The 57,671-nt window shown below is 40.8% G+C and carries 57 protein-coding genes and 2 pseudogenes (1 of these 59 running past the window's edge); 24 read left to right on the top strand and 35 right to left on the bottom strand.

Annotated features, from left to right (window positions below; all coding sequences use genetic code 11):
- Positions 1-239: the 3' end of a glucose-6-phosphate isomerase gene (locus RMZ95_RS22390; RefSeq protein ID WP_322683610.1), read on the top strand. The gene continues 1,348 nt to the left of window position 1, outside the view; 239 of the gene's 1,587 nt are visible here — the last part of the coding sequence; its start codon lies beyond the left edge, outside the window; it ends in the stop codon at positions 237-239.
- A gap of 217 nt (positions 240-456) precedes the next feature.
- Here RMZ95_RS22390 and RMZ95_RS22385 read toward each other — a convergent pair whose 3' ends face one another.
- From RMZ95_RS22385 to RMZ95_RS22365, 5 genes are all read right to left on the bottom strand, one after another.
- Positions 457-1,116: a Nif11-like leader peptide family natural product precursor gene (locus RMZ95_RS22385; protein ID WP_322683609.1), complete on the bottom strand. Its 660-nt coding sequence runs from the start codon at positions 1,114-1,116 to the stop codon at positions 457-459.
- Positions 1,117-1,790: 674 nt separating this feature from the next.
- On the bottom strand, positions 1,791-2,132 hold the full coding sequence (locus RMZ95_RS22380; RefSeq protein WP_322683634.1) for a hypothetical protein: 342 nt from the start codon (positions 2,130-2,132) through the stop codon (positions 1,791-1,793).
- A complete protein-coding gene (locus RMZ95_RS22375) occupies positions 2,083-2,508 on the bottom strand; it encodes a DUF1802 family protein (protein WP_322683608.1) in 426 nt (141 codons plus the stop codon). Before RMZ95_RS22375 ends, RMZ95_RS22380 begins: the two co-directional genes overlap by 50 nt.
- Positions 2,505-4,418, bottom strand: coding sequence for a P-loop NTPase fold protein (locus RMZ95_RS22370; protein ID WP_322683607.1), 1,914 nt, complete (start codon positions 4,416-4,418; stop codon positions 2,505-2,507). Before RMZ95_RS22370 ends, RMZ95_RS22375 begins: the two co-directional genes overlap by 4 nt.
- 63 nt (positions 4,419-4,481) lie before the next feature.
- Entirely contained in the window at positions 4,482-5,171 is a 690-nt protein-coding gene (locus RMZ95_RS22365; RefSeq protein WP_322683606.1) for a hypothetical protein, read from the bottom strand.
- 331 nt (positions 5,172-5,502) lie between these two features.
- Here RMZ95_RS22365 and RMZ95_RS22360 point away from each other — a divergent pair, with 331 nt between their 5' ends.
- Both RMZ95_RS22360 and RMZ95_RS22355 read left to right on the top strand, forming a co-directional pair.
- Positions 5,503-5,985 (top strand): hypothetical protein, encoded by a 483-nt coding sequence (locus RMZ95_RS22360; RefSeq protein WP_322674976.1) that lies wholly within the window; start codon positions 5,503-5,505, stop codon positions 5,983-5,985.
- 90 nt (positions 5,986-6,075) lie between these two features.
- Positions 6,076-6,468 carry a translation initiation factor gene (locus RMZ95_RS22355; protein ID WP_322674975.1) on the top strand — a complete coding sequence of 131 codons (393 nt, stop codon included), beginning with the start codon at positions 6,076-6,078 and terminating at the stop codon, positions 6,466-6,468.
- Positions 6,469-6,785: 317 nt separating this feature from the next.
- Here RMZ95_RS22355 and RMZ95_RS22350 read toward each other — a convergent pair.
- From RMZ95_RS22350 to RMZ95_RS22330, 5 genes and pseudogenes are all read right to left on the bottom strand, one after another.
- Positions 6,786-6,977, bottom strand: a pseudogene (locus tag RMZ95_RS22350) (lactate/malate family dehydrogenase); the annotation flags it as partial.
- A gap of 86 nt (positions 6,978-7,063) precedes the next feature.
- Entirely contained in the window at positions 7,064-7,279 is a 216-nt protein-coding gene (locus tag RMZ95_RS22345) for an NAD(P)H-quinone oxidoreductase subunit O (protein ID WP_322663474.1), read from the bottom strand.
- 86 nt (positions 7,280-7,365) lie between these two features.
- A complete protein-coding gene (locus RMZ95_RS22340) occupies positions 7,366-8,226 on the bottom strand; it encodes a DNA-formamidopyrimidine glycosylase (protein ID WP_322683605.1) in 861 nt (286 codons plus the stop codon).
- Between the two features lie 252 nt (positions 8,227-8,478).
- A complete protein-coding gene (locus tag RMZ95_RS22335; RefSeq protein ID WP_094349537.1) occupies positions 8,479-8,694 on the bottom strand; it encodes a photosystem I reaction center subunit IV in 216 nt (71 codons plus the stop codon).
- Positions 8,695-9,032: 338 nt separating this feature from the next.
- Positions 9,033-9,617: a PAP/fibrillin family protein gene (locus tag RMZ95_RS22330; protein ID WP_322683604.1), complete on the bottom strand. Its 585-nt coding sequence runs from the start codon at positions 9,615-9,617 to the stop codon at positions 9,033-9,035.
- A 244-nt stretch (positions 9,618-9,861) separates the two neighbouring features.
- Here RMZ95_RS22330 and RMZ95_RS22325 point away from each other — a divergent pair, with 244 nt between their 5' ends.
- Both RMZ95_RS22325 and mraY read left to right on the top strand, forming a co-directional pair.
- A complete protein-coding gene (locus tag RMZ95_RS22325) occupies positions 9,862-10,104 on the top strand; it encodes a DUF3134 domain-containing protein (protein ID WP_094349539.1) in 243 nt (80 codons plus the stop codon).
- 79 nt (positions 10,105-10,183) lie between these two features.
- Positions 10,184-11,287: a phospho-N-acetylmuramoyl-pentapeptide-transferase gene (gene mraY, locus RMZ95_RS22320; RefSeq protein ID WP_322674904.1), complete on the top strand. Its 1,104-nt coding sequence runs from the start codon at positions 10,184-10,186 to the stop codon at positions 11,285-11,287.
- Positions 11,288-11,602: 315 nt separating this feature from the next.
- On the opposite strand, the gene RMZ95_RS22315 is transcribed toward mraY, so the two are convergent.
- The 5 genes from RMZ95_RS22315 to RMZ95_RS22295 form a co-directional block, all read right to left on the bottom strand.
- Entirely contained in the window at positions 11,603-13,153 is a 1,551-nt protein-coding gene (locus RMZ95_RS22315) for a diguanylate cyclase (RefSeq protein ID WP_322683603.1), read from the bottom strand.
- Between the two features lie 338 nt (positions 13,154-13,491).
- Positions 13,492-14,004, bottom strand: a complete 513-nt coding sequence (locus tag RMZ95_RS22310; protein ID WP_322683632.1) for a MogA/MoaB family molybdenum cofactor biosynthesis protein — start codon at positions 14,002-14,004, stop codon at positions 13,492-13,494.
- Between the two features lie 101 nt (positions 14,005-14,105).
- On the bottom strand, positions 14,106-14,447 hold the full coding sequence (gene psb28, locus RMZ95_RS22305; protein ID WP_322674906.1) for a photosystem II reaction center protein Psb28: 342 nt from the start codon (positions 14,445-14,447) through the stop codon (positions 14,106-14,108).
- A 103-nt stretch (positions 14,448-14,550) separates the two neighbouring features.
- Positions 14,551-15,003 (bottom strand): D-aminoacyl-tRNA deacylase, encoded by a 453-nt coding sequence (dtd, locus tag RMZ95_RS22300; RefSeq protein WP_322674941.1) that lies wholly within the window; start codon positions 15,001-15,003, stop codon positions 14,551-14,553.
- Positions 15,004-15,158: 155 nt separating this feature from the next.
- The gene (locus RMZ95_RS22295) at positions 15,159-16,277 is read right to left on the bottom strand and encodes a GTP-binding protein (protein ID WP_322683602.1); all 1,119 of its coding nucleotides are present in this window, start codon (positions 16,275-16,277) and stop codon (positions 15,159-15,161) included.
- A 137-nt stretch (positions 16,278-16,414) separates the two neighbouring features.
- Here RMZ95_RS22295 and cysS point away from each other — a divergent pair, with 137 nt between their 5' ends.
- The 3 genes from cysS (at position 16,415) to RMZ95_RS22280 (ending at position 21,003) form a co-directional block, all read left to right on the top strand.
- Positions 16,415-17,908, top strand: a complete 1,494-nt coding sequence (gene cysS, locus RMZ95_RS22290; RefSeq protein ID WP_322683601.1) for a cysteine--tRNA ligase — start codon at positions 16,415-16,417, stop codon at positions 17,906-17,908.
- 66 nt (positions 17,909-17,974) lie between these two features.
- Positions 17,975-19,414, top strand: coding sequence for a TldD/PmbA family protein (locus RMZ95_RS22285; protein WP_322683600.1), 1,440 nt, complete (start codon positions 17,975-17,977; stop codon positions 19,412-19,414).
- A 242-nt stretch (positions 19,415-19,656) separates the two neighbouring features.
- Positions 19,657-21,003 (top strand): TldD/PmbA family protein, encoded by a 1,347-nt coding sequence (locus tag RMZ95_RS22280; protein WP_322683599.1) that lies wholly within the window; start codon positions 19,657-19,659, stop codon positions 21,001-21,003.
- Positions 21,004-21,073: 70 nt separating this feature from the next.
- Here the strand turns inward: RMZ95_RS22280 and RMZ95_RS22275 are convergent, their stop codons facing one another.
- From RMZ95_RS22275 to coaD, 3 genes are all read right to left on the bottom strand, one after another.
- Complete coding sequence (locus tag RMZ95_RS22275) at positions 21,074-21,400, bottom strand: Ycf66 family protein (protein ID WP_322674911.1); 327 nt, start codon at positions 21,398-21,400, stop codon at positions 21,074-21,076.
- Between the two features lie 147 nt (positions 21,401-21,547).
- Entirely contained in the window at positions 21,548-22,216 is a 669-nt protein-coding gene (locus tag RMZ95_RS22270; protein ID WP_322674912.1) for a DivIVA domain-containing protein, read from the bottom strand.
- A complete protein-coding gene (coaD, locus tag RMZ95_RS22265; protein ID WP_322674913.1) occupies positions 22,126-22,677 on the bottom strand; it encodes a pantetheine-phosphate adenylyltransferase in 552 nt (183 codons plus the stop codon). Before coaD ends, RMZ95_RS22270 begins: the two co-directional genes overlap by 91 nt.
- Positions 22,678-23,089: 412 nt before the next feature.
- On the opposite strand from coaD, the gene lgt reads away from it, so the two are divergent.
- From lgt to RMZ95_RS22240, 5 genes are all read left to right on the top strand, one after another.
- The gene (lgt, locus tag RMZ95_RS22260) at positions 23,090-23,989 is read left to right on the top strand and encodes a prolipoprotein diacylglyceryl transferase (RefSeq protein WP_322674914.1); all 900 of its coding nucleotides are present in this window, start codon (positions 23,090-23,092) and stop codon (positions 23,987-23,989) included.
- Between the two features lie 214 nt (positions 23,990-24,203).
- Positions 24,204-24,986, top strand: coding sequence for a precorrin-4 C(11)-methyltransferase (gene cobM / locus RMZ95_RS22255; protein WP_409883475.1), 783 nt, complete (start codon positions 24,204-24,206; stop codon positions 24,984-24,986).
- 161 nt (positions 24,987-25,147) lie between these two features.
- Positions 25,148-25,501 (top strand): phenylpyruvate tautomerase MIF-related protein, encoded by a 354-nt coding sequence (locus RMZ95_RS22250; protein WP_322683597.1) that lies wholly within the window; start codon positions 25,148-25,150, stop codon positions 25,499-25,501.
- Between the two features lie 79 nt (positions 25,502-25,580).
- Positions 25,581-26,672 (top strand): 23S rRNA (adenine(2503)-C(2))-methyltransferase RlmN, encoded by a 1,092-nt coding sequence (gene rlmN / locus RMZ95_RS22245; RefSeq protein ID WP_322683596.1) that lies wholly within the window; start codon positions 25,581-25,583, stop codon positions 26,670-26,672.
- 474 nt (positions 26,673-27,146) lie between these two features.
- On the top strand, positions 27,147-27,665 hold the full coding sequence (locus tag RMZ95_RS22240; RefSeq protein ID WP_322683595.1) for a hypothetical protein: 519 nt from the start codon (positions 27,147-27,149) through the stop codon (positions 27,663-27,665).
- Between the two features lie 80 nt (positions 27,666-27,745).
- Here the strand turns inward: RMZ95_RS22240 and RMZ95_RS22235 are convergent, their stop codons facing one another.
- Positions 27,746-27,925, bottom strand: a complete 180-nt coding sequence (locus RMZ95_RS22235; RefSeq protein ID WP_118168842.1) for a replication restart DNA helicase PriA — start codon at positions 27,923-27,925, stop codon at positions 27,746-27,748.
- A gap of 295 nt (positions 27,926-28,220) precedes the next feature.
- Here RMZ95_RS22235 and RMZ95_RS22230 point away from each other — a divergent pair.
- A pseudogene (locus RMZ95_RS22230) lies at positions 28,221-28,310 on the top strand (hypothetical protein); the annotation flags it as partial.
- Positions 28,311-28,730: 420 nt separating this feature from the next.
- Here RMZ95_RS22230 and uvrC read toward each other — a convergent pair.
- Positions 28,731-30,608: an excinuclease ABC subunit UvrC gene (uvrC, locus tag RMZ95_RS22225; protein WP_322683594.1), complete on the bottom strand. Its 1,878-nt coding sequence runs from the start codon at positions 30,606-30,608 to the stop codon at positions 28,731-28,733.
- A 739-nt stretch (positions 30,609-31,347) separates the two neighbouring features.
- Between uvrC and RMZ95_RS22220 the strand changes: the two genes are divergently transcribed.
- Complete coding sequence (locus RMZ95_RS22220; RefSeq protein ID WP_322674919.1) at positions 31,348-31,527, top strand: hypothetical protein; 180 nt, start codon at positions 31,348-31,350, stop codon at positions 31,525-31,527.
- 20 nt (positions 31,528-31,547) lie between these two features.
- Here the strand turns inward: RMZ95_RS22220 and RMZ95_RS22215 are convergent, their stop codons facing one another.
- From RMZ95_RS22215 to RMZ95_RS22185, 7 genes are all read right to left on the bottom strand, one after another.
- Positions 31,548-31,970, bottom strand: coding sequence for a response regulator (locus RMZ95_RS22215; RefSeq protein WP_322683593.1), 423 nt, complete (start codon positions 31,968-31,970; stop codon positions 31,548-31,550).
- A 556-nt stretch (positions 31,971-32,526) separates the two neighbouring features.
- Positions 32,527-33,999 carry an NF038130 family PEP-CTERM protein gene (locus tag RMZ95_RS22210; protein WP_409883447.1) on the bottom strand — a complete coding sequence of 491 codons (1,473 nt, stop codon included), beginning with the start codon at positions 33,997-33,999 and terminating at the stop codon, positions 32,527-32,529.
- Between the two features lie 604 nt (positions 34,000-34,603).
- Positions 34,604-35,890 carry an LL-diaminopimelate aminotransferase gene (locus RMZ95_RS22205; protein ID WP_322683591.1) on the bottom strand — a complete coding sequence of 429 codons (1,287 nt, stop codon included), beginning with the start codon at positions 35,888-35,890 and terminating at the stop codon, positions 34,604-34,606.
- A 134-nt stretch (positions 35,891-36,024) separates the two neighbouring features.
- Entirely contained in the window at positions 36,025-36,360 is a 336-nt protein-coding gene (locus tag RMZ95_RS22200; RefSeq protein WP_322683631.1) for a thioredoxin family protein, read from the bottom strand.
- A gap of 174 nt (positions 36,361-36,534) precedes the next feature.
- Positions 36,535-37,311: a PspA/IM30 family protein gene (locus RMZ95_RS22195; protein WP_322674924.1), complete on the bottom strand. Its 777-nt coding sequence runs from the start codon at positions 37,309-37,311 to the stop codon at positions 36,535-36,537.
- A gap of 162 nt (positions 37,312-37,473) precedes the next feature.
- Positions 37,474-38,223 carry a PspA/IM30 family protein gene (locus tag RMZ95_RS22190; RefSeq protein ID WP_322683590.1) on the bottom strand — a complete coding sequence of 250 codons (750 nt, stop codon included), beginning with the start codon at positions 38,221-38,223 and terminating at the stop codon, positions 37,474-37,476.
- 323 nt (positions 38,224-38,546) lie between these two features.
- On the bottom strand, positions 38,547-39,902 hold the full coding sequence (locus RMZ95_RS22185; protein WP_322683589.1) for a hypothetical protein: 1,356 nt from the start codon (positions 39,900-39,902) through the stop codon (positions 38,547-38,549).
- Positions 39,903-40,241: 339 nt separating this feature from the next.
- On the opposite strand from RMZ95_RS22185, the gene RMZ95_RS22180 reads away from it, so the two are divergent.
- Positions 40,242-40,796, top strand: coding sequence for a DUF721 domain-containing protein (locus RMZ95_RS22180; RefSeq protein ID WP_322683588.1), 555 nt, complete (start codon positions 40,242-40,244; stop codon positions 40,794-40,796).
- A 427-nt stretch (positions 40,797-41,223) separates the two neighbouring features.
- Positions 41,224-41,538, top strand: coding sequence for a hypothetical protein (locus RMZ95_RS22175; protein WP_322683587.1), 315 nt, complete (start codon positions 41,224-41,226; stop codon positions 41,536-41,538).
- 128 nt (positions 41,539-41,666) lie between these two features.
- Here RMZ95_RS22175 and menB read toward each other — a convergent pair whose 3' ends face one another.
- On the bottom strand, positions 41,667-42,500 hold the full coding sequence (gene menB / locus RMZ95_RS22170; protein WP_322683586.1) for a 1,4-dihydroxy-2-naphthoyl-CoA synthase: 834 nt from the start codon (positions 42,498-42,500) through the stop codon (positions 41,667-41,669).
- Between the two features lie 140 nt (positions 42,501-42,640).
- Here menB and RMZ95_RS22165 point away from each other — a divergent pair, with 140 nt between their 5' ends.
- A complete protein-coding gene (locus RMZ95_RS22165; RefSeq protein WP_322683585.1) occupies positions 42,641-43,477 on the top strand; it encodes an Rpn family recombination-promoting nuclease/putative transposase in 837 nt (278 codons plus the stop codon).
- Between the two features lie 160 nt (positions 43,478-43,637).
- Here the strand turns inward: RMZ95_RS22165 and RMZ95_RS22160 are convergent, their stop codons facing one another.
- On the bottom strand, positions 43,638-43,982 hold the full coding sequence (locus RMZ95_RS22160) for a helix-turn-helix domain-containing protein (protein ID WP_322683584.1): 345 nt from the start codon (positions 43,980-43,982) through the stop codon (positions 43,638-43,640).
- A gap of 4 nt (positions 43,983-43,986) precedes the next feature.
- On the bottom strand, positions 43,987-44,349 hold the full coding sequence (locus RMZ95_RS22155) for a type II toxin-antitoxin system RelE/ParE family toxin (RefSeq protein WP_322683583.1): 363 nt from the start codon (positions 44,347-44,349) through the stop codon (positions 43,987-43,989).
- Positions 44,350-44,489: 140 nt separating this feature from the next.
- Here RMZ95_RS22155 and RMZ95_RS22150 point away from each other — a divergent pair, with 140 nt between their 5' ends.
- Entirely contained in the window at positions 44,490-44,951 is a 462-nt protein-coding gene (locus RMZ95_RS22150; RefSeq protein ID WP_322683582.1) for a tetratricopeptide repeat protein, read from the top strand.
- Between the two features lie 21 nt (positions 44,952-44,972).
- On the opposite strand, the gene menD is transcribed toward RMZ95_RS22150, so the two are convergent.
- Positions 44,973-46,724, bottom strand: a complete 1,752-nt coding sequence (gene menD, locus RMZ95_RS22145; protein WP_322683581.1) for a 2-succinyl-5-enolpyruvyl-6-hydroxy-3-cyclohexene-1-carboxylic-acid synthase — start codon at positions 46,722-46,724, stop codon at positions 44,973-44,975.
- A gap of 167 nt (positions 46,725-46,891) precedes the next feature.
- Between menD and folB the strand changes: the two genes are divergently transcribed.
- The 3 genes from folB to RMZ95_RS22130 all read left to right on the top strand — a co-directional run bounded on the left by folB (position 46,892) and on the right by RMZ95_RS22130 (position 50,260).
- Positions 46,892-47,260 (top strand): dihydroneopterin aldolase, encoded by a 369-nt coding sequence (folB, locus tag RMZ95_RS22140; RefSeq protein ID WP_322674934.1) that lies wholly within the window; start codon positions 46,892-46,894, stop codon positions 47,258-47,260.
- Between the two features lie 1,086 nt (positions 47,261-48,346).
- Complete coding sequence (locus RMZ95_RS22135; RefSeq protein WP_322674935.1) at positions 48,347-49,630, top strand: diguanylate cyclase domain-containing protein; 1,284 nt, start codon at positions 48,347-48,349, stop codon at positions 49,628-49,630.
- Between the two features lie 69 nt (positions 49,631-49,699).
- Positions 49,700-50,260 carry a sugar O-acetyltransferase gene (locus RMZ95_RS22130; protein ID WP_322683580.1) on the top strand — a complete coding sequence of 187 codons (561 nt, stop codon included), beginning with the start codon at positions 49,700-49,702 and terminating at the stop codon, positions 50,258-50,260.
- 2 nt (positions 50,261-50,262) lie between these two features.
- Here the strand turns inward: RMZ95_RS22130 and RMZ95_RS22125 are convergent, their stop codons facing one another.
- The gene (locus RMZ95_RS22125; RefSeq protein ID WP_322683579.1) at positions 50,263-50,643 is read right to left on the bottom strand and encodes a calcium-binding protein; all 381 of its coding nucleotides are present in this window, start codon (positions 50,641-50,643) and stop codon (positions 50,263-50,265) included.
- 305 nt (positions 50,644-50,948) lie between these two features.
- Positions 50,949-51,944, bottom strand: coding sequence for a DUF1517 domain-containing protein (locus tag RMZ95_RS22120; protein WP_322683578.1), 996 nt, complete (start codon positions 51,942-51,944; stop codon positions 50,949-50,951).
- Positions 51,945-53,006: 1,062 nt separating this feature from the next.
- Here RMZ95_RS22120 and RMZ95_RS22115 point away from each other — a divergent pair.
- Positions 53,007-54,239, top strand: coding sequence for a glycosyltransferase family 4 protein (locus RMZ95_RS22115; protein ID WP_322683577.1), 1,233 nt, complete (start codon positions 53,007-53,009; stop codon positions 54,237-54,239).
- A 218-nt stretch (positions 54,240-54,457) separates the two neighbouring features.
- The gene (gene blaOXA / locus RMZ95_RS22110; protein ID WP_322683576.1) at positions 54,458-55,312 is read left to right on the top strand and encodes a class D beta-lactamase; all 855 of its coding nucleotides are present in this window, start codon (positions 54,458-54,460) and stop codon (positions 55,310-55,312) included.
- On the opposite strand, the gene thiS is transcribed toward blaOXA, so the two are convergent.
- Positions 55,309-55,521 (bottom strand): sulfur carrier protein ThiS, encoded by a 213-nt coding sequence (thiS, locus tag RMZ95_RS22105; protein ID WP_322683630.1) that lies wholly within the window; start codon positions 55,519-55,521, stop codon positions 55,309-55,311. The two genes, blaOXA and thiS, sit on opposite strands and share 4 nt — an antisense overlap.
- 117 nt (positions 55,522-55,638) lie before the next feature.
- Positions 55,639-56,694, bottom strand: a complete 1,056-nt coding sequence (locus RMZ95_RS22100) for a thiamine phosphate synthase (RefSeq protein WP_322683575.1) — start codon at positions 56,692-56,694, stop codon at positions 55,639-55,641.
- Between the last annotated feature and the right edge of the window lie 977 nt (positions 56,695-57,671).

Below are 57,671 nucleotides of genomic sequence, written 5' to 3'. Positions count from 1 at the left end.
GAGTAGAAGCTGGCAAAAAAGCTGCCGCCTCCATTCTCGATTTGCAAACACGAGTGGTAGCAGTACTACAAAAAGAAAAAACTCCCCTTTCTCTTGACGAACTCGCCGAGAAGGCAGGCGCATCAGACCAAGTTGAGGCAATTTACAAGATTTTGCGTCACATCCATGCCAATCAACGAGGTGTGATTTTGCAAGGCAATCTTCAGAAACCCGGTAGTTTGACTGTTTCTGCTAGCTGATAGCTCTAATCTAAATCTTAGATTTTGTCCAAAATTGTTGTTTCAACAACAATTTTTTATTGTGAAGCATCCTAAATAGAAGATATATCTTCTGTCTAGGATGCTTCACTGTATAATTTGTAATTCGTAATTCGTAATTCGTAATTAAGTTTGATCGCTCAATACCGTTTCGTCTAAGTATTGCTTTTTCTCTTCCTTTGCCTAATTACGAATTCTTTTAATTATGAATTGCCATCAGGCGTTGATTAAAGTAACTCTTGGGTAAAAAACAGCGATCGGGTAAAAAAGGATTGTTGAGATTTTGACATAAGAAAGTGCTGGGTTTATCCCGATGACAAAATGGTGGCACGATTCCCCAATGTTCTGCTAGCCAAATCCAGTATCCTGTTTCAATTCTGCCGTAGCTTGATACTGTGAGAATTTCTCCAACGCTGTTGTTAATAGATACTAAATCTGATGATGATTTGATGTCAATTAACAGCCATGCTAACTCATCTATAGAAAAGTAATAGCCATTTTCGGCAGCGATGTCGATGAACTGTTGTGGCTCTTTAGCTATTAGTAATTCTTCTTTGAGAGATGGCGTTTTTTGGGCAATATCGAAAAGATCCCAAATCTGTCTTCTCGTAACTAGAAACCAGGCAAGTTCTTCTGCGGTCAAATTATAACCGTTTTCTCTTGCTAACTTGAGAAACGGCTCAAGGCTATCTGTTTCTGCTAGTTGACTTTTCAACTGGAAAGTTTGCTCTACTAGTGACAAGAAATCAATAATCTTTTGCCATGTCACTTTGTCAAAGTTTTTGTTAACTTTTATTTTTTCTTTCCAATAAATGTATTTATCTTCTTTAAGAAAGAAATTCCAAATTTGATAATACATGGGTCATCTTGCCTAAGTTTTCAACTTGTTAGGGATTTGTGATTAATGAACACCAGTGTAGTAAGTATAATGTGTTTCTTCGACAGTACTAAATCTTTATTTTATGTAAATCAAACTACACAGTGGCTAAGTATAAATTTTTTGTAAGGTTTGTAACTATAAATAGTACTTACTGAGAAAAGTATGAAAGACTGCGATGCCTTGTGGTGGGCTGCAACTAAGATTTTTATTGCTTCTCATAAAATAAAATTAAGTCAATAGATAATATTAATTATTCATGAAGTAATTAATTGTAAAGCAATCTGTACTTTAGTTATTTTGAAACGAACCGCATATTCCTACGGAGATGAAAGCTAAGTATAGCGTCTTGTAGAGAAGACGAGAGGTAAATAAAAGTATTTTTTATAGCTACAAAAATAGTATAATTACATAGGTAAATCAAGCGATCGCCTTTGTCTTCCTCTAAAATAAAGTTAAGGCAGCATTAAAAAATGGGATTATTGAATTATCAGGCTGTGTATCTTAACTTTGAAATAAATGGAATCGCGATCGCTCACACTTCAGTTATTTTTAAACGAACCGCCTACTCCTACGGAGAAGCAAGCTAGCAAGAGCGTCTCGTAGAGAAGACGCAGAGAACTTAGAGGGCAGAAAAGAGATATATTGTACTATTTTTAGTTAATAAGTAAATTGCCGAGAAAGTAAAAGCGATCGCTCTTCCAATCACTACCTTTAATTCGTCCTAAATAGCCTGTTAAAGGTGAGGAAAGCTCAATCAGAATTTCGTGCATTTCTGGTGTTTGTATTCGCTGTGGCGGATGTGAGCCGAAATACGCACCATGTAGAGCTTCAACACCAGCAGATTCTATACCTGAATTTTCTAAATAGTTTTTGACAAGCTGGGTAATGTGCGATCGCAACTTTATAGATTGTTCAACTTTATAAATATAAGTATTAATTTTATCTTCAGCTAAACCAAAGGGAGGTTGTTGCAAACACTCTTTTAGTTCTAACAAATTGAAAGATATGCTTCCTTTGCAGCAAAATCTCTTGTAATCCTTTTGTTGTCCAAATATTTAATTGTGACAAAGCTTTTAACGATTCTGAGTTATTTACGATTTGGCACAGTTCACACTTACCCCAAGATTGAATACAAACTGTTTCCGAACTTATTTGAGTAATACTTTTCTGTGTAACCGTCAATAAATTTGACTTGTAGTATTCTTCATTGGGTAACACATTGGTTGAGTTTTCAGACGGATAGAGAGCAAAGGAACGCCCCGGATGAATAAATGTCCGGGGTAGAGCTATAATTATTCGACCCTGTAGCAAACCTTCAACATCGGGAGAAGGTAGACATAAGGCAGTATTGAGCAAAATTAGATTACTCATAAACCAAGTTTAATCATTAAATTATCAAGCATATCATCTAGTTGTTTGGTTACATTTTGATTTTGTATAGGCTGAGTTTCAGCAACACATTCCTCATTTATTAAGCCACTGGGAATTTGACCAGATGGATCGCTTAGAATTTCACGTATTAAGTAGTTATCAACTGCAATTTTGTGTTTAACTATAAACTGAGAAATTTCCTCTTCACTAATTTCATAATCTTTGCAAGCTTGTTTAACAAATAAAATAGCTAAAAGAGGCTTAATATCCTCAATATTAAGCTTTACAAATTCTCCTCCTAAATTTTTAGAAAGTAGTTCATCTAAATGTTCTTTTCCTTTCGTATTAGGTTTCACATCTTTAGCACGAACTAAGCAGCCACGAGTCATATCAAATTTTTTATAATCTATTAACCTTTTCAATGCAGCACTTACAAATTTATTGCTAGATTCTTGCACAACTGCTACTACTATTTTGACAACTCTTCCGTCTTCCTTACCAATAATTCTAAAGTTGAGGTAGCCTTTGTCTACACTTTTGACTATAACTTCCTCAACCTCATCAATTTTTACTCTCTCTACAGTTGCGCCTTTCAGAGTTAATAAACAAAAACTTATAGCATCAGCTATGGTATTACTGTCTTCAAAGTAATTTTCTATTGTGTTATCAAGTGCTGCAAGTTCTTTATTAAAAGCTTGTTCAATTTTATGTAGTGGAGCTGGATCTACTGGTGGTCTTAAAATACCGGGTAAACTCCAATTATTTGTACACCACTGTAAAACCTTTCTAATTATTGGTTTTTCTTTACCAAGCTCTCGTAAATTATTTTCATCAAAAGGATAAACAGGATGAGGCGGAGTTAAGTTATTCGTATCATAAAAATCTTTCAGCCAGTGTGAAACAAGAGTTACTACATCATCACTATTAAGATGCCTTAAATCAAATTTCTTTTCACCAATTCTATCAATAACTGAATCTGCTTGTGGTACAACTTTAACTTGTTGCGTCCAAGTTTCATCGAACATAGCTAGAATTAATACCCCACGTTTAATTCTGCTGTATATATCTTTTGCAAACAGAGCAATAACCTGTGCTCTTGTAAAACCCTGTTCATTACAATTGAGGCTTTCTAACTCATCAAAGCAGATGACTATTGTCCTGTAATCACCAATTAAGTCTAAAATTTGGCATACTGTTTGGAATGCTTCAGCTTCTTTATCGTCTTGGCTAGTATTTGGTAATCCCATAGAGTCCGCTTGTGACTGTGCTAAATCTCTGCCAGCAAGCCAATTAGTTGCAAATGAAACTTTATCTAAAGAAAGTGTCCATAGGATAGCCTGAATCAAATAAGGATTTTCAATATTTGACTTAAGTTTCAGTACTTTAGCAGTCAAGGCATCAACTCTCTTGGGATGTTGAGCTAAAACGCCAGGAAATCGCTTCATTAACTCTTGAGGAGTGTAGCTTGACTTATATACCTCATTGACTAAAGTAGTTGCGATCTCTTGCCATTGCATTACACTTTGATTACCAGCTTGTTTTAGACTAGATGTCAATGTGTTTAGAAATTTAGAATGTATTTTGTTTAAGTCACCATAATCAACTTCGCTCATATAGACAAAAAAACTATCACCTTCATCCTGAATATGGTGACGAATCCGACTCATTAAGTGACTTTTACCCAGTCCTTTTTCAGCTTTAATAGTTATACCAATAACTGAACGTTTTCCTGTGCTGATTTGCTCTATTGCCTGATAAACAGCATCTGATGCATGAGCATTTATGGAAGGAACATCAGGAAAAGTTTGGTTCCAGATATCATAATTTCTGAGTACTAGTGATCTATCAAATGGGTTATGACTTGTAATAGCTTTGTTGATGTCTGAGTATGAAGAAAAAGAATTAATCATGATTGTGCATCTTCTGAAAATAATTACTAAAAAATAAAAGGGGAAAAAACCGAGTAACTTAGTTTAAAAATTGAGGCGTTTAGCATAACAGCGCAATCCACTGACTTTAGTAGTAATAGAATCTTCAATCTTGTCGGGGGCACTATCTTCTATGCTTCCACCCTGAAGTTGCAAAATGTCCTTCTCCTGAATTTCTAGCAGCCATGTGTTGAAATCTTCACGACTAACCCGATCGCCTATTTCTCTCCTGATACGATAAATTGGCACAAGATCATCTAGGTTATAGTTTTGGTTCAGCTTGTCGTAGACTTCCAACGCCACAGATTTAAACTCGTCGTAAGATGCGATTCCTTCTCTTCGAGACGCTACGCGAATAGAAAGCTCGGCTAACGCACTCTTCCCATTAACTGGTACATCTGCACCAACTACCGCAACATCTATCTGACTAATCCACTTCACCAATGCATTCGCCACCCAAGTGCTAACAGTTGTCTCTTCAAACTTAAAATCGCCACTTTTCAAACCCTCGCCCAATACCTCTAAACCCTTGGGAGATATCAGAGAATATCCCTTTTTGGAAATTGCGATCGCACCCTGCTTCTGTAATTCCTCGAATAAACCCTGATAATCTGCCACCTTCTGGCTTTTGGCTACAATTCGCTTAGTGAGTTGACCCTTCTTAACTTCCTGCTGCGTTCCTCCCAAATCCCACAAAGCCAAAAGAAGACGAGTGCTAGTATTTTTTGATGTCATATTGAGTGTACTTTTTGACAAAAAGCATCATAGTAACTGTATCTTTCTAAGATATTTACATAGAAAAAATAACCGAGAAATTGCTGAATATTTCAGCTAAATAGATTTAGAAAAAATCAACAATATATTTCTTTGGGATGAATGCAGTTTCTCTCAAAGGCAGGATGGAAGACTTGAAAAAACCAATCATCATGAAAGTGAAACGCTGTAGCTGGTGCAGTTACAAATTAAGTGAAATATGTTTTTTCAATCCCAGGTGAAATAACAGGATTTCTAACTTGGTTTTTGCAACAGCAAGGCTTTTAGCAAATACAGGTGATGAAGAAATCCAATGAACACAATATATAAAGAACGTAAAATAGTTTCGCGTCTATTTGCAGTGCTGCTTTCGGCATTGCTAATGGTACCCTTGCTGAGTAGCTGTGGAGGCGGTTCCCAAAAAGCTTCAGCACCACCACCTGTTGATGATACCGTCGGTAGAACAGTGAGCGATCGCCAAACCGAAGCGAAGAAGGGCTTGTCTACAGGACAGAAAGTTGCTATTTTGGCGGGTGCTGCGGGACTTTATTACCTCTACAACCAACATAAAAATGCTCCCCAAGAAGGAGCGCAAGGTAAGTACTATCTTTCCAAGAACGGACGTGTATATTACCGTGATGCTGAACATCGCGCTCACTGGGTAACGCCACCAGCAGAAGGAATTCGAGTACCAGAATCTGAGGCACAAAAGTATCGGGAATTCCAAGGCTATAACCGGAGTGCTACAGGTCGCGATCTAACTGGTATAACTTCATCCGCAGCTCCAGCACTCTAGATCGGCGAAGCGTGTGTACAAAGCGGGTTTCCTGGAGGATAACGCCGATCGCGCCCGTCGGAAACACGAACTTAAATCAGGAGACAGATTATGGTAAATGAATTTTTCCGAAAGGCGAAAGACTTACTTTTGGGATCGAACAGCGATCAAGCCGATCAAGATGCCGAATTCCGCGATCGCAATGTACGTCCAGCTAGCGAAGATCCCTACGGCGACCCCGCAGACCCAGCATCTTACGGCAATGTTCGCCCAGCTAGTGAAGACCCCTACGGCGACCCCGCAGATATCTCGTCTTACGGCAATGTTCGCCCAGCTAGTGAAGACCCCTACGGCGACCCCGCAGATATCTCGTCTTATGGCAATGTTCGCCCAGCTAGTGAAGACCCCTACGGCGACCCCGCAGACACAGGGGAATTTGGTGATGTCCGCCCAGCCAGCGAAGACCCCTACGGCGACCCCGCAGATCAAGATTACCGCCGTTAACGCAAAACCAATCTGGTGATATTGGTTTTCATAAGGTGATGAATTTTGGAATAACAAATAAGGCAGTGGGATTAGAACCTACTGTCTTTTATTTTGGCTGCTATAGCTGTCGCCAAGTAGTTTAGGACATAAACCTAATATAAAACCTAGACAACAAGCGGCTTTCGGCCCTGTTCCCTGTTAAGAGTTCCCTGTTCTCTGTCCCCTGCTATATTTATACAAATTACGAATTACGAATGATTTCTTGCGATCGCTCAATATTTTGACGCACAGATCGAGCCGAAGTATGCAAACCCTTTCTTTCTTCATCAGTCAGCGTCAATTCCCCTAGCTTCCATCAAATGCAGCGCCAAACCTTGAGGCATTCCCGCAATAATGTCTAGTAAAACTACATCTGCCAGATTTTTTTCTGCAACGCGTTGAGCTAAAGTACTGCCAACCCTACCCGCACCCACGATGGTAACACGGGGTAAATTACAGATAATTGAGGAGTTAGGGAAAGAAGACATAAATTAAGATGCGATTTTTCTCAGCAAAAATTCAGGAGTCAGAATAAATGCCGAATTCTGACTTCTGACTCCTGAATTCTTGTTACTTATTTAAACTCTTCGAGTTGATCCACACGTAACCAAATATTAGGTGTTGGCACTTTCCCAAACTTAATCAAGGCGTAATCACCTTTGATGTCTACAATTTCGCCCTTGCTTTCAAACAAATAAGAAGGAAAGCGAGCATCACTGGCTTTAGCCTCCAGGCTGTTTTCTAGTTTTTCGCGCACAGCGCGAACCATATCTCCTTTTTTGACTGCCATGAGTTCCTCTCTCAAATTTGTAACGTCTTTCACCTGCATTTTAAAAGAGTTTCGAGTTAAAATTCCTAACTCTTATACAGACGCAATTAATCCCGTCTAATGACTCCCCGCAACGTTTGACACTCGGAGCAAAAATGACTAGATCGCCCAGCTAACCTGATCCGTTGAATTGCTGTACCACAAACTCGACAGGGTTCTCCAGCGCGGTTATAAACCCAGGCTACACCACCATAATTGCCGTTAGTACCTTTAACATTTAAGAAATTACTAAATGTCGTACCACCAGCCTCAATGCTAGTTTCTAACACTTGAATGATGGCGGTTCGCAAACGTTCAATTTGCTTTAGCTGCAAATTTATACACAAGGTTTCAGGTAAAATCCCACTCTTAAATAATGCTTCATCAGCATAGATGTTACCTAATCCCGCCACCACGGATTGATCTAGTAGCGCAGTCTTAATCGGACGGCGGCGGTTTTGGAGTTTGTTTGCTAGATATTCAACAGTAAATTCTGATGAAAATGGATCTGCTGCCAGTTTTGCCAAACCAGTGATAATACTTTCTACAGCAACACCAGGCGGAACCCACCATATTTTACCGAAGGTTCGCTGGTCAACAAAGCGTAATTCTTGCCGATTCCCAAAGAATAATCTAACTCGCGTGTGCTTGTGTAATGGTTCATCTCTATCCAGCCATAATAGTTGACCAGTCATTCGCAGATGAACTCCTAGCCAGCCGGAAGACGAGGAGAGTTCGGCGATGAGATATTTACCGCGACGATGCCAAGTAGCAATCGCATTTTTTTCAATTCCATTAACAAACTCACCAACAGAAAACGGGTAGGCGATGGTGCGATCGAGCAACACATCTCCTCCCGTGATTTCTTGGTTGAGGGTCAATTGATTTAGACCCCTTCGGACTGTTTCAACTTCAGGCAGTTCGGGCATTCAAGCTGAGTTAAGCAGGCAATTGTGATTTATTTGAGGGATCGAGGAAGAAAAGATGGGGTAGTAACTTACATAGCCGTAGATAGCTCGTATTACTACCCAAAAGAAACCGTAAATACCCGCAGGGCGGCTCTCGTAGATTAGGGTAGGCTAGGACAAAGAATGAATGAACTGAAATTTTCAGACTTCATACTTCAGACTTTAAGACTACCCTTCATCATCGCATCAAACAACTCCCTTGTAGCTTTGCAGCTATTTTTTCGGTGCTTTAGCCTTTGGTGCTTCAACCTCGACTAATTCATCCTGGGCAAAGTTGTTGGTATTGATACCAGAGTAATTGACCTTTTCAAAGCGGACAATTACAGGGTATTTGATGCCGCTTTGGTCGATGGAAGCCACAGTTCCTAGATCCTGAAACCAGTAGGATTCAGGGCGGAGAATACGTACTTTAGAACCACGTTGAACCATGATTATTTTCCCTTTTAGTTATCAATCGCCAATCTAGAGGGCTAATTGATTTCACTCTACAACCTCAAGGTCGCAGCAAGAGTCTTTGTTAAGTTATTTGTCTGAATTGGGTATGGGGCATTGGGCATTGGGCATGGGGCATGGGGCATGGGGAAGAGACAAGGTAGACAAGAAAAAAGGAAAAGACTTGTCCCCTTGTCCCCTTGTCCCCTTGTCCCCTTGTCTCCCCTGCTCCCCAGTTACATACCACATCCAAAATTGGAAAAGGTATTAAACCCCACTTGACAAGGTAGACGTTTTAGTGTACCTTCATTCGCAAATAGCTATTTTGTAAAAGCTTATGTTTTAGTTAAGACAAACACACTTCCCTCATTACCTCTGCCGATCCGTAGGTCGTTATCTATATAAGTGATATCTAACCAGCCTTGCTGTTTGTCACTCTTTATGGGAATATCAATTCCGGGAAATTTTCTACCTTCTTCAATTTGTTGGATAAAAGTTACCGGAGAATTGTATTCTATTAAACGTTGTAAGCCGATAATAGAACGTTCAAATTTCACTTGGACACGCCGACCTGAAACTGGCTCAAATTTAGCAGCAACGCTGACTAATCCTTCTAAATAAGGTAAGCCATAAATCTCAGCTATGTTGTAAACACTGGTAGTCTCTACCCGGATATACTGATAGATTTGACCCAGTTTACATAAGGGTAGACGATCTAAGTTTAAAAGAGCCTTGCTATTGGTGTATAGTAATCGCCAATTGCCATCTAGCAAATTACTAGCTTCCACCGGACGCGGTGTAGGATTAAAGTCTTCTAAATTGGCGATCGCGATTAAGATAGCCTGTTTCTGTTCTTCGGTCGCCACTAGACCGCGATTAGTAAGTGCGATCGCATCCATAAGAGCCGCTTTTGCCATCATCGCCTGTCACCTCAAAAATCACTCACTTTCCATCAGCATAAACAAGATATTAATGACATATATGTAGAGCCATAAAAATTACTAAGAATCGCTTGACTTAAGCCTTATGCTTATTAAATAAAAAAATTTCTATCTGAATGCGGATTTATCAACTAAAGGGTTGAAAAGATAACTAAATTAATCCGTGCCAAGTGATAGACTCTAAATGTCAACTTACGTAAACCTTTTCTTGTCCTGACTCGATATGTTGAACTCTCCATTACGTGAAGCAGCCCGTAACCAACGAGCCGATGTCATCCCCCTAAAGCCAGAGTCCTCTTTGTTGGACTGGTTACAAAACAACGGTCGCATCATCGCCCGTGACGTTCACGAACCGGATTTTCAAGCTGACGAAGAAGGAATAGACTCCCTAATGGGTGTAGATGATGGAATTGGCTACGACCTCGATGATGATGACGATGATGATATAGGAATCGCTGAAAATTAGCCTTTTCAGGCTAGGGACTTGGTAGTATCCCTAGTTACTGTTATTCAATTTTATAAGTGTGGAGTGAAGGGAAACTTCTGTGGACGCTAAATTATCTCCTGAGCAAGGATTAAACATTTCTGGAATCGCTCTAGCCTCTTTATTAGCCGTAGGGTTAGGTACAACAGCATTTTTCTTGGATTCGATGGCCAATCGGCTACCTTGGCAAAGTATGTCGTTAACCCTGCCATTACTGTTGTGTGCGTTGGGTTCAGGTTTGGTGGGCTATTGGGTAATACCTTTACTTCAAGCACTTAAAACTGGACAAATAATTCGTGAAGATGGGCCTCAAGCTCATCTCAAAAAGGCAGGCACTCCCACAATGGGCGGTATATTTTTTATACCTGTATCTGTGTTGCTTGCCTGCATATTGTCTAACTTTTCTAAAGAGGTGCTTGCAGTTTCGGCTTTGACAATCAGCTATGGATTGATTGGCTGGCTCGACGATTGGCAAATTCTGCGCCGGAAATCAAATAAAGGTATATCCCCACAAACAAAACTGGCTTTGCAGGTGAGTTTTGCGGCTATGTTTTGTCTATGGCTGATGTTTAATCAACCTTCTAATATTACAAATATTGCTTTGCCTTGGGTGAGCTTCACACTACCCTTAGGATTCCTATTTTGGCCTTTAGCAGGTTTTGTACTAGTTGCAGAAAGTAATGCGACTAATTTAACAGATGGTATTGATGGCTTGGCAGCAGGAACAGTTGCGATCGCACTTTTGGCTTTAGGTGCTTTAGTCGCCCCAACAGCACCAGGATTGATGGTTTTCTGTGCTGCTTTAAGTGGCGGGTGTTTAGGTTTCTTAGCCCATAATCGCAACCCAGCCCGCGTTTTCATGGGAGATACTGGTTCCCTGGCACTGGGAGGAGCTTTAGCTGCTGTAGCACTATTAACAAACAGCTTAGTAGGTCTGTTTATTCTCAGTGGTATATTCTTCGTAGAAACCTTGTCGGTGATGGCGCAGGTAAGTTATTACAAAGCCACGAAGGGCCCCGATGGCAAAGGTAAACGTCTCTTGAAAATGGCACCTTTACACCATCATTTAGAACTTACTGGCTGGTCAGAATTACAAGTAGTTGGAGTATTTTATATAATCGCTGCTATTTTGGCTACTATTTGTTTAGCGATCGCTCCATTCTAAATGTTTTAAAAACTGCTTGAATATAAAAAACAACTCCCATATCTTCAGGGAGTTGTTTTTTTATAGAGTAAATTTATAAGTTTCTGATTTCTATGGCAACTGAAGCGCAAAGGATAGTCATAGAGTCAATAGACCTCTTGCAAAAAGAACTTTTGCAAGAGGTGGGAAAAGGTTAAAGGGGAAAGGGAAAATAACAAACCTTTCCCCCTTTTCCCGACTTCTGCAAGAAGTCTAATGTAAAATCTCAAATCTCAAATCTCAAATCTCAAATCTCAAATTGTTTGACTGCTTGAGGTATTCTAAATTTTTTATTCTTCAATTATAAGTATTTACATATTCCCTAACTCGATTCTTCCCTGTTCGCTTTGCCTCAAGCATCGCTTGATTCGCCCGATTTAGAAAATCCTTAACCGTAATCCCTGGTTCTGATACAGCTATTCCAAAAGAAGCGGTGATGCTTTCGAGGAGCCGATCGCCGTCCTTCAATTGCATTTGTTCAATATCTAGCCTTAATTGTTCTACTCGCTTTCTGAGCGTTTCCAGTGTCATATTAGGCATGACAATTACAAATTCTTCACCACCCCATCTGCAAGCAATGTCAAAGGAGCGAATAGATTTTAACAGTAACTGTGCTAATCCCTGGAGAACAATGTTGGCAGTCACGTGTCCATAGCGCGAATTGTAAGATTTGAAGTTATCGATATCAAGAAAAATAATACTAAGAGGTTGTCCCAATCGTTCAGCTTCAGCTAGCCTTTGTTCCGTTATGCTTTCCATATAGCTTTGATTGAATAGTTGGGTCATCCCATCCCGCAAGTTTTCATGGGTTAGACGTTGTTTGATCGATAAATTATTCAGTGCAATGCCTAATGTTCTAGCAATAATCTCAGAAGTTTGTCGATCTTCTGGACTGATTTCATCAAGTGCGTCGAGGTGTAAAATCCCAACTATTTCGCCTTGTCCAAACAATGGAACGCACAAATGTGTGCCGCTAACTGGCTGTATTAAGTGACTGCAAATTAATCCTGAATTCCGAGACGATAAAAGGTTGAATTTTCCTCTCCGCAATGCCCAACAATCAGATAGTGAAAATATTTCTTTACTGCTTATTTCATCTCCCCAAATCCTATTAATTTGAACATAATTCTTGGAATTAGCAATTATACAGATACAACCACTCATTGTAGGAAACAGCTTGGAACAGGTTAAAGCTACTACTTGATAGACCTCATCTTCAGACTCACAGGAATAAAGCATATCCGCCATATCTGAGAGATATATAAGTTCTCGTTTTTTTGCTTCCAATTCCAGTGTTTTTTCTTTTAGCTGCCGATTTAAGTCAGTTAGCGATCGCTGTGCTTCTATAGATTCTGTAATATCAATACTGATCCCACCGATACGGTAAGCGCCCGTTGCGTAATCGCTAAACGGAAACTTAAACGATAACCAATAGCACGGCTGATTGTTACCAGATACTTTTACCTCTTCAATTAGCTTCAAAGGACGTAGAGTCTTCAAAACAACTCGATCGTTCTCCATAACCTGCCGTCCCTCTTCTGGATCTGGCAAGAATTCACTATCAGTTTTTCCCAACCATTCTTGTGAATTTATAGAAAATCTAGACTGTATTTCCTGGTTGTAGTAAAGCAGTCTAGATTGCTCATCTTTGATATATGCTGCAAAGGGGCCCCGATCTAGGAATAGCCGTTGCATCTGCTGGCTACGTTGCAGTTCGCGGGTATCTTCTTGATATCTAGCGATCGCCTCTACAATTTGATAAGCGGTTGGCATTAGGTAGAGTAAAGCAGATAAAGAAATAAACGCCATTACATCAAGTACGCCTAAATGCAGCAGGGAAACTGCCATATATGGCTCAAAGATTGCCAGAAAGTGATGAAATCCGCAAAATAGTACGAATCCACCCGATAAGAAAAAGGCTAGCCAAAACTTAGGAGGGATAGTTGCCTTAGTTTTGCTAAAGAAAACCCCTATTACTATGGGTATACCAAAGTATGAAAATGCAGTAATGCTATGAGCAATTATGCAATTCCAGTAAATAGGTTCCATTACTGATCTGGTATTAATATTTCATTCGTTTGACTATAATTCTGGGTAGCCTCAATATGTAAGTAGATAAAGGATGATTTCAGTGCCTCATGGCTTAGTTTTACAAAAGTTATCATGGTAACTTTTTGAACGGCTGCTCATGTTACCCCCTTAGCAACCTGACTTACCAAGTGAGTGAGTTCGGGTAAAATCAGTTTTTCCATCGCCAGTCGCACAGCATTACTAGAACCAGGAAGCGAGAAGATTAATTTATCTTGATAAACACCAGCAACGGCACGAGAAGCGATCGCCCGTGAACCAATTTCTTGATAACTTAAAAAACGAAATAACTCACCAAATCCCGGCAAAGTTTTCTCTAGTAACTTCTCAATAGCATCATAGGTGGTATCTCTTGGTGCAATACCTGTACCACCATTAAAAATTACAGCATCCAAATTTGAGCTTTTGCCCAGATTTTCTATCTGCCCTTGAATTTGTGTTGGTTCATCTTTGATAATCGTGTAGGCTCCTACAGCATGGTTTGCACCAAGGAGTAACTGCTGAATTAGCTGGCCACTTTTGTCTGTTTCCAAAGTGCGTGTATCGCTGACAGTAACCACAGCACAAGTTACTAAAACTCCAGGCAAGTCTGGATGGGGTTGTGGCATTATATGTCACTCATGAACTTTTAATAATGGATAATTGGGCATGGTAAATGGCGCATTCATTGAACATGACAATTACCGATGCCCTATGCCCTAAGCCCTAAGCCCTATGACTCATTTTTACTCAGTCCCAGATCGTTTTCTTCAGCATACCGCTCCATGAAGCGCATAAAGCGATCCCATTCTTGGGCAGATTTCATTACATAAAATGCTTCTAATTCTTCCGGTTTCCCGTTAATAAATTTAGCTTTAACTTCACGGGTAATTATCTCGCCTTCTTCGTCAATCAAGTACATTCCGGTAATATCTTCGGTAGTACCTTGATCTAAAATTTTCGGATTCGTAAAAGTAAACGTCGCTGTACCACTATCCCCAGTACGCGATCGCGTCAAGCGCACATCTGGAGTTACCTCTTCGTCAAGACCTCTAGAAAACTGGATTTTCGCCATGATGAATGAATTTAAACTTTGCTGATGGTTAATTTAATATTCTCTCATCAATTAGAACACCACAGTCTAGAAGCTACTGTGATTCACTTTTTAGTGTATATACTTAAATTGCTTCTTTTTCAAGTAACAAAGTTACGGGGCCATCGTTTTCGATGATAACTTGCATCATTGCACCAAATTTACCTGTTTCTACCTGCAACCCGCTAGCTCTTAACTTACTAACAAAACAATTATACAAATCTTCTGCCGATTGGGGAGGCGCTGAACGGTCAAAAGAAGGACGGCGACCTTTACGACAGTCACCATAAAGGGTAAACTGACTGACTACTAACAAATCACCACCAATGTCTTGTATAGATTTTTGCCATCGGTCGTCTCCTCCTTCGTCAGGAAAAAGCCGCAATTCTAAACATTTACGCACCATCCAGTCGATTTCAGCATCAGTATCGGTATTAGCAATACCTACGAGCAAATTTAGCCCCTGCCCAATTTTACCGACAATTTCATCATTCACTGTAACTTGAGATGATTTAACTCGCTGGATAACAACGCGCATTTTAATCAGAACATTTATCAACGTTTTGATTTTAGAGCAATATATAAAAACTAAAAACAACGATTTTCCATTGCTCAAAATTGATGGCGGAGCCATTGAGAATGCATTCCCAGGTGGAACCTGGGAACGAGTAGTAAGTTTCTAACTTCTAACTTTTATTTGCCAAACCCTTTACCGCGAGAGGTTGAAGGTAGACAAATGCATTTTTCGAGTTGACTAATTAAAGTCTCACGATCCAAATTTTGACCAATCAGTACTAACTGGTTTTTCAGTTGGCCTTTCCATTCATCATCATCCAAGGTGAAGCGTTTACCGCAAAGGTGGAAAATATGACGCTTCGGGCTTTCATCAAACCACATAATCCCCTTGGCTCGGAAGATATTTGAGGGTAGCTGGTTATCTAAGAAATACTGAAACTTCCTAATAGAAAAAGGCTTGTCACTTTGGAAAGAGATGGAAGTAAAACCATCATTTTCTAAATGGTCAGAATGATGGTGATGATCGTGATGGTCGTGGTCATGGTCGTGATGATCGTGACCGCATGTTGAGTGGTCATGGTCATGGTCATGGTCATGGTCGTGATGATCGTGATGGTCGTGTTCATCCACCACTGTGTCAAAATATTTATCTGACTCAAACAGACCAACACTCAGAATTAAAGGAAGTGGCACTTGCGATCGCGTAGCGCGGATAATCCTTGCTCCTTCCTTGACTTCGTTAATTTTTCTTTCTAACTCGTTCAAAGTGGCTTCATCAACCAAATCTGCCTTGTTCAGCACAATGACATCGCCATAAGCAATTTGGCTGTATGCTGCCTCAGAGTTAAATAAATCTAGGCTGTAATTAGCCGCGTCTACCACGGTAATAATCGAATCTAAGCGGGTTAAATCCCGCAACTCTGTACCCAGAAATGTTAAAGCTACTGGTAGCGGATCTGCCAATCCAGTTGTTTCCACTACTAGATAATCTAGATGTTCTTGGCGTTCTAAAACTTTGTAAACTGCATCTACTAAATCATTATTAATAGTGCAGCAGATACAACCATTATTTAGCTCCACCATGTTCTCACCAGTGGAAACAATTAGCTCGTTATCGATGCCAATTTCGCCAAATTCATTTACGAGAACAGCGGTTTTTAAACCCTGTTGGTTGTTGAGGATATGATTAAGTAAAGTCGTCTTGCCACTACCGAGAAAACCCGTAATAATTGTTACTGGCATTCCTTGTTTGGGCGTATCCATTGCCGAAGATTCGGGTGTAACTGCTGATTGCATAGCGCTGTTATCAAATAGTCAAAAAATAGTAATGTAGCGCAGATAGTCCAGAAAACACTAGCATAGGGATGCTGGACTGTCATCCCAGCTGCCTTACCCTATTATTACGTATCTCCCTATTTCAGCATTACTCTGTTATGACCCTAACCCTTTACAATACCCTCACCCGTCGTCAAGAACCGTTTGAAACAGTCGAAACAGGCAAGGTTAAGATGTATTACTGCGGCGTGACGGTGTACGATTACTGCCATTTGGGTCATGCTAGAGCTTGCATCGTTTGGGACGTAGTACGCCGATACCTCCAGTTTATCGGTTATGAAGTGCGATATATCCAAAATTTTACTGATATTGATGACAAGATTCTCAATCGAGCCTGTGCTGAACATTCTTCAATGGAAGCTGTGGCCGATCGCTTTATCAAAGCATATTTTGAGGATATGGCGCGATTGGGAATCAAAGAAGCCGATGAATATCCCCGTGCTACTCATACTATGAATGGCATTTTGCGGTTAATTCATGAGTTGGAAAATAAGGGTTTTGCTTACCCTGCTGATGGTGATGTGTATTATCCAGTGCGGCAGTTTTCTGAATATGGCAAACTTTCGGGACGCAAGTTAGAGGATATGCAAGCTGGCAAAAGCGATCGCGTTAACGTAGAAGATCCAGAATACCAAAAAAAGAAAGACCCCTTTGATTTTGCTTTGTGGAAAGCAGCAAGACCAGGAGAACCTGCTTGGGAATCACCGTGGGGCGCAGGCCGTCCGGGCTGGCATATAGAATGCTCGGCAATGGTGCGCGATCGCTTGGGTGATACCATCGATATTCATGCTGGTGGTGCTGACTTAATTTTTCCCCATCACGAAAACGAAATTGCCCAATCTGAGGCTGTAACCGGAAAACCCCTAGCGCGTTACTGGCTGCATAACGGCATGGTAAAGGTAGATGGTGAAAAAATGTCCAAATCTTTGGGCAACTTTATCACTATTCGAGAATTACTGGATCGAGGCGTTGACCCGATGGCAGTACGGTTGTTCGTGCTAACCGCTCAATATCGTACACCAGTTGATTTTACCGACGAAGCGATCGCCGCAGCAACCAATGGCTGGCACACCATTAAAGAAGGTTTACTCTTCGGCTACCAATACGGGAAATTACTAGGCTGGGATTTAGGGACTGGGGACTGGGGACTAGGGACTGGGAATATATCAATACCCAGTACCCAATACCCAGTACCCAATCCCTATATTGAACGCTTTCAAGAAACCGTAAATAACGACTTTAATTTTCCTGGTGGGTTAACAGTGCTGTTTGAATTAGCCAAAGAACTGCGCCGTGAGGGAAATATTCTTGTGCATGAAGGGAAAACCGAAACATCAGCAGATGAGTTACAGCGTCAATGGCAAACACTCGTTACCTTAGCTGGAGTTTTGGGTTTAGAAGCCGAGATAGAAGCCGAAACTCAAACAAGTAATGGTTTCAGCGATGCAGAAATTGAAGTGAAAATTCAGCAAAGGCAAGAAGCACGGATTGCCAAGAATTTTGCCGAAAGCGATCGCATTCGTGACGAACTCCAAGCAGAAGGTATTACGCTAATTGATAGCCGTGATGGCACACGCTGGCACCGGAATTAGAGGAGAATGGGGAGTAGGTAGAAAATTCCCCATTCCCCATTTCCCATTCTTTATTCCCCATTCTTTATGTGGTCTGAACTCAAAAAAGCGATCGCTAGTTTCGATATTCCCGCAGATTGGATCGGTATTAGAGCCGTAAAGGAAACTTCTACTACCCGTTTAGTCCGTGACGCCTTACCCCAACTAAATGGCAAATCTTTCACTGTTGGAGCCATGCTGGAAGTTTTAGTCAATGGCTGTCTGGGTTATGCAGCTACTAACTCTCTAGAATTGTCTTCTCTAGAAGCCGCTGCCCAAACAGCCTATAAACAGGCACTAGCAGCCAGTGAATGGTGGATACATCCCTTCCGTGAAAGTGAGCGTCCTAAAGTTGTTGGTGAATATAAATCTCCATTTATTGAGCCATTGGATGCTCTGAGTCCAGGAGAAATCAACGATTTACTGGTTCGTATTTGCCAAACACTCAAAGTTGATGACAAGATTGTGCAAACCATAGCCAGTGCTAGCACAACTGAGAGAGAATCTTGGTTTATTAGCAGCAATGGCTCAGAAGTCTATCAAAAAATACTATCTATAGGCACAAATTACGGAGCTACTGCCCAAGATGGCGCGGTTGTACAACAGCGCAGCAATAACGGTTCGCAAGCAAACTGTTACCAAGGCGGACTCGAACTATTAAAACAAGAAAACTTATGGCATCGGGTGCGGCAAATAGGCGAACAAGCAGTAGAACTTTTGACAGCAGAGGAATGCCCAACCACCCGTACCAATTTAGTTTTAGCCTCAGACCAAATGATGCTGCAAATCCATGAAAGTGTTGGGCATCCCCTAGAAATTGACCGAATTTTGGGAGATGAGCGTAACTATGCTGGGGGCAGCTTTGTTAATAAAAGTGATTTTGGCAACCTAGTATATGGTTCGCCGTTGATGAACATTACCTTTGATCCTACCGTGCCTGGTGAATTTTCTAGCTATGGCTTTGATGATACGGGTGCTGTAGCAACAAAGGAATACTTGGTTAAAGAAGGAGTACTTCAACGGGGTTTAGGCAGTCTGGAAAGTCAAGCTAGAGCAGGTGTAGCAGGAGTTGCCTGTGCCCGTGCTTGCTCATGGAATCGACCAGCGATCGATCGTATGGCAAACTTGAATTTAGAGCCTTTAAACGGCACTTTTGAAGACATTATTGGCGGGATAGAACACGGCGTTTACATGGAATCTAACCGTTCTTGGTCAATTGACGATCGCCGCTACAAATTCCAATTTGGTTGCGAGTACGCTAAATTAATTGAAAACGGCAAACTCACCAAAACCCTTCGTAATCCTAACTATCGCGCCACAACACCAGAATTTTGGCATAGCTTAATCCAAGTAGGAGATGCAACAAACTGGCAAATGTATGGTACTCCTTATTGTGGTAAAGGAGAACCAAATCAGGCCATTTCGGTAGGACACGGTTCACCTGTTTGTGTATTTGCTAATGTCGAAGTTTTTGGTGGAGGAAGTTGAAAAAGTGCAAATACAGCAGTTAGAAGTTAGGAGTTAGAAGTTAACAATTTCTTCAACTCATAACTTTTAACAAGTGGTGGGGGTTCAAGTCCCCTGTCTCTACAGGCAGCAGGTTTTGTGTCGAGGTCTAAATCCACGTCACAAAACGTAATTGCGTTAGCGTAGCGGGGCGTAGCCCATTGCGAATTGCGAATTGGTTTAACTTTTTCCCCCTCTTTATTCCCTATTGATATTTAATTTCTATGAAAATTGAGGAATTATCTGCATTAGAAGTCAGTTTTAATCGACTGATTGAAAGTCTGCTGATTAAAAAAGCTGAAAATGAACAATTCACTGTGAGACTTAGTAGTGAAAGAAGTCAATTTACTCGTTTCAACCATGCGAAAGTGCGACAAACTGGTTGTGTTGCTGATGGTTGGATAGAACTGACTCTGATGGCAGATCAACGCAGCAGTATTAGGCAGTTTCCCTTTACTGGAAATTGGGAGTTAGACTGGCAATTAGCATATCCTGCTTTGCAGGAACTACGCGACGAACTGATTTTATTACCCATCGATCCATATCTAGTTTTACCATCAGGCAATAATACCAGCCGGGAAATACATTCTGGAAATTTATTACCAGAGGAAGCAGTAGTAACAAGTGTATTAGAACAAGTTCCTGAATTAGATTTTACTGGTATATATGCTGGAGGAATAGTAATTAAAGGTTATGGTGATTCCAGTGGTCAAAAACACTGGTTTGCTACTGATTCTTTTAGTTTAGATTATTCTTTATTTTCTACCTCTGGGCAAGCAGTTAAGGGCACATTTGCCGGAAGTGATTGGGATGAATCTGCTTATATAACCAAAATCAGCGAAGCTAAAAAGCAACTTGAATTGCTAGCTCGTCCAATTAAAGAATTACCACGAGGACAATACAAAACTTATTTTGCACCTGCTGCTGTTGCAGATTTATTAGTAATGCTTTCTTGGGGAGCAGTAAGCGAAGCTGATATTCAACAAGGGAATAGTGCTTTAGCTGCTTTATCGCGTCAAGAAAAACAACTTTCGACGGCATTTAGTTTGAAAGAAAACTTTCAGCGCGGATTAGTACCGCGATTTAATGAATTGGGAGAAATGGCAGCACCAGAGTTACCTGTAATAGAAAAAGGATATTTGGTAAATACTCTGGTGAATTCTCGCACTGCTAAGGAATATCAAAAAATTGCCAACGGCGCTAATGGTTCAGAGACTCTGCGCGCGCCAGAAATCAGTCCCGGAAATTTAATCTTTGAGCAGATTCTTCCGAGATTGGATACAGGATTATATTTATCAAATTTGCATTACTTGAATTGGAGCGATCGCCACACTGGTAGAATCACAGGTATGACTCGTTATGCTTGTTTTTGGGTAGAAAACGGAGAAATTACTGCCCCCATTGAAAACTTACGTTTTGATGAAAGTCTCTATCGCTTCTGGGGAGAAAATCTAATAGATTTGACTACTTTTCAAGAATTCATTCCCGAAGTAGGTACTTATGAAAGTCGCCAACTTGGAGGTAGTTTAGTTCCTGGTATGTTGGTGGAAGATTTTACTTACACTTTGTAGTTTTCTTCTGTATAAATATTTATTTTTGGTAGAGACGCACAGTTCACGTCTCTACCAAAAAATTATAAAATTATCTATCTCTGTAAACTGCATTAATTACAATATCTTTAATAGCGAAATAAATAATTAAAAGCAACGATAAAAATTGCTCAAACTGAAGAATTGGATCTAAACGCCAACCTTGAAAAAACAAGATTACTCCGCATATTAACATTATAATTGGTGTAAATATCACTTGAATAATGTAAAGGGCTAAAGCCCAACCTGTAAGCCTAGTTCCACGTTGGGCAAGCCAAACTACTGTTAAAATAAAGTAAATAACTGCCAAAAGAAAATAAATAATTCCAATTAAACCAGCTAAATTTAATCCAAAATTAACTTGAGCGAAAGTAATCATTTATTAGAGATCCTGTTTAATTACAATCCACAAATTTAAATCTATTTCTCGGTAGATTTCCCAAAAAACTTCCCTAATAAAAATAGTTGGGTTTCACTATTGCTTAAAACCCAACTTATAATTTTTCATCATCTCTTATTAGAGCCTTTATCGTTTTTTGCTAGGAGGTGAATTACGCTGGGTGAGGTTATCAATTTGCAATTGTTGCCGTCCATTGGTGATAATTCGCAACATATCTTTGAGATCCTGCTCGATATTTCCCAAAATGCCATCGGCATAAGCATCAGCACCATCTTCAATTTCTTGAGCTTGAGCGATCGCATTTTGTCGCATCAGCTCTAACTCTTGCTGACAAGCATACCGCTTGCGGTCAATCTCGGCGAGAGTTTCTTGCATTATTCCCTCACACTCTTGTTGCACTTGTCGCCGCAATCGTTCAGCTTCTTGTTCCGCCTGGTGAATAATATCGCTTTCAGCTAAAATTTGCGCTCTTTTTGCTTGTGCAGCCTCAACAACCTGCTGTCCATACTCTTCCGCTTCCAGCAGAATTTCGTTCTTTTGGTCAAGAACTGCTGCTGCTTCTTGAAAAAGTGATGGTAAAGCCAGCCGGATGTAATCAAGCTGATCTAGCAACTTTTCCTCATCTATGAGTGTGCGTCCCGTTAGCGGAATCCTGAGACTAGAGAGAACCATTTCCTCTAGGCGGTTGAGTTCCTGCTGAATATCTATGCTTCCCTCTCCACCGAGATATTCTTGAGGGGGGGGATTGCTTCCGTTGAGATTGGGTTCAACATTGGAGATTTCTGATTGTAGCATTGGTATATATCTAGGGCAATGTGTGGGGGAACGAGATGATCGATAGAGCCACCAAACCTTGCAATCTCTTTTACCACACTACTACTTAAAAAACTATACTCATTTGAGGTTGCGAGAAAAACTGTTTCTATTTGGGTAGAAAGAGTTTTGTTGGTGTGAGCCATTTGCAGTTCCACTTCAAAATCTGACACAGCCCGTAAACCCCGGATCAAAACTTGTGCTTGTTGCATTTGAGCATAATTGACAGTAAGACCATCAAAGCTGTCTACTTTTACATTAGGTAAATGTTCTGTAGAAAGACGGATTTGATCTAGCCGTTGCTCCACACTAAAAAGTGGCATCTTGTTAGGGTTCCGTAGTACAGCGACAATCACCCGCTCAAACAGCCGACTACCGCGCCCGATGAGATCGAGGTGTCCCAAAGTAATGGGGTCGAAGCTACCAGGATAAATAGCAATCACAATTTTAAATATATCAAAGTTGTTTAGGTGATTATATTGAAATCATTTTGTGTAACTTACTCAAATCTACCATCTTGCGTTCTCGGTAATGATGGTAAACTCAATTGTTTTAGTGGTACAAGTTATGCTCAACTAAGCGTTAGGAACTAGTGCAAGAAGGCAGAAGGCAGTTCTTGCTGGAGGCAGGAGGCAGAAGGAAAGAAAGCTTATAGCATAAGCCTTTACATTATTGTTGACTGCATAGTTATTTCTACCACACTCCACTAGACTCCTAAATATGAATACTGGATTTTTACCTACGTCCCCACAATGTTGTGGAAGATTTAAGTGTAGTTACAGTATTCGAGACACAAGAAACTCCGTACTTAGCAAAGTGCGCGGGTAGTTAACGAACTTTTCTAGGTAATTTTTCATGGCACTGGATTTTCCCACTTTGCCCTTGGCGTTTCAATTTACTTCTCCAGGACCGATTCTGGTGAAAATAGGGCCACTAAGTATTCGTTGGTACGGCTTGTTGATTGCCACAGCAGTTTTAATTGGCGTCATCCTTTCCCAGAATTTGGCAAAGCGGCGCAATGTTAATCCTGAGTTGCTAGGCGATTTGTTCTTTTGGTTGTTGATTGGGGCAATTCCTGGCGCACGGCTATATTACGTTTTTTTTGAGTGGTCAAAATATGCTCCAACTCCAGGAAAAATTTTTGCGATTTGGGAAGGGGGTATTGCCATTCATGGAGCGATTCTTGGTGGCGTTGTGGCTGCGTTAATCTTTGCCAAAATCAAGCAGGTTTCTTTCTGGCAACTGGCAGATTTAGTAGCACCTTCGCTGATTTTAGGGCAGGCGATCGGACGTTGGGGCAATTTCTTTAATTCTGAAGCTTTTGGCGATCCGACTGATTTACCCTGGAAGCTGTATATTCCACCAGACCATCGTCCTTTAGAGTATGTTAGTTTCGATTACTTTCATCCCACCTTCCTCTACGAATCTCTATGGGATTTAATGGTGTTTACGCTACTAATAACGTTATTTTTCCGGTCTTTATCCGGTAAGCCGCGTCTGAAGGTAGGCACACTGTTTCTCATTTACTGGCCAGCCTATAGCTTAGGACGCTTATGGATTGAAGGCTTTCGCACTGATAGCTTGATGCTGGGGCCATTACGGATGGCGCAAGTAGTCAGTAGTCTAGGAATTTTATTGGGATTAGTTGGATTAGCTTGGCTTTACTTACTCAAACGCCCTTTACCCGATGTAGTTCCTACTGCTAAAGGAAATGGGGGACAAGGGGACAAGGGGACAAGGGGACAAGGAGAATAACTATGCCCTATGCTCAATTCCCAATGACTAAAAAATAAAAAATGCCCCAGAGTATTCTCTAGGGCTTAACCAGGGTGCATCTACCATTACTCTCTACTAGGGAAAGAGGGGGAATCCGGAAAGATACTGAGAAAATATCAAAAAAATTTTTTGAGGGATTGTCGTGGGTTCTTTTCAAAGTGAATGTACAGAAGACCTAAGCTATAAAAAAACACTGTATGCCATAGACCCATCTGTGTATATTGTCGGAGCTGGCCCTGGAGATCCTGATTTATTAACGGTGAAGGCGCAGAAATTACTGGCTGTTGCTGATGTAATTTTATTTGCTGATTCTTTAGTACCTGAAGAAATTTTAGAACTTTGCCGAAAAGATGCCGAGATAATTAGAACTGCGAATCAGACTTTAGAAGAGATTTTGCCAATTATGATCGATAGAGTGCGATCGCAGCACAAATCTGTAGTCCGTCTCCATTCTGGCGATCCTAGTCTCTACAGCGCTATCCACGAGCAAATGCACCTCTTGGCAGAGGCAAATATTCCTTTTGAAGTCATACCTGGGATCAGCGCCTTTCAAGCTGCTGCTGCCAAACTCAAAGTAGAACTGACTGTACCCGGTTTAGTTCAAACCATTATCTTGACGCGCATCAGCGGACGTACAGAAGTCCCCGCCGCCGAAGAATTAGCCACTCTTGCAGCACATCAGGCTAGCCTCTGCTTGTATTTAAGTGCGCGTCACGTCGAAAATGCCCAAGCTAAACTACTCGAACACTATCCAGCCGAAACTCTCATTGCGATTTGCTTTCGCATTGGATGGCCCGATGAAAAAATCAGGGTTGTCCCCCTAAATCAAATGGCAGACTGCACTCATCAAGAAAAACTAATTCGCACTACACTTTATATAATCAGTCCAGCCCTCTCGACAGCCTCGACAGCAAAAGGGCGATCGCGTTTATATCATCCCGAACATAATCACCTATTTCGCTCATCTCATTACTAAATAGTGGGGCATTGGGCATTGGGCATTGGGCATTGGGCATTGGGCATTGGGCATTGGGCATGGGTTATTCTCCTCATCTCCCTTGTCGCCCCATCCCTCATTTCCTCTGCGTTTCGGTAAACTTAACAGTGTAATAAAATCCAAAATTCCAATTCGGTACTATGCCTTTAATTAAAGTGCAAACTTCTGCGTCTGCTCCTCAAAAAGCTGAAATTGAGTCAATGCTTTTAAACCTCTCAGCCAAGTTAGCGAAACATTTGGGAAAACCAGAATCTTATGTAATGACTGCTTTTGAATCAGGAATTCCGATGACTTTTGCAGGGAATACAGACCCAGTTTGCTACATTGAAATTAAGAGCGTTGGCACGATGAAGCCAGAGCAAACCGTAGCAATGAGTCAAGACTTTTGCCAGCAGATTAACCAAACTCTAGGCGTGCCGAAAAATCGTATTTACATAGAGTTTGCAGACGCAAAGGGTGCAATGTGGGGGTGGAACAGCACAACTTTTGGTTAATTCCTCATCTTCTTTGGTCAAGACTAACTCGATCTAGCAGGTGTAGGATAGAGATCCAACATCAACTCGCGATTTTTTTATGTCTGCTACGCCTCTTGTATCTCAGGTTGACTTCAACTCAGAAAAATCAGAATTAATCCCTCCTCTTCTAGGTGCTTCTCTGGCAGAGTTAACTACTTGGGTGCAGCAACAAGGACAACCTGCTTACAGAGGAAAGCAGCTGCATGAATGGATTTATGACAAAGGGGTGCGATCGCTAGCTGATATTTCTGTCTTCTCCAAGCAATGGCGGCAAGAAGTAGCAGAAGTTCCCATTGGGCGCTCAATTTTACATTACCGCTCTGAGGCTCCCGATGGTACAGTGAAATATCTTTTACGATTAACAGACGGGCAAATTATTGAAACTGTTGGTATCCCCACCTTTGCAGAAAGGGGAGAAGGCCCAAAAGCCCGTTTGACAGTTTGCGTCTCTACTCAGGTGGGTTGCCCAATGGCGTGTGATTTCTGCGCTACTGGTAAGGGAGGCTACAAACGCAATCTAGCACGGCATGAAATTGTCGATCAGGTGTTGACTGTGCAAGAAGATTTTCAACAACGGGTTAGCAATGTGGTGTTTATGGGGCTAGGCGAACCGTTGTTGAATACTGAGAATGTCTTAGCAGCCCTAAAATCCCTGAATCAAGATGTCGGTATTGGGCAGCGATCGCTTACAGTTTCTACAGTGGGGATTCGCGATCGCATCCGTCAGTTCGCGCAAAATAATTTGCAAATCACTTTGGCTGTAAGTCTCCACGCACCCAACCAAGCACTACGAGAAAAACTCATCCCTAGCGCCCGCGCCTATCTTCTAGAAGATTTACTGGCTGAATGTCGAGAATATGTAGAAATCACTGGCCGCCGCGTTACTTTTGAGTATGTTCTTCTAGCTGGTGTCAACGATTTACCAGAACACGCATTAGAACTTTCAAAATGTATGCGAGGATTCCAAAGTCATGTGAATTTGATTCCTTACAACCCCATTCAAGAAGTAGACTACAAACGTCCCAACCGCGATCGCATTCAAGCATTTGTCAACGCTCTTAAGCAACAAAATACTGCTGTGAGTGTCCGTTATTCCCGTGGTTTAGAAGCCGATGCTGCTTGCGGGCAACTAAGAGCAAGTAAAAATTAAACTTGTTGCAATCAATTCTATGAATGAATATCAAACCGCAGATAAACAGAGATATGTCTTCAGATACATCTCTTTTTATCTCTGGCGTAAAACCGCTTGAGATCCCTTTGTTAACTTACCTACCGCAGGTAGATTTACGGGAATCCGGCAAATCATGTAAAAAATTTAAATATATAATTTAATTAAGATGAATATCTAAGAAGCAAGAGTTTTATGAAAAATCAAGAGAATGCACTGGATATAACCTTGATTTAGAAAGCTATTCCCAACGCACTAATATTTAGAACACGTCGCCGACTGAAGAATGTTGGCGTAGTCAGCCGTAAGTATCGCGTAAGCCCATAACGGTAAACAAGACATTAGCTTCAGTTAACTATTGCAAGCCCCTATATTGATGTATAGGGAAATTCTGTTGACATTTTAAGAGTTTAGCGATCGCTCAACCCAACCTATAACAATTGAGGAAATAATTATATGTTGAATCGCTTATCGTTGGTTAAAGTATGGCTACCATTGATTGTGCTTGCCAAAGCTTTATCGATTAATTTTCCTGCATCTGCACAAATAATTCAGACGAATCCCCAACAAATAATTCGGACAAATCCCCAACAAATAATTCGGACGAATCCCCAGACACAAGATTCGCTTCAAGAAAGAATCAGACAACAACAAGAACAGCAAAATCAGCAAACACAAGAACGAATGAACGAAACATGGCTACGGCAAAATTTTCAACAACCACAACAACTACAACAACAACAGATAATCCAACAACAAGAATTTACACAACAACGGCAAGAAATGTTGCGTCAGCAACAATTGAGACTACAACAGGAAGGAACAAGACTACAACAGCAGGACTTTTCACAACAGCAACAACTGAGAATACAACAGCAACAACTTAGACAAGATCAACAAATTAGACAACAGCAACAATTTAGGTTACAAGAACAGATCCGACAGCAACAACTCAGACAACAGAATAATCTGTAAAGTCTTTAAAATTTATGACAAGTAAATTTATTATTGGAAATTAGAGAAAATATTCTCTAATTTTTTTTGATTTTTATTATTTAGCGCTGTGCATAAATTCCTGGTGCATAAGCCTCAATTACTTTGCCAGTGCGAGTGCAACTAATCATCAAGTAGTCACAACTAGAGCATTGTGTTCGAGTTAATTGACTATCAGAAATATAATAACGTTCTGCTTGGCTGCCGCAATTTGGGCAGTAAATTTTTTGTACTGTCTGCATTTTAAAACCCCTGGTTGTAATTTATTTTTTATTTGAGAAAACTGCCAGTTAAAGTAGAAAAGATTTTGGTTTGACCCAACTTAACAAACGACTTTAATATTGGCTAATTATTTTAAACAAAATTTCAGATTTTAAAAAACTTCGATTTATCTCTATACTATCCTATAATTTAAGTGATTTTACCCTCTTACTTTAGGTACATAAATTCTTTTTTAATTAAATGACGCTTAGATATTTACTGATCCCTATGACGAATGCTTTGAGAGAGGCTTATTTATAGTCATCTTGGACAGATACAAAAAATAGCCGTTCTTGTATTCAAAAGTTAAACTACAGAAAATACTGTATATTTAGTAACAAAATAGTTATCTTAAGGATTAGTTAATTTTTGCTGGCAAGATTTATGAGGTGGAATTCTGGTGTGAAAATTTAATCAAAATTACCATAGTTACGAGATATAGTTACGAGATACCGTAAATTTACGGTATATACACCTGACTTTTCACGGCATCTGGAAAACCTCTCTCTAAATCTCTCTCCTAAAAGGAGAGAGACTTTGAATTTCCCCCTTCCCGCGTCGGGAAGGGGGTTAGGGGGTTAGGTTTTTCGTGGACTTTTCCACATAACGTGAAAAGTCAGATATACACATCTTAAATTCTCGCAGACAAACTTAACAGAATCCTCTGCGAGAGTGGAACTAATACTTTTTCAAGCTAGTTTTAAGTGTGTGTAGTAAGGACTTTAGCTCTTACTACAAACTTGTTTATTCATACATAAATTGAAATTTGACAGACTACTAATCTCCTCAAGCAGGATGAAAATAATCGTAAATTTCTTGAGCCAAACGCGGCCCGATTCCTGGAACCTCGGCAAGTTGTGGGGTTGTCGCTTGGCGAATATAATCAACTGAGCGAAAATGCCCTAGTAGCTGCTTTTGTCGATGATGTCCTAAGCCAGGAATTTCATCTAAACGCGATCGCTTCAATTTATCACTGCGCTGTTGACGATGGAAACTCACTGCAAACCGATGCGCTTCATCCCGCAGCCGCCGCAACAACTGTACCCCAGGTTGTTCTGCATCAGTTGTCAAGGGTTTAGATTCTCCTGGTAAAAAAATCTCTTCTCGCTGCTTTGCTAAACTTACAACTCGCAAGTCTTCTAATAAATTCATTTCTTGCAAAACGGCGACAACTGATGATAACTGACCTTTACCACCATCAATCATGATTAAATCAGGCCAGTCAGGATTACCCAAACGCGCTAATTGCGGATCTTCCGCATATTTACGGAACCGCCGCTGGATGACTTCAGCAAGACTAGCAAAATCATCTGAATGTCCTGCTGTCACCGTGGGATTTTTAATTTTGTAGTGACGATAGTGCTGTTTTGCAGGTAATCCGTCGATAAACACGACTTGCGAAGCTACAGCATTTGACCCTTGAATATGGGAAATGTCATAACCTTCAATGCGGTGGGGTACATCTGGTAAATCGAGAATGGTGGCTAAATCTTGCATTGCTTGGTGATTGCGATCGCCAAATTTCTGCATTCTTTGCAATTCATACTGAGCATTTCGCTCTACCATCTCTATTAATTCTGCTTTAGTTTGGCGCAAAGGAGTCAATATTGTAACTTTTTTGCCTTTACGTTGAGTTAAGACATCTGCCAATATTTCCGCATCTGGTAAATCATGCTGTACCAAAATCTCTAAAGGGATTTCTACGGAATCAGCAGTTTGATAATGTTCCTCTAAAGCTCGTTGTAAAATAGCTCCTGGTTCCGCGTGAGTATCCGCCACAAAGGCTAAACGTCCTACCAATTGCCCAGCGCGAATCTGGAATAGTTGAATGCAGGCGTGCTGTTCGTCGGCTGCCAGTGCGATCGCATCCCGCGAAACAGTATCATCTGGTAAGGAAACTTTCTGGTCAGCTGTCAGCGACTTTAACCCAGAAATTTGATCGCGAATCCGCGCCGCTGACTCAAAATTCAAGTTCTCAGCGGCTGCGTTCATCTGTTGGGTCAAAATATCAATCAGTTCCTGGGTTCGACCTTGAAAAACCATCGCTATTTTTTGGACAATTTTGCGATATTCTTCTGGTGAAATCATCTGTTGACACACACCAGGACAACGCCCTAAATCAAAATTCAAGCAAGGGCGGTCTTTAAAAAGTGGTTGGGGTCGTTGTCGCTGTGGAAAAATGCGCTTGCAGATGCGGACAATTTCTCGCAATAAACCAGCATCAGTATAAGGCCCGTAAAATTTATCCTTTTCTTTACCGAATTGGCGTTTACGGGTAATAAAAATTCGCGGATAATCTTCTGACCAAGTAATGCAGAGATAAGGATATTTTTTATCATCTTTGAGCAACACGTTAAAGTATGGTTGGTGCTGCTTGATCAAATTAGCTTCTAGCGCTAAAGCTTCCGCTTCAGTGTCAGTGACGATGAATTCAATTTCTGTCACCAACTTGACCATCGTGGCGATACGTTCAGTCTTGTTGTAGCCATCCCGGAAATAGGAACGGACACGCGATCGCAACTTACGCGATTTACCTATATAGATAATGCGATCGCTCCTGTCCCGCATGAAATAAACCCCCGGTTCCGGTGGAATTTCGGCTAGACGGTTTTCTAGTCGTTCTGGCTCTTTAACCAGTGGTAATATTTGAGTAGATATTGTCACAACCAAAATTAGGTAATCTTTCTCTATTTTAAGAAAAATTATTTTTTCGTGCCGATTTAATAAATTATTTATCAAGTAAATACAAAGTAGCAGTCATGAGGGACTGGGGAAAATAATAATATCGTGTCCGGTTAAAGACTTATCATTAAGACCGCAGTTCTTGCTGGGAGCTCTTAGCTGGGGGAAAGAGGATTTCCTGGTTTTTGCACAGATGCGCGAATTATAACTGATTAGGCGGACATGATATAACTCCTAACTCAGCACGAGCTAAACCCTAGCTATCCATTAACAGCACTCTCAAGTCAGGTAGGCTTTTAGTTTGCACAAAGATAAGTCTGCTGTAGCTAGTTCCTTGCCTTCTCGCAGGGTCGTCGGCTTCTAAGCTAGAGCCTTGCTAGAAAAGTGACTGCAATTCTTAGTCATTGGCTGCTACTGTCAGAATAAAAACTTTGCTTTTTGAATCTATAATTAACATTTTTCAATTGATAATACTTTATTATCTGAAATTTTATATTTTAGATTAGATGATAATCTCTTGGATTAATTTGTGTTTTTCTTAATAAAGAATATACTTGTATATTGGTTAAATAAATATTCAATTAAAATTTTATCTATTGATACTATTTGTGTTTATTTGTTGAATTTATAACCTTAAGCGAATTAACGGATTTAGTCAGTTAAATTTACGATTATGATTGATAATATAGTTATTATAATAATTTTGGACAAGAGCTAAACTATGAATTTACAAGATTTTGAAGTCCAGTATCGTGAGGCTATGGCTGAGACTCTCAATGAATTGCAAACAGCAGTTTTGTTATTAGCGCAAGTACAACAGAAAATTTCAACAATCGGCAGTTCTGTACAAACTCTTAGTGAGTGCGTTGAAGAATTTATTGCTGGCCAAAAAGCAGAATAAAGACACACATAACAAAAAAATTATTTGTTGCGACAAGTAAACTGTTCTTCAATTGCAAGGATGAGATCCTTGAGTTTTAAAGGTTTGACAAAATAGTTACGTGCGCCCAAACTCAGAGCTAGTTCTCGATCTGCTTTAAAAGCAAAGGCTGAAACCACAATGATAGGTATTTTTGACAAATCAGGTTTTTGCTGGACTTGTTTTAAGAGTGAATAACCGTCAACATCTGGCAATTTCAAGTCCAATAACATTAAATCTGGCTCGAATTTCTCTATGGTTGAGAAAAAAGCAGAACCTTCTGATAAACTTTGGACTTCATAACCACAGTAACTTAGATAGTCACTAAGTAACATCCGATTGAGGTAATGGTCTTCAACTAGTAAAATTCGTCTAACTTTGTGTGACTGCAATGGCTGATTTATATTGAGTAATTGTACTGTCATTGCTAACCTATTATCTGATTATCTTAATTAAAAGCTAGTCATTATTACCATAAACTAAAACAGTAGGGCATTTAAAGAGTGAAATAAATATAAATTGTACTTATGTAATCTAAATCAAAAATATCAATCAATTAAATTTAGCTGCACTACAATACTAAAATGATAGTATTATTAAATGTAGTTAAATCAAAAATTAATCTTTTTTTTACTAATTTATTATAATCTAGATTATTAAGTTAACTTCTGTTTTTACAAATTTAGTTGCCTAAATTTTATGAGTAAAACTACTTAAGTAATACTGGTACTTATATTATGGTAATAGCCTTTCCTGAAGCCGTGAGGGTAAGCAATACTATTGTGCAAAATCCATATTATAAATAAATTAACTTGCTAGGGACATACAGATGTAGAATTTTGCAACCGATTCATTTGTTGCAAGTATTTTTAGAAATAGTATAACCTAGAAGATTAAATTTATTATAGCTGCAAGGAATTATTCATCAAAAAAGGGAGCTAATAGCTCCCTTACTTATTTTTTGGAATGGAAACCGGAGTTTCAACCAGATACTTTTTTTAACTTGCGTTGTGTAACAAAGATACCAGCAACACCTAAAATACCAAATACTACTGAGGGTTCTGGTACTGAGTGAGGGATATAATTAGGTGTTGACCAAGTATAAATTGCACTGTAAGATACACCATCATCAGAAGCAGTAATACCGGATGCAGTGGGGTTAAAGCTATAAGCATAGTAAGTTTGACCACCAGTAACTACCTTAGCAATTTCACTAGCCGCAATTTCACCTTGATATGCATTTAATGCAGCTTGCAGAGTTAGTACATCTTTAAATGATGTGAGTTGAGAGATTTGACCTGGTAGCTGATTTTTGAGAGTATTCAGTTGAGAAATTTGACCTGGTAGTGTTTGATTTTTGAGAGTATTCAGTTGAGAAATTTGACCTGGCAGTGTTTGATTTTTGAGAGTATTTAGTTGAGAAATTTGACCTGGCAGTGTCTGATTTTTGAGAGTATTCAGTTGAGAAATTTGACCTGGCAGTGTCTGATTTTTGAGAGTATTCAGTTGAGAAATTTGATTTGACAGTTCTTGCCTTTTTGCTTGATTTGCTGGAGTGTTGTTAGGAGTTGCATTCAGTTGTGTTTGCAGTGTTGTAATCTGTGCTGGAATTGCGCTCAGTTGTGTTTGCAGTGTTGTAATCTGTGCTGGAATCGCGCTCAGTTGTGTTTGCAGTGTGGTAATCTGTCCTGGAATTGCGTTGAGTTGTGTTTGCAGCGTGGTAATTTGTCCTGGAATTGCGTTGAGTTGTGTTTGCAGCGTGGTAATTTGTCCTGGAATTGCGCTCAGTTGTGTTTGTAGTTGTGGAATTGAACTTTCAAGTTGTGAAAGGGTTGGTTGAGTTGTTTGTGAAGGAAACTGTGATTTAATTGCATTCCACTTTTCATCAACCTTAGTAGAAATAGTTGTTGCAAGTTTAGTCTTTACATCCAAGTGACCAACTAATTTCAGTTCCACACCGCCATTCTGACCGAATTGGAAACCACCAATGTTCGGATCTCCCATTCCCAAGGAAGGAAAATAACTAGTTATTAGTGATTTGCTGTCGGCTGAAAACCCGTTCCAAACTGATTGAAATGGTGTGTAGCTACTCAATAAATCGCCTAGCCATTGGGAACCAAAACTATTCCAGTCATTAGCAGTGACACTACTAACGGTGGCACTGTAGTTTCCTTTTGTGGCGGTGAAGCCAACATTAGAATCTGGGGTTTCGCTACTATACCAGAGCTCAACGTTAGAACTGGAGTCGTTATCTGTCAAAGCTTTGATCGCAGCTTTAGTACCACCTTGGGCATTCCCTTTAATGAAGGTACCATTTGAGCCACCAGTGTAAGTGTTAATTTCTCCATTATTATCGAAACTAAAAGATGTAGCGTGTGCTGGGGCAGTGGCAAGAGCGCTCACACCAATAGCCATTGAGGCACCAATTATAAGTGTCTGAAAAGTCGTTTTCATTGTTTTCAAGTCTCTGTCAGTTTGGAAGTTAAGTTTTAAACTACTGTCGTTTTTAGGCTTAGGCTTTCTTGACCACAGGTTTTTTGGCTATACAGATGCTTACCTGCATTGTTAGCCGTCTTTGGTATCTGAGCGTACAAACCCAGTTTAAGAAACGAGGAGACCTGATTGGGTAAAGTTAACGCTGATTATCAATAAAAAGATGAAGAATGTTTTGATAGTTTTATACGTTTAATTACGTATTTTGTCTTAATAGATGTAGTTGCTAAAAGTACAGTGTAATCTTTTTCAGATCAGTACAATACGGTGATTATTAGGGATGTACAAATGTGCATTAGTGCCAACTAATGCTGAAATCTCCTGACTGTATGAGTTTTGCCCTCACCCCCAGATATTCTCCCCATTTGGAACGGGGGAGGAAATTCTCCAGCTCCCCTTCTCCCAAATTGGAAGAAAGGGTTAGGGGATGAGGGCAACTCCAAAACGTTTGCTAAACCTAACTTTTACCTGAAGTTGACACCAATGCACAAATGTGTGCCATAGCGCGTGTTCCATTGATAGACTTTGCCGCCAAAAATCCTTGGCGTTCAGCTTGAGAAGAAATTTAATGAAGAAACTCAGCCATTCTTTCTACAGCAATTTCTAACAAAGGTGGCTCATGCACCAAGGCAAAACGGACATACCCTTCTCCAGATTTGCCAAAGCCAGCACCTGGAGAAACTGCTACACCAGTTTGTTTGACTAGCTGGGTACAAAATTCTACGGAGTTTTCACTCCAAGGTGAGGGTAATTTTGCCCAGATGTACATTGTGGCTTCGGGAGTGGGAACATTCCAGCCAATACGGTGTAAAGCATTGATGAAAGCATCACGCCGCCTCTGGAAGGCGATCGCAGCAGATTTTACGCCAGATTGAGGGCCAGTTAAGGCTGCGATCGCACCATTCAAAATTCCCCGATACTGATTAAAATCAACGGCGGCTTTTACCTGGCGTAAGGCGTTAATTAACTGAGCATTACCGATGGCATAGCCAATGCGGAAGCCACCCATATTGTAGGACTTGGAAAGGGTGAAAAATTCAATCGAGACGCTTTTTTCTGGATCGGCTTGCAGAATTGAAGGGACTAGGGACTGGGTATTGGGTATTGGGGATTGGGTATTGGGTATTGGGGATTGGGTATTGGGGATTCCCCTTGTGTCCTTGTCTCCTTGTCTCCCAGTCCCCAGTCCCCAGTCCCCACTCTCTCCAAATACCAAATCTACGTAGGGGAAATCGTGAACCAACACGAGATTGTGTTGTTGGCAGAAGGCGACAGCTTCTTGGAAAAAAGATAGAGGTGCGATCGCAGCGGTGGGATTATGAGGATAACTTAATACCATCATCCGCGACTGGGCCAGAACTGGGGCAGGAATATCAGCAAAAACTGGTAAAAAACCATTTTCTGCCAGTAGTGGCATCGGGTAGATTTGACCGCTGGCTAGGTAGACTCCCCCCGCATGGGATGGATAACCTGGATCGAGCAACAGGGCAAAATCTCCTGGATTAAGTATTGCTAGGGGTAAATGGGCTGTGCCTTCTTGAGAACCAATTAAAGGTAGTACCTCAGTTTGAGGATCGACTTTGATCCCAAATTTTTGTTCGTACCAGTTGGCTGCGGCTTCGCGGAATCCAAGGGTACCGTTAAATAATAGATAACCGTGGGTACTGCGATCGCCAAGAGATTGGGCGATCGCCTCAAGAACGTGGGCCTCGGCTGGTAAATCGGAAGACCCCAAGGATAAATCAATTACCTCTCGGCCAGCGGCCAAAGCGACAGCCTTGGCTCTGTCCATATCAGCAAATACATTAGATTTTAGGGGTTGTAAACGTTTTGCAAACTGTATGTTAGTCATTTGTCCTTTGTCATTTGTCCTTTGTCATTTGTCCTTTGTCCTTTGATCGAATGACCAATACTTCTCTACCAGAGGCTGCGCCAAGGGCAACGCTCAGTACAAGTGACCAATGACCAATGACTAATGACCAATGACTAATTACTATTTAAGTACGTATCTAAGAGTTCGAGTAATTTATCTTTGCCGATGACTCCCTCGGTGGATATCAAAACTTCCTGGCCTTGAAATAGTCTGAGAGCGGGTACGCCTTCCACTTGATACTGCTTAACAGTCAATGGGTTGGGGTCAATTTCCATTTTAACGACTTTGAGGCGATCGCTATATTTGGTAGCAGCTGAGTTAATCAGGGGCGACATCAATTGACAAGGCCCACACCAGGAAGCCCAAAAATAAACTAATACAGGCTGCTCGGCTTTTAACACTTCGGTTTCAAACTCAGCATCGGTTATGGTGATTACAGCCTTACTCATTGCAGTCTCCATCAGGTGGCGATCGAAGTTGGCACACACAATACTTTATCCCAAAGTCGTCAATAGTCCATAGTTAATAATTTATAGTGATTAGGATTGTTAACTATTGACTAATGACGTAAAATCCCACAGCCAACAGGTGTGGGACTAGCTTAAATAAGTTTTCTGTCAATTTTACAGTTGATCCAATTGCTTGCGTAAGGAATCTAACTCAGCATCAACCACCTCATTAGATTTAGGAGCAGTGGCTTCTTGTTGCGGTGGCAGTTGGGCTTGATTTTGGGGAGCGGCAGGTGGTAACATTTGCGCTTTCAAGGCTGCCAATTCATCATCAACATCGCTACTACCTTCCAATCGAGCAAATTGGCTTTCTAAATCAGCACCCGCTAACTCTCCTTGTGCCTGGGCCCTGGCTTCTTGCATCAAGACCTTTTCTTCCATCCGCTCGAAGGCAGACATTGCACTGCTGGTATTCATCCCACGCACCATGCCTTGGAGTTGCTCTTGGGCTTTGGCAGTGGTGATTCTCGCTCTGAGCATTTCTTTCTTGGTCTTAGCCTCAGAAATTTTGCTTTCCAGTTGGATTAAATTGCGTTTGAGGGTATCAACTTGGGTGCTTTGGGTATCTAAACTAGCTTTGAGGGCTGTGCTGGTATCCGTATAAGTTTTTTTACGCTCTAAAGCTTGTCGTGCTAAGTTTTCATCACCTTTTTGTAGCGCTAGTTGAGCATTGCGTTGCCATTTATTGATTTCATTTTGGGCATCATTATACTGTTTTTCACTGCGTTTTTGGGCGGCGATCGCTTGGGCTACTCCCTGACGCAGCTGTACCAAGTCTTCCTGCATTTCCAGGATGGCTTGCTCTAGCATTTTTTCGGGGTCTTCGGCTTTGTTAACCAGGTCGTTGAGGTTAGAACTAACTACTCGCTTAATGCGATCGAATAATCCCATAACTTTGTTTTTCCTTGTGTGATTTACGCTTTTTCTTGGACAGTTAGCTTTTTTACTTTTTTATAGCTACCTATTTCAATGTAATCTTTCCAGTTTGAATCAGTACCTCCTAACAACTCTTAATTGTTAAGATATCGCCAAACTGGGGTAATTAGTAGAACTTCAAGAATCCTGAGTTTTGGGTAACTGCTGTTGGGGAGGCTGCTCTGTCTTTTGGCTCTCCTCAGTTAGGATTTTGTGCTGTGTGTTTTCTGACTGCTTGAAAACCTGTACCTTCATCGCCGCCAATTCGGTATCTACATCATTAGATTCCAAAGAAGTAAATTGTGTTTCCAAGTCGTCGCTACTAAGTTGAGCTATGGCTTCTGATTGAGCTTCTATCTGTGAAACTTTTTCTTCCATGCGCTCAAAAGCACTCAGACTGCTAGTAGCAGAAACTCCACCGAGCATTTCTTGGAGGCGATAAGACGCTTCAGCAGAACGGGCGCGGGCAATATACATATCTTTTTTAGTTTTCGCCTCGGAAATTTTTAACTCTAGCGATCGCATATCCTTTTTTAGCCTAGCAACTATCTCGTTTTGCTGCTCTATCTGCGAAAAAAGGGCTGTAGTCGTTTCTTTATAGGCTTGGCGCTTAGTCAAAGCTTCACGTGCTAGAGGTTCATTGCCTTGTTGCAGCGCTAATTGGGCGCGGCGATACCATTCTTCTGTTTGAGATTGAGCGGCCGCTGCTTGTCGTTCGGTGCGTTTCTGGGTAGCGATCGCTTGTGCTACACCCTGCCGCAACTGCACCAGATTTTCCTGCATTTCCAGGACAGCTTGCTCCAAAATCTTTTCTGGATCTTCTGCACCACCGATCAAACTATTGAGATTAGCGCGAATCACCCGCAGGATACGCTTGATTAATTCCATATCGGCTCTCCAACGAAATCCAGTTCTGAGTGCTGTTAGCAGGGCGTTTAGCCCGTGCTGAGTAATGAATTTAGTTATAGAGTGCTGAGTGCCTAGTTAAAGTCCTGAGTATAGTAATATTTTTTGTCATAGGGTAGTTATGGAGTGCTGAGTGCCTAATAAAAGTTTTGAGTATAATATTTTTTGTTGTGGGGTCGCAAACAAACAATATTTTGTCTCTACCACTCAGCACGGGCTAAACCTTAGCTATCCGCTAACACAACTCAGCACTTATTGACTCAGGACTGTTATCTCATGGTATCGTAGATTTTTGCAATTCATAGTTACTGAACTCGTGCCTTGATTCCTTTCGCTTCTAACAGTTTCATCTGTTGTTTTACTTGCTCTTTAGTTTTAAAAGCACCCAGATAAATCAATTCTTTGTTAGGCGATAAATAAGCATCAGGAATTACCTGCCGTGCTGAGGCAAAAGCTGCGCCTTTATTATCTATCACTACATGATAAAACCCATCTGTTCCTAGTTTCATTTCTGCATCTGGCTTTGGTGAGGTTGCGATTGGCTTGGGCGAGGTTTTTGTCGGTGAAGTGGAAGGTAAAGAAAGAGGAGGCAAGGATTGTAGTCTCGGTACTGGTGCTAAGGCGATCGGGTTAGTCTGTTGGGCTGTATTGGGGTTAGACAATGCCCCTTGAGGATTTGCAGGGTTTTGGGTAACAATTGGATTGGGCACTACTGCGGGGGTTGGTTGGACTTTGGGTTTTAAGCCAACTACATCATTGGGATCTCTTACTTCAGGAAACTCTTCAGTAGCTAGATTGGGATATTTGGGTATAGATGTGCTTGGTGGTTGAATTTGAGGTTGGACATTACTCCCAACTTCCTCAGTATTTTCTGGTGTGGGAGAGGAGTTGCCGTTAAATAAGTTGCCTAAATTCCATTGTGGCAAGCTTTTGGGATTGAAGACTGCATAACCCAAGATCAGACTAGCCACCAATAGCAGCAACATGGAGCCAATACCCAAAGGTGATAGCAGACTGTCGCTAGAATTGCTTGGTTTCTTGGTTTCTGGTTGTTCTTCTGTCAGACTTCGCAGCAGTGCTTCACTAGATTCTAAATAGTCATCTGGGTGCTTGGGGCTATCATCTGTCTGCAAGTGATTTTCGCTTTTAGTATTTTTAACGATCGCTGGCACAATGCTGCTATTAAAGTTGGGTGGAGGTGGTGGAAGTTGAGTTTGTGTTTTAGCTGCATTGGCGGTGGAGGGCAGATTAAGATTATTCAGTTCCTCAGTTTTTGCCGTAGTTGGTGCTGGGTTCATCTCAGTATTCACAGCTACAGATGCGGGTGAGACATCAATTTTTGCCGTAGCTGGCGCTGGATTCATCTCAGGATTCACGGGTACAGATGCAGGCGATACGTTGGTTTTAATTTCCGTTGCTGATGACTGAGTTGCGCCCAATATTGTCGAAATGGTAGTTAAGGGTTGGGGTTGTTTGCTGATGTAACTTGCAACACGGGACTGCTTAGATGACACCAAACCAGTTCGCGTGCGTCGGTATCGAGCTAACTCTTGATCTAGCGGCACCTCTAAACTTGCTAGTGCTGCTGCTAGTACTGGTTTCAACCCAGGTGTTTTAGACGATTGATGAGTACTGGAGTCGTTCAGGGAGTTTTGAGTCATTGCCTTTTTGCCTCAAACGTAGATTACTGGAATCAACTTTTAGATAGATATATTTTGTGATAATAGTAGCGGAAATTATTTAAATAGATAGAGTGGGCATTGGGGAGGCAGTGCGGTCTTGGGGTCTCCCCAAGTGGAGCAACTGCCGTCATTGGATATGGGGCATTGGGCACAAGAGGCAGAGGGGCACAGGGGCAGAGGGGAAAGACTTACTGCAACTTCTCCTCGGTCACTGAGCGTAGCCGAAGTGCTGCTCCCCTGCTCCTCTGCTCCCCTGCTCCCTTGCTCCCCTGCTCCCTTGCTCCCCCACTTTCCAATCCCTACTCCCCACTTTGAATAATGTCGTTGAAATCAATTAATGATGTTTTAAGGATTCTGGAAAAGCAGTCGAAATGGCAGGAGCAACCATTTCAACGCCTGCTCAAGTGTTGGGCAGAAGTTGTTGGGCCAGTAGTTGCCGCAAATACTAGACCATTATCAATTCAGCGTGATGTTTTGTCGGTAGCAACTTCTAGTGCTGCTTGGGCGCAAAACCTGACTTTTGGTCGCACATCTCTACTTTTAAAGTTGAATAAAAAGCTGCCAACGCCTTTGGTTGATATTCGCTTCTCTACTGCTGGCTGGCAGAATCCGTCGGTGGAAAGAAAACAGCAACAAACGGTTTCGCCTCATGAGCATCCCAGTTACCTTGGCGATGAGATTAGCCGCCCTGATGATACACCCACCAAGGATGTAAATGCGGCTTTTGGACATTGGACAAAGATTGTGCGATCGCGTTCGCATGGCTTACCCCTTTGTCCCCAGTGTCAATCTCCCACCCCTCCCGGTGAACTCCAGCGCTGGGAAGTCTGTTCTGTCTGTGCTGCTAAACAGTTTTCAAAGCAAAATAGTTGAGCGATTATTTGTTGAGCAGAGTTTATCCTGAAATAACTTGCTGCCATTACATCAAATCTTTCTGATTCTTGAGAAAAAGTATAATTTGCCGCTAAAATATGCCAAATGTGGTATGTAAAGCAGACTATTTATGTGAAATTCTATGCCTTAAGGATGGCTTAAGGAGGAATTTAAAAGGTTGAATAAATCAAAAGCTTTACTTTTACTCTTGATCCCTAATAAGTTTTAGACGATACGTATATGTAACTGCTTTAGGAATTATTTAAATATATAACAAGATTATAAAAATATCCTGAAGTTTATTTTTTACTTGGGATCGCTGAAACCTATGGAAAATAATGACTTTTTGGCTTTTCTCTGTCTTTATATATAGAAGCAGAATATAAAGATGAAATTCAGCCAGAAACAACACTAAAGATGAATCCGAATGAAACCCATTAAAGTTTTAGCATCTGCCTGTAGATATTGTCGTCATTACCAGCCAGAAGGTCGCCGTGGTGGAACGTGCCAGCAGTTGGGCGCACCAGTTCAAGCGACTTGGAAAGCTTGCTCTTTGGCGCTTCCACCTTTTGCACCTTCTTGGGAAACCTTAGAAGATGCTTGGGGTTTACCAGATGCATCTCCAGTTTTAACATCTTGTCAATCTTTAGCTTCAGATTTCGATAATGCTGCTCTTGCCCCTCTAGAGGAAATAGCTGCCTCCATATCTGAACAGGTAAAAACTAAAGCAGTGGTTATTTAGTCATCCATTATTACTGGACTGAGTTTGTAGTCTGCTTAAAATAAGATTTGTTTTTAAGATTTTTAGTGCTGTAAAAGTTGATATCTACAAAAATCGCACCTCATTTAAGGGGGGCGATTTTTGCAATTCTAAGGTAGCCAAGGAAAAGAGCGAAAATCTGGTGGACGCTTTTCGAGAAAGGCTTGTTTGCCCTCAGTTCCTTCTTCTGTCATGTAATAAAGTAGGGTGGCATTGCCAGCGAGTTCTTGTAAACCAGCTTGTCCATCACAATCAGCGTTAAAAGCAGCTTTAAGACATCGAATTGCGATCGGACTTTTTTCTAAAATCTCTTGCGCCCATTGAATCCCTTCGGTTTCTAGTTGTTCCACTGGAACGACGCAATTAATTAAACCCATTTCTAAAGCTTGTTGTGCATCATATTGGCGGCAGAGAAACCAAATTTCTCTAGCTTTTTTTTGTCCCACGATGCGGGCAAGATAGCTGGCTCCAAAACCACCGTCAAAACTGCCGACTTTCGGGCCCGTCTGTCCGAAAATGGCATTATCGGCAGCGATGGTAAGGTCGCAAATTAAGTGTAGGACATGTCCACCACCGATCGCATATCCAGCCACTAAAGCAATCACCACTTTCGGCATCGAACGAATCAGCCGTTGTAAGTCCAGCACATTCAAGCGAGGAATGCCAGTATCATCCACATAACCCGCATGTCCCCGCACGCTTTGATCGCCACCAGAACAGAAGGCATATTTACCATCAGTGTGGGGGCCATAACCAGTAAATAGAACAACACCAATAGTAGTATCTTCACGAGCATTACAGAAAGCGTCGTACAGTTCAAAGACGGTTTCAGGACGAAAAGCATTGCGTTTATGGGGACGGTTGATGGTGATTTTCGCAATGCCATCAGTTTTTTGATACAGAATATCTTCGTAGGTTTTGGCAGTTTGCCAGTTAATTTGCATTGGTATGGGGTGCGCTGTTGCTTCAAGAATTTTATCGCGGACGTAGGGACAAGCGATACCTGCGGTAGGCTACGCCTACGCTAAAATTAGTGTCTCAAGCCTTTACAATCTGGTAATTGTCTGGGTGTTGAGGAATAAAAATGCGGCGCGACACCATTTTCTATAAATTATTTAAGCAATTTCCGGGTTTGCTGTTTGAATTAGTAGATGAACCACCTCCAGAAGCAGAAAGTTACCAGTTTGAATCAGTTGAAGTGAAAGAAACGGCGTTTCGGATTGATGGAGTATTTTTACCTCCGGTTGATGCAGTTTCCAAAACCGTATTTTTTGCTGAAGTCCAGTTTCAGAAGGATGAAGACCTGTATCACCGCTTCTTCAGCGAATTGTTTTTGTTTCTCTACCGTAACTCTATTCGTTACGATGACTGGTTTGGTGTAATAATTTTTGCTTCTCGCAGCCTAGAACCTTCTAACTCAACAATTCACCGCGCTTTGTTGGAAAGTGGCCAAGTCAGGCGGGTTTATCTGGATGAGTTGGGGGATTTGCGAGAACAACCTTTGGGATTGGGTTTGATGTTGCTGACAAATGTTACTTCTGAAACCGAAGCAATGGAAGGGGCGCGGTTTTTGTTAGAGCAAGCACGGCAACAGTCGGAGCAAGCGATAATTGATTTAGTGACGACGATTATTGTCTACAAGTTTTCTAAGCTTAGTCGAGAGGAGATTGCAACGATGTTGGGACTGAATTTGGAAGAACCACGGGCGATTCGGGAAGCGAAGGAAGAAGGACGAGAGGAAGAAGCGCGATCGCTCATCTTAAGACTATTAAACCGACGGGTGGGTGAGTTTCCTGAGTCGCTTCAGCGCCAGATTCAAGGGTTATCGGTGGAACAGTTGGAAGCTTTAGGTGATGCTTTGTTGGATTTCTCTACTCTTGCTGATTTGGAAGGATGGTTACAAGGTGAAGTAAGCGGGTAAGTTTCACCCAGAGACGCAGAGGAGAAGAGCGATACCTGCGGTGGGCTACGCTTACGCACTCCGTAAAATAATGATGGCTACAAATAAAGTTTCCCGAAGTGAAGAAGCATTTGCAGACACGCGGGTATATTAGAAGCGGTGGAAGAAAAAGTGCGATCGCTCATTTTACTTCTATCTCAGAAGCTCGATCGTCTAATTCTCCTAGTGCAGAAATAATCACAGGAGGTCTATCAGGAAATTCTGCTACAAGTTTTAGCTCTCCTCCCATAGCCTTTACATAACTACGCAATGTAGAAAGAAGGAGGTCAGTACGTTTTTCCAGCCTAGAGACACTATCTTGGCGAATCCCTAATAGTTCTGCCATAGATTCCTGAGTTAACTTTCTGGCTTTTCTAATGTCTTGAAGTGTCATGTTTTCAGCAATAAGCTCTTGAGCGCGAGCTTGAATTTTTGCTCGACGTGCTGGTGGGAGTTTTTCCATTACATCGCTCAGTTTTGTTGTCATAACTTCATTCTCCTTTTTCTTTGAGTTCATCAAGATGAGAGTCAAATCGTGCATCTGCTTTTGCAATCAGTTGCTTGTAAAATCTTTTTTCACTTATCCCTGCTTTGTTTCCAGCTATAAGTAATATTGCTTTCTTCTCTGGATCGAAAGCAAAAGCTACTCGCCATACACCATCGTCTGCATAAAAACGAAGTTCTTTCATATTTTTATGTCGAGAGCCTTTAAGTGTATCAGCATGAGGTCTTCGCAGGAGAGGACCTTCGGATTCAAGCAATTTGGCGTGTGCAAGGATTTCGTCCTGTACTTCTGTTGTTAATTCATAGAATTCAGGTAGAAATTTATCATGAAATGAAATTTCCCATATCATGAGTTGATTATGGATTAAAATCCATATGGATTCAAGTCCCTTTTATAAACAATATTTGTTCAGCTAGTTTATTTTATATAAATTGATACACCAGATAAAATGAGCCAACTAAGAATAGATAAGCAAGAACGGTAAAATTGATGAACTCATCAAAAGATAGCCAAAAACATTATCCTAATATCGACGAGAATACTTACTCTAGAATATTGGAACTGTCTAAGGTAGGAGATGCTTATACAGAGCAAAAAGAATTTGTAAAAGCGATTGAAAGCTATCATCAAGCTTTTGATTTGATACCCGAACCATTTGAAGTCTATATAGCATCAACTTGGTTGTTAACTGCTATTGGCGAATCATATTTATTCATGGGTGACTATGAAAAAGCACGTCATGCACTTCAAGAAGCTATGTATTGTCCAGATGCAATTGGAAATCCCTATATTCATCTAAAACTAGGACAAGCTCAATTGGAACTAAGAAATTTTGAGCGTGCTCAAGAGGAGCTAGCTAGGGCTTATATTATAGAAGGCAAGGCTATTTTTGAAAATGAAGATTTAAAATACTATGAATATTTGAAAACATTTCTTCGAGAAGTTGAGTAGTGCAAGCGCGTCTAGAGCATCTCACTGAATATCCACTCCAAACTTACATAAATTTTCCTGTCGCCACTTTGCATCTTTTTTACGATTTGTCTGCAACTCTAAAACCCGAATTCCTGTATTTGGAAGTAGGTTGAATCTTTGTTGTAACTGTTCCCAAGAAGTAATCAATTCATGCTGAACATTATAAGTAGCGCACAACTGAGCAAAATCAATATCCTGGGGAGTGCCAAAAAACTCTTCAAATGGTGGCTCAAACTTGGCAATGGGTAACATTTCAAAAATACCACCGCCATTGTTGTTAATTAACACAATCGTCAGATGTCCGACAAACTTATTGCGGATTAAAAAACCATTGGTATCATGCAACAGCGCTAAATCTCCCGTTAACATCACACTACTTTGCTGGCGATGAGCAATTCCTAATGCTGTGGATAATGTGCCATCTATGCCATTTGCACCCCGGTTAAAGTACGATCGCACCCCCAAATTATTCGGTTTCCAGAAATATTCCACATCCCGCACAGGCATACTATTGGCAATAAACAAAGGCGTTTTTGGCGGTAAAATCTGAGAAATTAACCAAGCTGCTTTACTCTCAATGATTTCATCTATTTTCCCCATTGTCTGGTCAATCGCTAACCTAACCTTCGCTTCTGCATTACACCATTCCTGCACATAATCTGAGGATAAAGATAAATTTCTCTCCTCTACTTTTATTCCTTCTACAGATATTCGTAAATGCGTCGTTCTTCCGTGCAAAGGGTCGAGGTTTTGGTCGCTAGGGTCAATTACCCAGCGTCGCGGTTGGGTTGCATCTATCCAGTTACGTAGTTCTTTACTCGTAGGCATTTCACCTACTTGAATCACCATTTCCGGCGCTAGCTGCTTTGCTAGTTGCTGATTTCGCAAAATCAGGTCATAAGTGGAAATCAAATAAGGGTTGAGTTCGGCATAATTTCTGACTGGGGAGAGTCCCTCAGCTAGCACAGGCCATTGGAGAGTTTGGGAAAGTTGCGCGATCGCTCTACAATATTCCTCTGGTCGCTGTGGTTGGGCAACACCTGCGATAATAATGCCGCGATCGCATTCTTTCCATTCTTTGGGAATGGGGAATGGGGCATAGGGCATGGGGCATGGGTTTGCTATTCTTGCGAAAAAGTCTTCTGATTCTAACTGCGATCGCAAATAACTCAAGTCGGTTCCATCATGAACAGGTGCTAAGGGATCGCGAAAGGGAATATTCAAATGTACTGGCCCCTTTGTAGGAGTTTGCGCTCTTTCCCAGCTATGAATTACTGTTTGTCGCAGGTAAGCTAGCATTCCCAGATCGGCACAGGGTAAGGCTAACTCCGTTTGCCAATTTGGGTAGTTTCCATATAATCTCAATTGATCTACAGTTTGCCCAGAGTGACAATCTCGCAATTCTGGGGGCCTATCGGTAGTTAATATCAACAGTGGTACGCGGCTATACGAGGCTTCAATGACTGCTGAATAAAAATTTGCCCCTGCTGTACCAGAGGTGCAAACAATTACCACAGGACGTTCGGTTGCTTTCGCTTGTCCCAAAGCAAAAAAGGCGGCGGAACGTTCATCGAGAATGGAAATCGCTTCAATCTCAGGTGCTTGTTGAGCAAAGGCGATCGCTAAGGGTGTAGAGCGCGATCCCGGACAAATGATGGCACAAGTCAATCCCAACCGCTTTAGCGTCTCTGTTAAAATATAAGCCCAAAGTTGATTAACATTCGTATAAGCGATCGGCATTAAATCAAACATAGCTATAAAACAATCTTAAATTTTAGATTTTGTCTAGGGAAATTCAATTTAAAATCCATCAATGCGGTGTTGAGTTCCATCACCGCCATGCGAGTTTCTGGCAAAGAAAATCTCCAAGCAAACTTGCTGAACTTTCTACAAAATGCACAATTTGCTCTCAAACTTTTATGGACTGCATTCATTTAACGGGAATTCGCGGCTATGGCTACACTGGGTATCTACCAGAAGAACAGGTGCTAGGACAATGGTTTGAGGTGGATGTGAGGTTATGGTTGGATATCTCCACAGCGGCCAAGACTGACGCGATCGAAGACACTTTAGATTATCGCAGCGTCATTAGCTTGACACAACATCTGATCAAAACGTCTAAATTTGTTTTGGTGGAGAAATTGGTAACAACGATCGCAGATTCTATCCTCCAAGAGTGCGATCGTGTAACAAAAGTCCAAGTCACTCTCAGCAAACCTGCCGCACCTATTCCAGACTTTGGTGGCAGAATTAGCATTGAACTGACTAAAATCAAGTCCAACCTTTAATTCACAAAATGTGTTTTTTTGCAATATCTATCAGCCAGCAAAGAACAGGGGGTTTACGTGGAGCTTGGAAGTGTCTCACAATAAGAATCTTTCCTGCCATTGGCACCAGTACCTATTGATTAACAAAAAACTAAAAAATACCGCGAACGGCTGATAAACATTTAACTTACATATTTTTAGAGGAGAGGAATTGTGATTAAGTATTAACCAGAAGCTGTAGGGCTAGTATTTTATTTTTAAAATACGCTTAGTGGCGTGGCAAGGCTAAAATAGTGCATTAAAAATATCTCAGCTATTGATATGTCAGACACATAACTATTTTTATATTGCACATATTTAGGCTTACCATGCTATTACAATACAATAATACTGAGATTTTTTTAATTATGGTTGTTAGATGAATATTTCTAAGTAATACGAGTTGACTGTTCATTAAATATTTCAGATAGCTTAAACTCTCATCTATAACTCCTCTGATATGATATAAAAGCTATTTTTAGGTAAAGCAGCATCAAACTTTTTAATCACAGATTAAGATTAATTATTAATAATTAAATTAATGTAGATTAATATATTACATCCAAGACACTCTAGATTTTTTTAATTATATTAAAGTAATATCCTGTGATTTTATGAAAAATTTTTCTTGATTAATTTGTATATAGATATTATACTTAGTATTTATACTTTCCCAATAGAATTATTGTATACATTTTAAAATCAGTTTTTGAGTGCTTGATAATTGCATTCTAATTTTGATTTGATGTTAGTAGCATCATATTAGCTACATAAATTAATCAAAATTAGCTTTGATAATCATATATAGCAATCCTAAATGAGATCCAAACAAATATGTTCCCTGTTAAGAGTTCCCTGTTTCCTGCCTCAAAGGGTAGTTTGTAAATCAAATAGGATTTCTATAAATTTCTGGAGATTAATAATATGATGCTATTTACTCATTAGTCAGTATTAATATCAAGTAAGAATACAGGATAGTTAGAGATTGTTTATGAGAAGATAAGCACTTTTGACTTGAGTTGACACTGACAACAAGAATCTGAACTTTAGCAAACAGGTTATCGTAACATGTTCGCCCGCAAAATCTTAATTGTTGAGGATGAAAAAAATCTAGCCTCAAATATTAGAAAAAGTTTACAAAAATTAGGTTATTTAGTATCAGAAATAACTGAGTCTGGTGAGGAGGCAATAAAAAAGGTAGCAGAAAATCATCCACATTTAGTATTAATTGATATCTGTCTAGCTGGAGAAATAGACGGTTTCCACGTAGCTGATATTATTCAGAATCACTTTCATGTGCCTGTAGTATATCTAACGGAGTATTCGGAATATAAAAGATTACATAAAAATCAGCTAAGTGAGCCTTTTAGTTACATAGCCAAACCATTTATTGAAAGTGATTTACATTTTGTGATTGAAATGACACTGTACAAACATCAGAGCAAAAAAATATTATACGAAGAAAAACAGAGGTTGATGGCAATTATTAATAGTATGGGCTGTGCGGTGATTGTTACCTATGCAAATGGTTGTATTGAAATGATGAATCCCATAGCAGAACTAATCACTGGTTGGAAGCAAAGTGAAGCGTTGGGGAAAGATTTAATAGAAGTTGTTAACTTAGTTAATAAAGATGTAGGAGAAAAAATTGAAAATTTAGCTACTTATGTAATCGAAGCAGGTGAAATTTTCAATTTACCAGAAAACTGTACATTGATTACTAAAGATGGTAAAGAAATAGCGATTGGGGATAATGTTGCACCTATCCGCGATCGAGATGGCAATATTACTGGCGCGGTTTTAGTGTTTCAAGACATCACTAAACGTAAGCAGACAGAGGCACAACTGATCCGCAATGCATTTTATGATGGGCTAACAGAATTACCGAATCGTGTTTTATTTTTAGATCGGCTCAGACAAACTATTGAACGTAGCAAACGCAGAAGCGACTATTATTTTGCAGTTTTATTTTTAGATTTAGATGGCTTCAAAGAGATTAACGATCGCTTTGGGCATGGAATAGGGGATGATTTTTTAGTAGCGATCGCTAGACGTTTAGAGTCATGCTTACGTAGTGGCGATACTGTAGCACGATTTGGTGGTGATGAGTTTACTGTTCTTTTGGAGGATATCAAAGACATTACCGATGCTACCAATGTTGCCAAACGTATTCAAGACTCCTTAAGATTGCCAGTTAACCTGAATGGATATCAATTATCTGCTACAGCTAGCATTGGTATTACTTGGAATTTTAGTAATTATGAGGAGCCTGCAACTCTACTGCGGGATGCTGATATTGCGATGTACCAAGCTAAACGGCAGGGAAAAGCTACTTATGCCATATTTAGTTAAGGATGGAATATGATACTCTAGCTGCTACTAAGGTTATGGTATACAACCGAGAAGCCCCATAATTCTGTCATGGAAAAAACCGAAAAACAGAAAATGCTCGCAGGCGAATTATATCTGGCCGAAGATCCAGAATTGGCTGCCGAAAAGAACCTAGCCAGTCGTCTGTTGCGAAAGTACAATTCTACAACCGAAGAACAGCAAGAGCAACGGCAGCAAATTTTGCAAGAATTATTTGGAAAAATCGGTCAAAAAGTAGCAATTGTGCCACCCTTTCACTGTGACTATGGCAGTAATATTTTTGCTGGTGACAAATTGTATATGAACTATGGCTGTGTAATTTTAGACTGTAATACAGTTCACATTGGTGAAAATGTTTTGTGCGCTCCTTATGTGCAAATTTATACTGCCTATCATCCGACAGAGCCAGAAATTCGTCTTTCTGATAGAGAATTAGCTGCCCCAATTAACATTGGTAATAATGTCTGGATTGGCGGCAATGCAATTATTTGTCCAGGCGTAACTATTGGTGATAACACAACTATTGGTGCTGGTAGTGTAGTTGTCAAAGATATACCTGAGAATGTTGTCGCTGCTGGCAATCCTTGCCGCGTCATTCGGTATTTATCCTAGGTTTAAAATTTATAACCTCTAGCAATCCAATAGAGCCAGTCTGCGATCGCGTCTTGAGTTTCACTGTCAGCATCAATGGCTGCTATTTCAGATAATTTTGCAGAATATACATCATCATCCTTACCATTAATATAAGCCACTTCTACATACATATCTTTCAAGCACTCATCATCTGGGGCCATTCCCAGTACTTCCACTTGTTTCTCCTCGACAGCACCTGATTTGCGTCCCTTCTTAGTCCATGTAGCTATAAAGGGAAAATTCAGAGTCTCTTCAAGGTAGTAGTACCAACCCATAGCTCGGTCTTCTTTGTCTTCAGCATCTACAACAATCTCTGTTTTAATGCGATGCTCTCGGTTTTCGTCGGCTTCAACACTAGGCATAAGATAACACTTTGCGTATAATTCATTTTGATAATACTACCAAAATGTTTCTAAAATCATACTTAAATATATCTATGATGTCCGCTTAATTACTTATTAACCTCCCAAAACCCCACCCTTTAATCCCCTCTTTGCAAACTCTTAGGGGTGGGTGGGGTGAAATGGCTGTGGGAATCATAACTAATTATCTGTAAATGATATAAACTCTACAAAAAACCGCTTGTCATTGACAAGCGGTTTTCTAGTTATTGTTCTTCAGGGGAACTTATTCGTTGCACTAAGATAGATGCAAAATTTTTCAGAAATTAAACAAGTCTCAAATCTGGATAATTTGCTAACACATCATCAGATGTGAGGGTATCATTTTCAGCTTGAGGAGTCCAAAGAACTTCAATTGCTAGAAGCTTGTCGCTAGGGATACTACCAATTTGCCGTAAAGCTTGACGCAAATCATCAGCACTATTGATAGCTGTGGGGATGTCAAACTTACCTAGTGTCGCCGCTAGCAAGGTGACAACAATGTATTCACCAGGGCCTTCGGTAAATAGGCGGGTGGGGTTGTCGAGTTCGCCAGCTGGAGGTAAAGCATCTTTAGCAAGGGCTGCTCTTAGCTGGTTGTTGACATTAGAAAGAGTTTCTTCGCTAAACTTGCTACGTTCTGCCAGTGACAGCCGATTAAACTGACTTTCAGCTGAATTTAAACTGGCTTGTTGAGTGCCACCGCCTGCATATACAAAGTATTCTGGATGGCGGAGTAAAGCTAGACTGGCTTCTTGGAGAATTTCTGCTCTGCCTTCGGGGGTGTTAGTATCAGCAGTTTCAGCAATGTGGTTGAGTTCATTTTGCAATTCACGCGCTTGAGCTAACAAACCTACTTGCAAACGAGTTACAGAAACAGGAGAGTTACTGCTGTAATCTGCTTCTGGAGTTTCACCGCTAGAGACGCGGCGGAAAGTTTGCAATAAGAAATTAGCGATCGCAAAGAAAATTAAGATGCTAAATAGACCACCAAATCCTCCGCCAATACCCCAGAAGGGAAGTAGGAAGGGAAAGCCAAAGCCACCACCAAAACCACCACCATAACCACCACCGGGATAGTAGCCGCCCCCGCCAGGAGGTGCATAAGTACGCGGTGTATAGGTGCGGCTAGAAGGTGCTCTAAAGGAGCCACCACCGATGCGACCTCCACTGCGGGCTGCTAAGGCGCCGTCAGCGTGACCAAGAGCCAAAGCTAACACCAAGCTTAGGGCTAAGAAGGTTTTTAACAGCGGTTTGATGGTTTGTTGTAGTTTTTTACGCATAAGACAATCGCTTGAAAAACGAAATTATTATTTATGATTTCTCCCGATGGTGGGAGCAGTCTTGCAGGATGTTGCTAACGCTAGCCCGTAACAAGCAAGTTTGTAGCATTCACGTAGCATTACCTTTTCGAGGCTACATATTCAATTTACCGCGTCTTATCTTGGGTAAGTAGCGATCGCAGGGGGGATTTCTCGACTGGGGAACCGTACCGGAAGACATGTTTATCCTCACAGAAATTGCGATGTCTATGATGCGCTACGTCTACGGGCAATGGTTTGCTATGCCTCGGACTAGTTTCAGACTACAGTTTTGAATTATACAGATGATTTTAATTTTTAGTGATTATTTTGACTAATTTTTTAATCCTTCACTGAATAAGTAGTACTACTTCTGAACTTATTACAGGATTTACGCAACTGGCATATCATATTATTTTCAGTTCGTAGTGTTCGCGTAGCGTCTCGCAAAAAGGACTAAAGTCTTCAAAATCAGGGCTAGAGCCGCTTACTACCAACTACAAATCCGATTTTTTTGTGACTTGCGTAAGTCCTATTATTACTCAATATTTAGCACGGGCAAAACGCCTAGCTACCACCGACAGCACTCATTAATACATTTGGAGGCTGATAATTTACGTGTACGTAGAAAGCTAATAAGTGTCTGTAATCCTTATAATTTTTCACAATAGACATAATGTTGCAACTAAGTAGCTATAAAAATTTTGGCATTTTGGCACATCTACTTTAAGTGTTTAGGATATTTTATTGAACGTAGCTAAATTTCGGAATTTTCACAGCAGATGTTTACTGAGCATTTTCGCTACAAGTGTTAGCTTTGATTTTTTGTTCATTATGCACAGAAACTCTCAAAGAATGAGAAATTTGCAACAAAAATAAAATCAACACAACAAAAAAACAATCTTTTTGGCTAATCTTCTAAAATAGGCTTCAAATTTGTCTACCAAATTCGTTTTAAAAGAAATAAAATAATAATGATGGCTTTGAAAGTAATTCTAATTGTAAATATTAAAAACTATTTGAAATATAGTCATCAATTTTATTATGGAACATATTTCTCAACTAACAGCCGAAATCAGAGATAAAGCTGCATACCCAGATATCCTAGTCATATCCCGGATCTTTCTGCCGAAAGAAGCTGTAATTGGGGAATATATCTACAATCGTTGTCTGCAAGATCCAGAACGAATAATTGTACTGGCAGCTAGTTGCTCAGGAGATCGAGTATTTGATAAGAGTCAACAGTTTCCTGTGTATCGCTGGTATTATCCTAAATATTGGCGTAGTGGCTATGTGGGAAATATCCTCAAACCTTTGGTCAATATCGTCTGCTCATTTGTCCTAGCAATTAAACTCTATTTTCGCTATCACTATCGTTATATAGAGTGGGGCCACGGCTATGATTTTCCTTCACTGTTGCTATTGAGCTATTTGTTACCTATTCGCTTTTTTATCTATCTGCACGGCAACGATCTTCTTTGCACTTTACACAATCCCGTGCTGCGATCGCTATTTAAATTAACACTTCATAGAGCCGAAGGCATTGTTTGTAACAGTTCTTATACAAGAGATTACCTCAGAACTGCTTTCCGATTAAATACTCCTACCCACGTCATTAACCCCGTAATCAGACCAGAAAAATTTGGTAATAATGTAGCCAGTCCCAGTAGCCTTGATGATTTACGGGTTCGCGTGCGTCAGGCATACAACATTCCTGATTCAGCAATAGTGATTCTCTCCATCGGCAGACTAGTAAAACATAAAGGTTTCGACCGAGTAATTGATAACATCCCAATATTGCTAACTTTTGGGGTTGATGTCCACTATATACTCTGCGGGCAAGGGCCAAGTGAGTCAGAACTGAAATCTCTAGCGCATCGTTTGCGAGTAGATAAGCGCGTCCACTTTGCCGGATATGTGCCAGAGCGAGAATTAGCAGGTTATTATGCAGCTTGCGACATATTTGCCATGCTGACTTTATCAGATACTAAACCTAATAATATGGAAGGTTTTGGTATGGCTTATTTAGAAGCAAGTTACTTCGGTAAGCCGATAATTGCCCCTCGTTTAGGTGGTGTTCTAGATACAGTTCAGCATGAAGAAAATGGGATACTCGTTAATCCCAATTCTGGTTATGAAGTTTTTCAAGCTTTCAATCGGTTGTGCAAAGACCAACAACTACGCGAGCAACTCGGTCGTAAAGGTAAAGAATTAGCCAAGCGTAAAACTCTCCATCGCTCGCTTTACAAAGCAGATGGAAAAAATGCAATTTTGTGAAATGATTTTATTAACTAAATCGGATTGAATTATCAAATTCAAAAAATATCAAAAAGGGCAATTTACTATAAGTCATGTTTCTGCATAACCTTTAACAAATTGCTTCGCAAAAGAGCAAGATTTCATTGTAAAATCTCGCTTGTGATGTGATTAAATGTGCAATGAAGAATATCTGGTTTAACATAGAGCAATCCCTTCGGCGTTACACAAAGCACCGAATGCAATCTTTCGTGTTTACAGTCATTGGATGTCTTGCTGTAGTTAGTGTGATTACCTTTGGGGCAATGTATGTTGTGGCTCAACCTGCTTCAACTTCATCTGAACGTCCTGCTGTGAAAGCGCCAAATTTCGGGCGACACTTTCAAGAATTTGAGCGTGAAGGCTCAATCTTGATTTACGACTCAAAAAACAACCGCATCTATGAACACAATCCTCAACGTAATGCAACTGCGATCGCTCCAGCTTCAACCTTCAAAATTTTTAACGCGCTGGTGGCATTAGAAATAGGTGTAGTTCCTGATGATGTGGCAGTTCTCACTTGGGATGGAATTCACCGAGACATTGATGCCTGGAATCATGATACAAATTTGCGTCAAGCCTTTAAGGATTCAACTGTTTGGTTCTATCAAGTATTGGCACGTAGGGCTGGATATGAACGGATGCAGCAATTTATTAATAAAGTAGGCTACGGAAACCGTCAGATTGGCACTGTCGCAGACATCGATCGTTTTTGGTTACAACCGCAGCTATTGCAAATTACACCCAAAGAGCAAATTAAGTTTTTGCAACGGTTATATCAAGGCGATTTGCCTTTCTCGCAACGGACAATAAATCTTGTCAAAGACATTATGGTACGCGAACAAACTCCAGACTACACACTGCGAGGAAAGACAGGATGGTTAACGAGTACTAAACCAAATGTTGGTTGGTTTGTGGGTTATTTAGAGCAAAACAAAAACGTCTACTTTTTCGCCACAACCCTTGATATGCAAAAATCGGAAGATGCACCCGCCCGCATCGAGATTACACGACGTAGCCTTAAAGATTTGGGCTTGCTGGCTCAAATTAACTAACCACCACCAACAATAGTTACCACTTCTAAGCGATCGCCTGGTTGCACTTTTGTTTGCGGCCAAAATTGTCGGTGTAAAATTTCGCCGTTATACTCCACAGCCACCAATCGGGGGTTAAAACCCAACTGTTGGAGTAAGTCGGGTAAAGAAGTTTGAAATGAGCAGCTATGGGTTTCCCCATTCACCTGAATCGAAATCTCATTAGACATAATATGTGTGTGGGGCATTGGGAATTGGGCATTGGGCATTGGGCATTGGGCATTGGAAATTGGGTATTGGTTACTCACTTTGAGCAAATGACAAATGACAAATGACAAATGACTCTTTTAAATTTCTGGCTTAATGCGATTTAGTTGGGAGAGCAAATATTGCGTCACCAGGGTAGGCTGTTCGGCTTGCATGAGCGATCGCACCACTGCTACACGTTCGGCTCCAGCATCGATCGCATCATTGATATTGTTGGCATCTATTCCCCCAATCGCAAACCAGGGAATTGAGCAATTTTTGGCTGCATAGCTGACATATTCTAGCCCTGTTGCTGCCTTACCTACTTTCGTGGGAGTTTCATAAACTGGCCCCACGCCAATATAATCTACATTTTCAGCAATTGCTGCTTGCATTTCTTCTTTATTTGTGGTAGAAAGACCGATAAGACGTTGCGAACCCAGTAATTGCCGAGCAACAGCAATAGGCATATCTTGTTGTCCCAGATGCACCCCATCGGCATCGACAGCTAAAGCTACATCCACGCGATCGTTAACAATAAACAAAGCACCGTAGATGTGGCATAACTGCCGTAATTTTCTCGCTTGTTCCAGACGCAAAGAATCATCGGCGGTTTTGTCGCGGTATTGTAAAAGTGTTAATCCGCCTTTGAGTGCAGCTTCGACGGTGTTCAACAAATTTTCACTAGGGGAAGTCACAAGATACAAACGCGATCGCCACAACAATTGATGGCGCTGATGACCCATTAAACTACTTTCTAGGGTATAAACCTGATAGCGCATCTGCTTACAAGCTTTAGCCATACTTGGTTGGTAAAGCTTGCTGTATTCTTCCAACACCCGTAATGCTTCTTCTATCCGACAAAAGTTAGCTTGCAAGACCGATTTTATACTAGCTCGTTGTTCTTCTTGAGGATGGGTTAACTCAGTTCCAGGATCGCCTGGTGTATCTCGCGCCGCCCGTAATTCTGGGGTATGCCACTTGGCTACCTCTTGTCGCAGCCGTTTGCATTCCAGAGCTAACTGGGCATTGTTCAAACCAAATCGACACCATTCTTCGATAATTCGCAAACCCTCACGAGCGCGGTCTAAATTGGCATCTAAAATGCGGTAAACAACTTGCTGTGTTTGCTCTTTTTGGCTGTATGGCTCGACCATTACAACAACCCCATTAGTGCTTTCATCGAAGTGTGAATTATCATAAGTCCTAGTAACCATAAGTTAAATAAGATTGCTTTTTTTTACTAATTTTTGCGGAATCTACGCAAAATAACGTAGTAGTGAGGGTTACGGTAAATTATCCCATGTTCCTATAGACAGTGATAAGGGTAGTTTGAGGCTACAGTTTCGCACTGAGCTTAGTCAAGTGTTTTACGATAGACAACGAGCTTACAAAAGACTAGCAAAAGGGAATACACCAGAAAATCTACAATAGATATGTAGCAATCCGATTTGATTCCTGAATCACTCGTAGAAGTAAGGGACTGGGGACTGGGAATAAGGAATAAAGGTATACTGAGTTTTGTTCAAAAATAAAATAAGAGTTTTATATTAGTGGAAACTATGTAGAGACTAGGCCGTGTTTTCAAACCTTTCTCAAAGCACCTGAGTCTTGGAGATCCCCCCAACCCCCCGATAAATTGGGGGGCTTTTAGAGTTTCTTTTCCCCTCTTTTTAAGGCTACGGTGTACACACAAGTGTCGGTACAGTGTATCTATCCCGCCTCCGAATAAATTCCGAGTCTTATAACGGTGTATCTATCCGGCCTCGGAATTTATTCCGAGTCTCATAACCAAAGGCTTCTTTTAGAGGACTAAACAAGACATTTAGTTTAGTCCTCTAAAAGAGGACTTTAGCTATCAGCCCGGAACTAAAGTTCCGGGCGGGATATTTGCTCAGTGTAGGACTTTCACTTGAACAGAAATATTGGGTGAGTAAGATTTTTAGAGATGTGTGTACACCGTAGCTTCTTAAGGACTTCCAAATAAAAAAATATCCAATTAATTCTTGTGGGGTGGGTAACATGATGTTACGTCTCTACAAGGATTTTGGATAACACATATTTAATTTCACTTTTATATCTATAGCAATCTGATTTGATTTCTGAATTAATCGTAGGGACTAGGGACTGGGGA

The sequence above is a fragment of the Nostoc sp. DedQUE07 genome, from assembly GCF_034530975.2.
GTDB lineage: Bacteria > Cyanobacteriota > Cyanobacteriia > Cyanobacteriales > Nostocaceae > Nostoc.
Note: the sequence above shows the minus strand (reverse complement) of the source record. Positions and strands in the feature narration are given on the sequence as shown.

Coding starts and splice junctions, on each gene's coding strand:
- RMZ95_RS22385 (WP_322683609.1), bottom strand. CDS start 1,116: ATGTATTATCAAATTTGGAATTTCTTTCTTAAAGAAGATAAATACATT.
- RMZ95_RS22375 (WP_322683608.1), bottom strand. CDS start 2,508: ATGAGTAATCTAATTTTGCTCAATACTGCCTTATGTCTACCTTCTCCC.
- RMZ95_RS22370 (WP_322683607.1), bottom strand. CDS start 4,418: ATGATTAATTCTTTTTCTTCATACTCAGACATCAACAAAGCTATTACA.
- RMZ95_RS22365 (WP_322683606.1), bottom strand. CDS start 5,171: ATGACATCAAAAAATACTAGCACTCGTCTTCTTTTGGCTTTGTGGGAT.
- RMZ95_RS22360 (WP_322674976.1), top strand. CDS start 5,503: ATGAACACAATATATAAAGAACGTAAAATAGTTTCGCGTCTATTTGCA.
- RMZ95_RS22355 (WP_322674975.1), top strand. CDS start 6,076: ATGGTAAATGAATTTTTCCGAAAGGCGAAAGACTTACTTTTGGGATCG.
- RMZ95_RS22345 (WP_322663474.1), bottom strand. CDS start 7,279: ATGGCAGTCAAAAAAGGAGATATGGTTCGCGCTGTGCGCGAAAAACTA.
- RMZ95_RS22340 (WP_322683605.1), bottom strand. CDS start 8,226: ATGCCCGAACTGCCTGAAGTTGAAACAGTCCGAAGGGGTCTAAATCAA.
- RMZ95_RS22335 (WP_094349537.1), bottom strand. CDS start 8,694: ATGGTTCAACGTGGTTCTAAAGTACGTATTCTCCGCCCTGAATCCTAC.
- RMZ95_RS22330 (WP_322683604.1), bottom strand. CDS start 9,617: ATGATGGCAAAAGCGGCTCTTATGGATGCGATCGCACTTACTAATCGC.
- RMZ95_RS22325 (WP_094349539.1), top strand. CDS start 9,862: ATGTTGAACTCTCCATTACGTGAAGCAGCCCGTAACCAACGAGCCGAT.
- RMZ95_RS22315 (WP_322683603.1), bottom strand. CDS start 13,153: ATGGCAGTTTCCCTGCTGCATTTAGGCGTACTTGATGTAATGGCGTTT.
- psb28 (WP_322674906.1), bottom strand. CDS start 14,447: ATGGCGAAAATCCAGTTTTCTAGAGGTCTTGACGAAGAGGTAACTCCA.
- dtd (WP_322674941.1), bottom strand. CDS start 15,003: ATGCGCGTTGTTATCCAGCGAGTTAAATCATCTCAAGTTACAGTGAAT.
- RMZ95_RS22295 (WP_322683602.1), bottom strand. CDS start 16,277: ATGCAATCAGCAGTTACACCCGAATCTTCGGCAATGGATACGCCCAAA.
- cysS (WP_322683601.1), top strand. CDS start 16,415: ATGACCCTAACCCTTTACAATACCCTCACCCGTCGTCAAGAACCGTTT.
- RMZ95_RS22285 (WP_322683600.1), top strand. CDS start 17,975: ATGTGGTCTGAACTCAAAAAAGCGATCGCTAGTTTCGATATTCCCGCA.
- RMZ95_RS22280 (WP_322683599.1), top strand. CDS start 19,657: ATGAAAATTGAGGAATTATCTGCATTAGAAGTCAGTTTTAATCGACTG.
- RMZ95_RS22275 (WP_322674911.1), bottom strand. CDS start 21,400: ATGATTACTTTCGCTCAAGTTAATTTTGGATTAAATTTAGCTGGTTTA.
- RMZ95_RS22270 (WP_322674912.1), bottom strand. CDS start 22,216: ATGCTACAATCAGAAATCTCCAATGTTGAACCCAATCTCAACGGAAGC.
- lgt (WP_322674914.1), top strand. CDS start 23,090: ATGGCACTGGATTTTCCCACTTTGCCCTTGGCGTTTCAATTTACTTCT.
- RMZ95_RS22250 (WP_322683597.1), top strand. CDS start 25,148: ATGCCTTTAATTAAAGTGCAAACTTCTGCGTCTGCTCCTCAAAAAGCT.
- rlmN (WP_322683596.1), top strand. CDS start 25,581: ATGTCTGCTACGCCTCTTGTATCTCAGGTTGACTTCAACTCAGAAAAA.
- RMZ95_RS22240 (WP_322683595.1), top strand. CDS start 27,147: ATGTTGAATCGCTTATCGTTGGTTAAAGTATGGCTACCATTGATTGTG.
- RMZ95_RS22235 (WP_118168842.1), bottom strand. CDS start 27,925: ATGCAGACAGTACAAAAAATTTACTGCCCAAATTGCGGCAGCCAAGCA.
- RMZ95_RS22220 (WP_322674919.1), top strand. CDS start 31,348: ATGAATTTACAAGATTTTGAAGTCCAGTATCGTGAGGCTATGGCTGAG.
- RMZ95_RS22215 (WP_322683593.1), bottom strand. CDS start 31,970: ATGACAGTACAATTACTCAATATAAATCAGCCATTGCAGTCACACAAA.
- RMZ95_RS22210 (WP_409883447.1), bottom strand. CDS start 33,999: ATGAAAACGACTTTTCAGACACTTATAATTGGTGCCTCAATGGCTATT.
- RMZ95_RS22205 (WP_322683591.1), bottom strand. CDS start 35,890: ATGACTAACATACAGTTTGCAAAACGTTTACAACCCCTAAAATCTAAT.
- RMZ95_RS22200 (WP_322683631.1), bottom strand. CDS start 36,360: ATGAGTAAGGCTGTAATCACCATAACCGATGCTGAGTTTGAAACCGAA.
- RMZ95_RS22195 (WP_322674924.1), bottom strand. CDS start 37,311: ATGGGATTATTCGATCGCATTAAGCGAGTAGTTAGTTCTAACCTCAAC.
- RMZ95_RS22190 (WP_322683590.1), bottom strand. CDS start 38,223: ATGGAATTAATCAAGCGTATCCTGCGGGTGATTCGCGCTAATCTCAAT.
- RMZ95_RS22185 (WP_322683589.1), bottom strand. CDS start 39,902: ATGACTCAAAACTCCCTGAACGACTCCAGTACTCATCAATCGTCTAAA.
- RMZ95_RS22180 (WP_322683588.1), top strand. CDS start 40,242: ATGTCGTTGAAATCAATTAATGATGTTTTAAGGATTCTGGAAAAGCAG.
- RMZ95_RS22175 (WP_322683587.1), top strand. CDS start 41,224: ATGAAACCCATTAAAGTTTTAGCATCTGCCTGTAGATATTGTCGTCAT.
- menB (WP_322683586.1), bottom strand. CDS start 42,500: ATGCAAATTAACTGGCAAACTGCCAAAACCTACGAAGATATTCTGTAT.
- RMZ95_RS22165 (WP_322683585.1), top strand. CDS start 42,641: ATGCGGCGCGACACCATTTTCTATAAATTATTTAAGCAATTTCCGGGT.
- RMZ95_RS22160 (WP_322683584.1), bottom strand. CDS start 43,982: ATGACAACAAAACTGAGCGATGTAATGGAAAAACTCCCACCAGCACGT.
- RMZ95_RS22155 (WP_322683583.1), bottom strand. CDS start 44,349: ATGATATGGGAAATTTCATTTCATGATAAATTTCTACCTGAATTCTAT.
- RMZ95_RS22150 (WP_322683582.1), top strand. CDS start 44,490: ATGAACTCATCAAAAGATAGCCAAAAACATTATCCTAATATCGACGAG.
- menD (WP_322683581.1), bottom strand. CDS start 46,724: ATGTTTGATTTAATGCCGATCGCTTATACGAATGTTAATCAACTTTGG.
- folB (WP_322674934.1), top strand. CDS start 46,892: ATGGACTGCATTCATTTAACGGGAATTCGCGGCTATGGCTACACTGGG.
- RMZ95_RS22135 (WP_322674935.1), top strand. CDS start 48,347: ATGTTCGCCCGCAAAATCTTAATTGTTGAGGATGAAAAAAATCTAGCC.
- RMZ95_RS22130 (WP_322683580.1), top strand. CDS start 49,700: ATGGAAAAAACCGAAAAACAGAAAATGCTCGCAGGCGAATTATATCTG.
- RMZ95_RS22125 (WP_322683579.1), bottom strand. CDS start 50,643: ATGCCTAGTGTTGAAGCCGACGAAAACCGAGAGCATCGCATTAAAACA.
- RMZ95_RS22120 (WP_322683578.1), bottom strand. CDS start 51,944: ATGCGTAAAAAACTACAACAAACCATCAAACCGCTGTTAAAAACCTTC.
- RMZ95_RS22115 (WP_322683577.1), top strand. CDS start 53,007: ATGGAACATATTTCTCAACTAACAGCCGAAATCAGAGATAAAGCTGCA.
- blaOXA (WP_322683576.1), top strand. CDS start 54,458: ATGCAATCTTTCGTGTTTACAGTCATTGGATGTCTTGCTGTAGTTAGT.
- thiS (WP_322683630.1), bottom strand. CDS start 55,521: ATGTCTAATGAGATTTCGATTCAGGTGAATGGGGAAACCCATAGCTGC.
- RMZ95_RS22100 (WP_322683575.1), bottom strand. CDS start 56,694: ATGGTCGAGCCATACAGCCAAAAAGAGCAAACACAGCAAGTTGTTTAC.